This is a genomic window from Bradyrhizobium sp. IC3123 (assembly GCF_020193625.1).
GTDB classification, from domain to species: Bacteria; Pseudomonadota; Alphaproteobacteria; order Rhizobiales; family Xanthobacteraceae; genus Bradyrhizobium; species Bradyrhizobium yuanmingense.
On record NZ_JADYVF010000009.1, the window covers coordinates 168,148 to 223,759 of the forward strand.

Consider the following 55,612-nt stretch of genomic DNA (forward strand, 5'->3'; position numbering starts at 1 on the left):
CGCTGTTCCGCTCCGACGACTACGCGCGCGCCGGCATTCCGATGCTGCCGAACGTCGCCGGTCCCGACGCCACGCGTCTGCAGATCCTGCTCTACACCATCGTGCTGATCGCGGTCGCCGCCGCGCCCTGGGCGCTCGGCTATTTCGATGCCGTCTACGGCGTGGTCTCGCTGATTCTCGGTGCCGGCATGCTGGTGCTCGCCATCAACGTCTATCTGCGCCGCGAGCGCAGCCAGTCGCTGCGCGCGACCCGCAAGCTGTTTGCCTTCTCGATCCTGTACCTGTTCGCGCTGTTTGCGACCCTGCTGGCCGAGGTCGTGTACCGGGCGCTTGCTCCGATGGTTGGGGGCGCATGATCACCGCGATGGCCGACAAACCCGAGCCGGAAGGAATCGTCCTCACCGAGGCGCAGCGGAAGAGCCGTCGTCAGCGCTCCATCGCGATCGCTTTGGCGCTCGGCGTGCTCGTAGTGCTGTTCTTCGCCGTCACCATGGTCAAGGGGCCGGCTGTGCTCGTGCGGCCGATGTAGGAAATATGGATCACGAGCCCACCATATCGCAGGACGTCAGCGCCAAGCCGGGCCATCGCAACGTGGGCAAGGGCCGCGGGCTGGGGCGCGATGTGGTGGTCGCGTCCATCTGCGGCGGCGTGGTCGCGCTGATGGTCGGCGCCTCCTACGCGGCGGTGCCGTTCTACAATTGGTTCTGCCGCGCCACCGGCTTCAACGGCACGACGCAAGTGGCGACCTCTGCGCCGGCCACGGGCCCGATCGCGCGGAAGATCTCGGTGCGGTTCGATTCCAACGTCGCGCCCGGCCTGCCCTGGAAGTTCGAGCCGGAGCAGAGCGAGATCGAGGTCAATATCGGCCAGGTTGTGACGGTCTTCTACACCGTGACCAACCAGGCGGCGCGCGCCACTGCGGGCCAGGCCGCCTATAACGTCGCGCCCCTGACGGTCGGCGCCTATTTCCAGAAGATCAACTGCTTCTGCTTCACCGAGCAGACCATGGCGCCCGGCGAGAAGCGCGAGATGCCGGTCGTGTTCTACGTCGACCCGTCGATCGCCGCCGACCACGAGAACGACGGGCTGAGCACGATCACGCTGTCCTACACATTCTATCCGGTGCGCGATCCCGTGGTGAAACCGCTGGCATCGGGCGAAGCCGACAAGGGCAAGGGAAATCTTTGACCGCAGGGCTCACGCGCAGGCGGTTGGACGCAAGGGGATAAGTGCCGGACAGGCACGGGATTGAGGAGAGAGACGGAAATGGCCACGGCGCACACCAAGCATCACGACTATCACCTGGTCGATCCCTCTCCCTGGCCGGCGGTCGGCTCGCTCTCGGCCTTCATCATGGCGGTCGGCGCGGTCGCCTGGATGCACCACATGTTCTCGGCGGCGCCGATCGTATTCGGCGTCGGCACCGTGGGCGTGCTCTACACCATGGCGAGCTGGTGGGCCGACGTGATCAAGGAGGCCCAGTACAAGGGCGATCACACCCGGGTCGTGCAGCTGCATCACCGCTACGGCATGATCCTGTTCATCGCCTCCGAGGTGATGTTCTTCGTCGCCTGGTTCTGGGCCTATTTCAACGCGGCGCTGTTTCCGGCCGATGCCGTCCACGCCACCCGCGATGCGGTGTTCGGTTGCGGCCTCGGCACGCAGCCCGGCGCCTGCGCGGTCCCGGGCACCTGGCCGCCGAAGGGCATCGAGACCTTCGATCCCTGGCATCTGCCGCTGCTGAACACGCTGATCCTGCTCACGTCAGGTACCACCGTGACCTGGGCGCACCATGCGCTGCTCGAGAACGACCGCCAGGGCCTGAAGTATGGCCTGATCCTCACCGTCGTGCTCGGCGCGCTCTTCACCTGCGTGCAGGCCTATGAGTACGCCCACGCGGCGTTCTCCTTCGGCGGCAACGTCTATGGCGCGACGTTCTTCATGGCGACCGGATTCCACGGCTTCCATGTGCTGGTCGGCACCATCTTCCTGCTGGTGTGCCTGTTCCGCGCCTATGCCGGCCACTTCACGCCGAAGCAGCATCTCGGCTTCGAGTTCGCGGCCTGGTACTGGCACTTCGTCGACGTGGTCTGGCTGTTCCTGTTCCTCTGCATCTACGTCTGGGGACGCGGCGCCGAGACCATGGCCAGCGCCGCGCACTGAGCCCGATCGAACCGATCAGGAAGGGCGGCCGCAGGGCCGCCCTTTCGCTTTCCGGCCGCCCGAAGTTTCGTCGGAAACTGTGATAGAGTCCGCCATCATGAACGACAGTGCCGGCACACCCCCGTCCGAAACCACCGTCCTGCAAAGCGCGCTGCGTGGGCTTGCCTGCAAATGCCCGCGCTGCGGCCAAGGCAAGCTTTATGCGGGCTTTCTGACGCTCGCGCCCGCATGCAACCGTTGCGGGCTCGACTATGCCTTCATCGATACCGGCGACGGCCCGGCGATCTTCATCATCATGCTGGCCGGCGGCATCGTCGTCGCGTGCGCCCTCATCGTCGAAGTCAAATACCAGCCGCCATATTGGCTGCATGCGGTGCTCTGGCTGCCGCTCATCCTCGCCACCACGCTGTTGCCGCTGCGCTCGATGAAGTCGTTGCTGATCGCGCTGCAATTCCACCACAAGGCGGCGCCGGGCCGGTTGGTCGATCGCGCGAAATGAATGAGCCTGCGTCGCGCAAGGCCCCCGTGGCCGGCTTCGCGCTGTTCACGCTGTTCCTCACGGCTGTGTTCGTGGCGCTCGGTGTCTGGCAGCTGCAGCGCCGCACCGCCAAGCACGAGTTGATTGCGGCGCTCACCGAGCGGCTTGCGGCCGCGCCGGTTGCGCTGCCGCCGTCCGCGCAATGGATCGCGCTCAATCCCGCCCGCGACGAATTCCGCCGCGTCAGCTTCACCGCGACCTACGCAGCCCTCCCCGATGCAATGGTCTATTCCTCCGGCTCGGCGGTGCGCAAGGACGCCTCCGGCCCCGGCACCTGGGCGTTCCTGCCGGCGCGGCTTCCCGGCGGCGAGATGGTCGTGATCGACGCGGGTTTCGTCGAGAACACGATGCAGGACCGCGGCGTCGAGGATCGCGCGGTGAACAAGCTTATCACGGGCCAACCGGTTGAGCTCACCGGCTATCTGCGCTTTCCCGAGGCGCCAAGCTGGCTGACTCCGGCGGAGAATCGCGGCAAGCGGCTCTGGTTCGTGCGCGATCATCTGGCAATCGCAAGCGTGCTGGGCTGGGGCACGGTTGCGCCGTTCTATATCGATCTCGAACGGCCCGCGCCGGCGAACGGCATCCCGCGTCCGGGACCGCTCCAGGTGAATCTCAAGGACGACCATCTGCAATATGCAATCACCTGGTTCACGCTTGCAGGCGCCGTGCTCATCGCCTTCGGCGTGTGGGCAAGAGGCCGGCGGCAGAGCTGAGCTCATTGGCAGGTCCATCGAGGGAACCCGGTATCGCCCGGGGTTTATTATTCAGCGCATATTCACGAGGGTGGTTCTAAGCCGCCAATATTGTCCGCGGCAGATTGGGTGCGGCGTGAGTGATTTCGACCAGATGGGAATTATCGTCGACTGGGTGGATGCCTGCCGTAAGGGCGACCTCACAGCCCTGCTCGACCTCTATGCCGACGACGCGCAGCTCGAATGCACCTGCGACGGCGCGCGGCGCTTTCGTGGCCGGAGCGAGATCGAGGCCTATTGGCAGCCGCGGCTCAGCGCCTTCTCCTCGGCGGGGTTCGGGCTGGAAGAGATCAATCCCGCGCCCCACGGCGTCCACCTCGAATATTCCGTCGCCGGCGCGCTGCGCATTCAGGCCTCGTTCCGCTTCAGCCCGGATGGCAAGATCCGCAGCACGCTGTGCGAACCGGCGCGACAGAATGCGCATGATGGTTGCGCCTGCTGAATTAGCCTGGTGACGGAACGTCCCGCATCGTCTCCGCCGGAAGGCGGCAGCGCACGTAGGTTCGGTCATCCACGCGCAACAGCGATAGCGATCCGCTGAGCGCGCGCACGCGCTCATGCATGCCGGTCAGGCCCCGGCCGAAGACGTTGTCCGCAGGGAAACCGCCGCCATCGTCGGAGATCTCGACGACGAGCGTCTTGTCGGCAACCGTCGCCTGCACATGTGCGTTGCCCGCGTTGGCATGTCGCAGCACGTTGGTCAGTGCCTCCTGGATCACTCGATAGACGGTCTGCGCCAGCGGTCCGCCGATTGCGCTGAGATCGCGATCGATCGCGTCCGTCAGCACGATATGAGGTGCCTGCTTGCGAAAATTCCGGAGCAGCGTTTGCACGCTGCTCGAAAGGCCGAGCTCCTCGATATAGAGCGGCCGCAGCCGGTCGAGGATGCGGCGGTTGGTCTGCTGCAGGGCCTCGACCGATTGCAGCAGGTCCTGTGCCGAATTGCCGAGATGTCCCGTTGGCTCGGAGGCATCGGTCAGCGCGATCGTGCCGGCGCGGATGCTGAAGAGGAGGGGCCCGAGCTCGTCGTGCAGTTCGCGGGCGAGATCGCGCCGCTCGTCATCCTGCAGCGACACCAGGCGGTGCATCAGATCGCGATTGTCCTGGCTGAGTTGCGCCAGTGTCGCTGCCAGCGCATTGGCTTCCTCGCAGCTCTGCCGGATCTCCGGCGGTCCTCCGACCGGGATCGGCCTTGCGTAGTCGCCGCGCCGAATCCGCGTAAGACCGTCGCCGAGATGTTGCAGGGGGCGCAGGGCCGAACCGGCGAAGACATAGGCAACGGTGCCGGTGAGCACCATCAGGACAGCGACCAGGCTGGTCAGCGCAAGGAAGCCGATCCACTTCTCGAACAAGTCGGCCGATATGTCCGGGAAGAACACGATATCGCCGACATGTCTGCCGTCTATGACGATCGGAAACGCCGCTTCCATCTCTGGTATGGTGATGAGGTTGACGAACCATTGCGGAACCTTCTTCAGGTTGCGCAAGTCTTTCGGAGAAGGCGGGGGACCTCCGTCCATGCGGCGGAATTGAATATCCGTGGAGGCGTCCAAGGACTGAACAAATGCATCGAGGGTCTTTTGCGGATTGTCCGATGCGCGCAGGGTGCTGTTGAGCGCGGCGGCGATGGTCTGGATCGAGCGTCGAGCCGGCTCGTGTTCATCAGCTACCTGACCTGGTGCAAATATCTGCAGTAATATGCCGCCCAGGATCAGGGCTGCGAGAAGGCTCGCGCCGAGCGGGAGAAACAATTGCGTTCGGAACGAAAGTCGTCGCCACATTAGGTCAATTCTAACGCGTATCGGCCGGATTTGCTCTTTCCATTTATTCCCGGCGGGCTATGAGTCGAAAAACAAGAGAGTGCGCGATGCAAGATACCGCCAAGCTGGCGACGAGGGTCCTGATCGTCGACGACCATCCCGTGGTGCTGTCCGGCTGCCGCACCCTGTTCGCATCCGACCATTCAATCCGCATTGACGAGGCGAGTGATGCCAAATCCGGGCATCGCGCCTATGTCAGCAAGCGGCCCGACGTCACCGTGATCGACATCAGCCTGCCCGACGTCTCCGGGTTCGAGCTGATGCGGCGCATCCGCAAGGACGACCCCGACGCCAAGATCATCATGTTCAGCATGAACGACGATCCGGCGTTCGTCGTGCGGGCCGTCGAGCTCGGGGCGCAGGGCTATGTCTCCAAAGGCGACGATCCCAGGATCCTGCTCAAAGCGGTGCGCAAGGTGGTCGCGGGTGACAATTTCATCTCGCCGCAGCTTGCGGAAGCCGTGACGTTTTCCGGCGCGGCGATCAAGGCCAACCCCGCGTCACAGATGACGCCGCGGGAGCTCGAAATTCTTCGCTTGCTCGGACGCGGCGATAAGATCGTCGAGGTCGCCGAGGCGCTCGGCATCTCCTACAAGACGGTCGCCAACACCACGTCCCTGCTCAAGCAGAAGCTTGGCGCCAAGAACCATTCCGACCTGATCCGGATCGCAGTGGAAATCGGAATGAACTGACTTTCGCCATCGACCGAACCGACTGCTCCGGGATGCAGCGGTTCGGCCGACGGATCGACGCCGCCGTTGGCCGGGCAATGCATTGGACAACGGGCTGACACCCATCCGCCGACACAATGAGCCGAGGCTGTATTCGTTCCCGCGACTGATTCGGGAAAAAGCGGAGTTCAGGGTCAGGATCACGGCCGGGACTTGGCTGCAACTGCCAAAAGCGAACCAGAGCCGGATCGGGAAGAATAGGAACATTTTCGATACGCGCGGGGTTTTGGACTTGACGATTTCGTGACAGGCGACGAAAGCTTGCCGGAACAGTTTTGAGGGTTCGCGACCCCGACGAGGCAACTGGTCTGCACACAACGACAGGCCTTCCAAGAGAAGGGCTGCGGCAATGCCGCAGCCCTTTTTCATTGGGCGAGGGGGTACGCCGGAAGCGGTTTCCCGATGCCGCAAAACACTCTATGGTGGTTCAAAGCCACCGGCTGTTGACAAGTAATTACGTAAAATCAAAGGCTTAAGGGTCGAGCTCCGGCCCGGCCGCCTTTGGAGGGCAGTTTGACTCGCTATATCTCGACCCGGGGCGAAGCCCCCGAACTCGGCTTTTGTGACGTGATGCTGACCGGGCTTGCCCGCGACGGCGGCCTGTATGTGCCGGCGGTGTGGCCACAGCTTCCGAGCGAGACGATCGCCGGCTTCTTCGGCCGCCCCTATTGGGAGGTCGCGGTCGACGTGATTCGTCCCTTCGCCGGTGGCGAGATTTCCGACGCCGAGCTCGGGCGGATGGCGAACGAGGCCTATGCCACCTTCCGCCATCCTGCGGTGGTGCCGCTGCGCCAGATGTCCCCGCACCAGTTCGTGCTGGAGCTGTTCCACGGTCCGACGCTCGCCTTCAAGGACGTAGCGATGCAGCTGATCTCGCGGCTGATGGACCATGTGCTCGAAAAGCGCGGCCAGCGCACCACCATCGTGGTCGCGACGTCAGGCGATACCGGCGGCGCCGCGGTCGAAGCCTTTGCGGGCCTCGAGAACGTCGATCTCATCGTGCTGTTTCCGCACGGCCGCATCTCCGAGGTGCAGCGGCGGATGATGACCACGACGGGCGCGGCCAACGTCCATGCGCTCGCCATCGAAGGCACCTTCGACGACTGCCAGGCGCTCGTGAAGGGGATGTTCAACAACCATCGCTTCCGCGATGCGACCTCGCTCTCCGGCGTCAATTCCATCAACTGGGCGCGCATCGTCGCGCAGGTGGTCTACTATTTCACCTCTGCCGTCGCGGTCGGTGCTCCGGCGCGCGCGGTCGATTTCGTCGTTCCGACGGGCAATTTCGGCGACATCTTCGCCGGCTACGTCGCCAAGCGCATGGGGCTGCCGGTGCGCACCCTGCGCATCGCCGCCAACGTCAACGACATCCTGGCGCGCACGCTGAAGACCGGCATCTACGAGGTGCGTGAGGTGCACGCGACGGCATCGCCGTCGATGGACATCCAGATCTCCTCGAACTTCGAACGGCTGCTGTTCGAGGCCGGCCGGCGCGATGGCGCCGGCGTGCGTCGCCTGATGGAACAGCTGAAGCAGTCCGGCCGCTTCGTGCTACCCGATGCGACACTCGCCGCGATCCGCGAGGAGTTCGATGCCGGGCGCGCTGACGAGACCGAGACTGCGGCTGCGATCCGCGCCGCCTGGCGCGAAGCAGGCGAGCTGGTCGATCCTCATACCGCCGTGGCGCTCGCCGTCGCGGACCGCGACACCACCGATACGAAGGTGCCGAGCATCGTGCTCTCCACCGCCCATCCGGCCAAGTTCCCCGACGCCGTCGAGGCGGCTTGCGGCCAGCGGCCGCAACTGCCGGCCTGGCTCGACGGCCTGATGACCAAATCCGAACACATGAGGGTGATGAAGAACGATCAGGTCGAGCTCGAGCGGTTCGTGCTGTCCGCCAGCCGCGCCGCAAAGCAGGGAGTTGCCGGATGAGCGTCGAGATGTCCAAGCTTGCCTCCGGCCTCACCGTCGTCACCGACGAGATGCCCCACCTCGAGACGGCGGCGCTCGGCGTCTGGGCCGGCGTCGGCGGACGCGACGAGAAGCCGAACGAGCACGGCATCTCGCATCTGTTGGAACACATGGCGTTCAAGGGCACGACCAGGCGCTCCTCGCGCGAGATCGTCGAGGAGATCGAGGCGGTCGGCGGCGACCTCAATGCCGGCACCTCGACCGAGACCACGTCCTATTACGCGCGGGTGCTAAAGGCCGACGTGCCGCTCGCGCTCGACGTGCTCGCCGACATCCTCGCCAATCCGGCCTTTGAGCCCGACGAGCTGGAGCGCGAGAAGAACGTCATCGTGCAGGAGATCGGTGCCGCGCAGGACACGCCCGATGACGTCGTGTTCGAGCATCTGAACGAGCTCTGCTATCCCGACCAGCCGATGGGCCGTTCGCTGCTCGGCACCGCCAAGACGCTGCGCGCCTTCAACCGCGACATGCTGCGTGGCTATCTGTCGACGCATTATCGCGGGCCCGACATGGTGGTGGCCGCGGCCGGGGCGGTCGACCACGGCCAGGTCGTCGCCGAGGTCGAAAAGCGTTTTGCGAGCTTCGAGGGGACGCCCGGGCCGAAGCCGCAGGCCGCTCGGTTCGGCCAGGGCGGCGCCAAGGTGGTGCATCGCGAGCTCGAGCAGGCGCATCTGACGCTGGCGCTCGAGGGGGTGCCGCAGACCGATCCTTCGCTGTTCTCGCTGCAGGTCTTCACCAATGTCCTTGGCGGCGGAATGTCGTCGCGCCTGTTCCAGGAGGTGCGCGAGAAGCGCGGCCTCTGCTACTCTATCTACACCTTCCACGCCCCCTACACCGATACCGGCTTTTTCGGCCTCTATACCGGCACCGATCCCGCCGACGCGCCGGAGATGATGGAGGTCGTGGTCGACATCATGAACGAATCGGTGGAGACGCTGACCGAGGCCGAGATCGCCCGAGCCAAGGCACAGATGAAGGCGGGGTTGCTGATGGCGCTGGAGAGCTGCTCCTCCCGCGCCGAGCAGCTCGCCCGGCATGTGCTGGCCTACGGGCGGCCGCAGACAGTGCAGGAACTGGTTGCCCGGATCGACGCCGTCAGCATCGAATCGACGCGGGACGCGGCCCGTGCGCTGCTGTCGCGCAGCCGGCCTGCGGTCGTCGCATTGGGCAGCGGCAGGGGTCTGGACACGGCGGTGTCTTTTGCGGAAGGATTGACACGGGCGCGCGCCAAGGCGCGGCTGCATTAGGAGCCGCGCGCGGGCCTCGCCCCGGGAAGCATCACATGGCCCTCTTTCGCCTGCCATCCAGTGGACCCGCCGCCCTGGCGCCGCGCGGCAACGGGCTGCTCCTGCGCGCGCCGCAAATGTCCGACTTCCTGCAATGGGCTCATTTGCGCGAGACCAGCCGCGACTATCTGACGCCTTGGGAGCCGATCTGGCCGTCCGACGATCTCACCCGCTCCGGCTTCCGCCGCCGCCTGCGCCGCTATGCCGAGGACATTGCCGCGGACCGCTCCTATCCCTTTCTGATCTTCCGCGAGCTCGACGGTGCCCTGGTCGGCGGCATCACGCTCGCCAATGTCCGGCGCGGCATCGTGCAGGCCGGCACCATCGGCTATTGGGTCGGCCAGCCTTATGCCCATCGCGGCTACATGACGGCCGCACTCCGGGTGCTGCTGCCGACGCTGTTCGGCGAGCTCAATCTGCACCGGGTCGAGGCCGCCTGCATCCCGACCAATGCGCCGTCGATCCGGGTGCTGGAGAAGTGCGGCTTCTCGCGCGAGGGCCTGGCGCGCCGCTATCTCTGCATCAACGGGGTCTGGCAGGATCACCTGCTGTTCGGCCTGCTGCACGAGGACTTCCGCGGCTGAGCAGCCTGATGGATGCGGCCAAATCCCTTTTTGCCGCCTTGGGTTCGCCGATATTGGCGATATAACCCGGCCGGAACATTGTCATGGAGTACGGGTGTTGATGGTGCAGGAGCTTCGGTCATCGCGGACGAGGTTGCGGCGGGGCGCAGCGGTCGTGCTGGCATTATCGGTCGGGCTCGCCTCCGTCTCGCCGGTGGCGGCACAGTCGTTGACCGACCGCTTCAAGAGCCTGTTCGGCGGCAAATCCGACGAGCCGGCGGAGCCGAAGCCGGCGCCTGCGCCCGGGCAGCCGGCCGAAGACGACCTCGATTGCCCGCAGGTCACGGTGCGCGCGGGCGCCTCGACCTACGCGGTCGGCGCCAGCGGCAAGCCGGCGGTGGGCAATGACATCCGCTTCCAGGCCTCGATCACCAAGATGGCGCGCGAATGCTTGCGCAGCAGTGCCGGCATCACCGCCCGGATCGGCATCCAGGGCCGCGTCATCGCCGGCCCCGCCGGGGCGCCTGCCTCCGTCGAGGTGCCGCTGCGCATCGCCGTCGTGCAGGGCGGCGTCGGCGAGAAGGTGATCGCCTCGAAGGCCTACCGGACCACGGTGGCGATGTCGGAAGGCGGCAGCGTGCCCTTCACCTTCGTCGCCGAGGATCTGGCCTATCCGGTGCCGGCGCCCGCGGTCGCCGATACCTACATCTTCTATGTCGGCTTCGACCCGCAGGCGCTCTCGCCGGAGCCGAGAGGGAAGAAGAAGAAGTAGGGGAGATCTTGCGGCAATGTCAGCTGTCATTGCCCGCGAAGGCGGGCAATCCAGTATTCCAGAGGCCGCGGTGCTTGAACTGAGAAGCCTCGGCGTACTGGATCACCCGCCCCAGTGCGCAAGTGCGCACAAGGTGGGTGATGATACCGCACTTGTGGATGCTGTTACCCGACAGACAAAAAGCCGGCGCTCGTCGCGCCGGCTTTTTGATTGGGTAAGGCAAATCCCTCAGTTCAGCTTCTGCCTGACTTCGTTGATGCCCTTGGCGAGCAGGTCGTCGGCGATCTGGCCCTTGACCGACTGCGACAGGATCGTGGAGGCAGCCTGCACGGCGGCTTCCGCGGCGGCTGCCCGGACGTCCGCGAGAGCCTGAGCCTCGGCGAGTGCGATCTTGCCCTCGGCGGTCTTGGTGCGGCGGGTGACGAAATCTTCCAATTTCGCCTTGGCCTCTGCTGCGATGCGCTCCGCTTCGGCGTTCGCGTTGGCGATGATGTCGGCGGCCTCGCGCTCGGCACCGGCAGTGCGCGCCTTGTAGTCGGCGAGCACCTTGGTGGCCTCCTGCTTGAGGCGCGCCGCCTCGTCCAGCTCGGCCTTGATACGAGCGGCGCGATGATCGAGCGCCGACATCGCCGTCTTGAACACCCCCACATAGGCGAAGATCACCATCAGGATCACGAAGGCGACGGCGACCCAAAACTCAGGTGTGAAGAACATCGAGACTAACCCTTCAAGGTCGCATCAACGGCGGCATTGACCGACGTTGCATCCGGAACGACGCCCGTGAGCTGCTGAACGATGGTGCCGGCTGCATCGGCCGCGATGCCGCGGACGTTGCTCATGGCGGTCGCGCGGGTCGAGGCAATGGTCTTCTCCGCCTCGGCGAGCTTGGCGGACAGTTGCTCTTCCAGCGCCTTGCGTTCGGCTTCCGCCTGCGCATTCGCCTTCTCGCGGGATTCGTTGCCGATCGCCTGTGCACGTGCGCGCGCCGACGCGAGCTCGCCTTCATAGGCCTTGAGCGCCGCCTCGGACTGGTCCTTCAGCTTCTGCGCTTCGGCGAGATCGCCCTCGATCTTGTTCTGACGCGCCTCGATCGCACCCCCGACACGCGGCAGCGCGAACCGGGAGACGATCAGATACAGCGCGACGAAGGCGATCGCGAGCGACACCAGTTGCGAAGCAAAGGTGCTGCTCTCGAAAGGCGGAAAGCCACCGCCGTGGTGACCGCCATCGGCCTCCGTGTGAGCGCCGGTACCTTTGGCGCCGCCATGACTTTCAGCCATGGAGTTCTCCTGTTGCTGTCAGACGCGCCGCCTCCCACCTGGAAGCGGCGCGAAACGCGTTCAGAGCGGGACGAACAGCAGCAGCAGAGCGATCAGCAGCGAGAAGATGCCGAGCGCTTCGGTCACGGCGAAGCCGAAGATCAGGTTGCCGAACTGACCCTGAGCAGCTGCCGGGTTGCGCATGGCTGCGGACAGATAATTGCCGAAGATGAAGGCCACGCCGATGCCGGCGCCGCCCATGCCGATGCACGCGATGCCCGCGCCGAGAAACTTAGCTGCTTGCGGATCCATTTTTGACTCCTTGGAAGAAAGACAGGTGTGGGTGGAAAAGCACCCGGATCACTCAGTGTCCAGGGTGAATGGCGTCGTTGAGGTAGATACAGGTCAAGATCGCAAACACATAGGCTTGCAGGAACGCGACCAGCAGTTCGAGCGCGGTGAGCGCGACGGCGAGCGCCAGCGGCATGACACCGCCGATCCAGCCGACCACGCCAAGAGACGCGCCGAGCATGGCAACGAAACCGGCGAACACCTTCAGCGCGATGTGGCCCGCGAGCATGTTCGCGAACAGTCGAACGCTGTGCGAGACCGGCCGCAGGAAGAACGACAGCACCTCGATCGCCATGACCAGCGGCAGGATGTAGCCGGGAACGCCCGAGGGCACGAACACTTTCAGGAACTTCAGGCCGTTCTTGTAGAGGCCGTAGATCAGGACCGTGAAGAACACCAGCAGCGCCAGCGCCGCAGTGACGATGAGATGGCTCGTCACGGTGAACGTGTACGGAACGATGCCTACGAGGTTCGAGACGCAGATGAACATGAACAGCGAGAAGATCAGCGGGAAGAACCGCATGCCATCCGCTCCGGCAGTGCTGCGGATCATGCTGGCCACGAACTCATAGGAGAGCTCGGCCACCGACTGCAGACGCCCCGGAACCAGCTGCTTGCCGCTGGTGAGCAGAAGCAGCGCAATGATCCCCACCGCGACGAACATGTAGAGAGAGGCATTGGTGAAGGCGATCGTGTGATCGCCGATACGGCCGATCGTGAAGAGCGGTTCGACGTTGAACTGATGGATCGGGTCGATTTTCATCCGCGCGGCATCTCTCGTCTGCTGGACAAGCCGACCAGTGAAGATTGGTCGGCCGGCTGTGCCGGCGAGCGGCACGACAGTTAACCCGGCTAGGCCAATTACGAACCACCGCGCCTGTTCGGACCCGCGCCTGCCGTTCTCACCACATTCACCACGCCGGCGATGAAGCCCAGCAGCAGGAACGCGATGAATCCGAAAGGCGACGTCGACAGCAAGTGGTCGAACCCCCAGCCAATCCCCGCTCCGACAGCGACGCCGGCGATCAACTCCGAGGATAGTCGGAAACCAAGCGCCATCGCCGAGGCTCTGGCCGCTTTGTCTCCATCGTCACCTGCGGGTTGCTCGGTCTTGGCCCGGCGGTCGCGAAATTCGGACAACCGCTGATCAAGATTTCCGAGCCGATCGGAAAGCGCGGCTTCCTCGGGCGATCTATCGCGATCTCCATCCTCGCCGTGTCCCGTGCCCTGTGTCATGCAACGAAGACCCGAAACGCTGCGGCTGAATGGAAATTGCGCCCGTCACCCTCAAAAGCCGCGCGGACCATACTGATGGCCTATAATCAAGTCAAGCCAAGTCACGATTGCGTCCCTTCCGATTATGTATTTGATTTACTTGATGATATTGACGCGCACGGCAGCGCTGCACACAGCGTGACGCCGCACCGCAGCAGGTCTGCTTGCGAACGGCGGACGCAGCCGTGCTTTCGCCGCGCTCGCGGGATCAAAGAAGCCGCCGCGTTCGTTGATTTCGGGGGCGGCTTTTTGGCGGCGGATTGCCGGCGGGGGGTGTAGAATTGCAACCGCAGCCGCAGCAGTGCCGGGCGGAGACAATGATGAGACCTGCGACGTCATCCACGACATCATGGCTCGCGGCGGCGGCCGCGGTGATGGTAGTCAGCGGCGGCCTCGCGGCCGCGCAATCTACGCCCGACGGCGAAAATGGCCGCTACAGCATGACGCCCATCCCCGAGGGCGTGCTGCGGCTCGACACGCGCACCGGCACGGTGTCGACCTGCACCAGGAACGGCGCCGGTTGGGCCTGCTACGCGGTGCCCGACGAGCGGACCGCACTCGACGCCGAGATCGGCAGGCTCCAGGCCGAGGTCGAGCGGCTGAAGGCACAGCTCGCGGCGGGGCCAACGGTATCGGGCAAGATCGACGAGGCGCTGCCGAAATCCGATCCACTCAGGAAGCCCGAGCCCAAGGTCGCCGAGGGCGAGCGCAAGATCGAGATCCCGCTGCCGAGCGAGCAGGACGTCGACCGCATGATGTCGTTCCTGGAAAAGGCCTGGCGGCGGCTGATCGACATGGCCAACCGCGTGCAGAAAGACGTGTCGGGGAAGATCTGATGCGGGCCCCTCCATGACATCAGCCAGATCCGTCACCCGCTCCGCACCATCGTCCGTACAGGCCACGACCGTCACATCGGCACTGCTCACCGTGCAGACGCCTGGCCGCGGCTTCACTGATCTGACCAGCGAGGCCGCGAGATTCATCGCCGAGGCGCACGCGGGTGAGGGCGCGTTGACGCTGTTCATCCGCCACACCTCGGCCTCGCTGACGATCCAGGAGAACGCCGATCCCTCCGTGCTGGTCGATCTTACGACCGCGCTGTCACGGCTCGCGCCGGAGAACGCGGGGTGGACCCATGATACCGAGGGGCCGGACGACATGCCGGCCCATATCAAGACCATGCTGACGCAGACTTCGCTTCAGGTCCCGGTCCTGAGCGGCAAGCTCGCGCTCGGCACCTGGCAGGCGATCTACCTGATCGAGCATCGCAGCCGCCCGCACCGCCGTGAGATCGTGCTGCAATTCATCGGCAGCGATCGATAACCACAAAGCAAAACCGGCCGCGGAGACCGCGGCCGGTTGGTGTCGTCGATTGCTGCTGCGATCAGGTCGCCTTGATGTCGACGTCCTTGGTTTCCGGCAGGAACAGGAAGCCGATCACGACGGTAATCGAGGCGAAGATGATCGGGTACCACAGACCGGCATAGATGTCGCCTGTCGAGGCCACGATGGCGAAGGCGGTGGCAGGCAGGAGGCCGCCGAACCAGCCGTTGCCGATGTGGTAGGGCAGCGACATCGAGGTGTAGCGGATGCGGGTTGGGAACAATTCGACCAGCATCGCCGCGATCGGGCCGTACACCATGGTCACGAACAGGACCAGGACGAACAGCAGGCCGATGATCGCCGCCGGCTGCGGACGGAAGACGTCGAACGGATGCGACATCTTCACGATGCCGGTGTCACCCGCCTTGGGATAGCCGGCCGCCTGCACCGCGGCGAGAACCGCCGGGTTGCTGTCCTTGGCGTTGGCGTAGGGCACGTCCTTGCCGTTGACCACGACCTTCACGCCCGAGCCGGCCGGACCCGAACTCGTCGTGTACCTGACCGACGATTGCGACAGGTAGGCGCGTGCGGTGTCGCAAGGCGCGGTGAACACGCGGGTGCCGACTGGGTTGAACAGATCGCCGCAGCTGGCGGGATCGGCCACCACCTCGACCTTGACCGACTCGATGGCCTTTTCCAACGCCGGGTTGGCGTTGGACGTGATCATCTTGAAGATCGGGAAGAAGGTCAGCGCCGCGATCAGACAGCCGCCGAGGATGATCGGCTTGCGGCCGATCTTGTCGGAGAGCGCACCGAATACGATGAAGAAGCCGGTGCCGAGTAGCAGCGACCACGCAATCAGGAGGTTGGCGGTGTAGCCGTCGACCTTCAGGATCGATTGCAGGAAGAACAGCGCGTAGAACTGGCCGGTGTACCAGACCACGCCCTGGCCCATGACGCCGCCGAGCAGGGCGAGCAGCACCAGCTTGCCGTTCTGCCAATTGCCGAAGGCTTCCGTCAGCGGCGCCTTCGAACTCTTCCCCTCTTCCTTCATCTTCTGGAAGATCGGCGATTCGTTGAGGCGGAGCCGGATCCAGACCGAGATGCCGAGCAGCAGCACCGAGACCAGGAACGGAATGCGCCAGCCCCACGCTGCGAAATCGGCCTCACCGAGCGCGGTGCGGGTGAACAGAATCACCAGCAGCGACAGGAACAGGCCGAGGGTTGCCGTGGTCTGGATGAAGGAGGTGTAGAAGCCGCGCTTGCCGTTCGGCGCATGCTCCGCGACGTAGGTCGCCGCACCGCCATATTCGCCGCCGAGCGCCAGACCCTGGGCGAGGCGCAGCACGATCAGGATGATCGGGGCCGCGATGCCGATGGTCGCCGCGTTGGGCAACAGGCCGACGATGAAGGTCGACAGACCCATGATCAGGATGGTGACGAGGAAGGTGTATTTGCGGCCGACGATGTCGCCGACACGGCCGAACACAATCGCGCCGAACGGACGCACCAGGAAGCCCGCGGCAAACGCCAGCAGCGCGAAGATATCGCGGGTTGCCGGCGGATAGGCCGAGAAGAACTGCGCGCCGATGATGCCGGCCAGCGAGCCGTAGAGATAGAAGTCGTACCACTCGAAGACGGTACCGAGCGAGGAGGCGAGAATGACGAACCGTTCGTCCTTCGTCATCCCGGCGCCGGCAGATGGTGCCGATGTTGCAGTTACTGTCGTCATTCAGATTCGCTCCCGCTTGTTTTCTTTTCAAGAACCGATTCGCGCCACGCGGGCGCGCCACCAATCGGGGGCGAGCAATTACATGCCTATCGCGTCCGGCCCAATAGTACTTTCGACGCGAATCGGAAGGATCGCGGAGATGTCGGACGGGAAATCACGGAGCCGCGGGAACGAAATACCGTGGGTCTGCAGCCTCAAACTAAAGTCCAAGGACGGAAAAGCCCATCGCGACAATCCACATCACGACTGACACCAGGGCAGACCAGTATGCGAACACCAGATAGGTTTCTCGCATCACCGCCGAGACTGTTTTTTGTGCATGCGGCTGAGGCGGGCGTCTGTCTTTTGGAAGATACAGCCACATCTCGGTGCGGCGGTGGTCTTTGGTCCGCGCCTCCTGCGCTTTCAGGAGAAGCACCAGTGTCATGATCAGGCTCAGAAAGCCTCCCGCCTGAAACGCGGAGCGCGGCAGAAACGAAAGGCCGATCATGACGCAGAATATGGCGAGGGAGGCAAATCCGCACGCGCGCAGGACCGTTTCAAAGGCGATGCGGCGCATTTCTTCCATGAGGAGGAACTCCGTCGCCTGGCTCATTGGGATCGAGATGCGTCTAGGGTAGTCCCTGCGGGGCCTGCCTTCAATGGTTCCCGCCCGCCGTTCAGAGGCCGACGCTGATGAAATTGCCGGCGGCGGGGAGCGCCAGGATAGCCGTGCCGGCCAGCCAGATCCAAAGCGAGACGCCGTTCGACTCCTGTGCGCCGGTGACGCGTTCGTAGATGGCGGCGGGAATGCCGCCCAGGATCACGGTGGCGGTCGAGACCATCAGCGAGGCGAACATCAGCGTCAGCGACATGTTTCCGAACAGAAGAGGGCCTGCGAGCGGTTGGACGTAGAGCAGGGCGAAGATCAGCCAAAGCTGGTTGAAGAGGCCGTTGATCATTCCGAAGAAGGCAATACCGATCAGGAAGAAGTTGCGGTTCATGATCCTCCTCCCGCAAGCCGCGGCGCGAGGTTGAGCACGAGCAATGTGTAGTGGAGCACGATCCGCAACCAGAACATCCAGACAAAACCGAACAGCCACACGATGGCTGGAGGAACTGCCTTCGGCGTGACGGTTGCAATGGCGGTGAGCACCGGATCGGTGAGGCGGCAGAAGAAGCGCCAGATATAGTTCGGCGAGTCGGCGTCGACGAAGAGGCCGAGCAGGAAGCGGCCGAGCATGGTGTACATCAGAGCCGCCAGAACGAAGTTCGGCAGGTGGAAATACCAGTATCTGGCGAACGAGTCGGCAATGTCCAAAATCTGTCCTCCTCCGGACCTCGCTCTGGCGCAGTATGGTCTTGCGAGGGCTGCCTGCTCGGCCCGGGCCGTCGGGCATTCTGCACCGGCCGCCGCACCCAACAATGTCAAGGCAGACGGTTCTGGGCAAGCGAGCGCCGCCGGTCGCAAACAAGAACGGGGCCTCGCAAGGCCCCGTTCGTCGCAATCGATCCGATCCGCTCAGGTCGTTTTCTCTTCGAGCACCGTGCGGCCTCGCGGCTTGCGAATCTCGTCGACATAGGCCTGCATTTCCCGCGACGGCGCCCTTCCCAGCAGGCTCACGATGATGATCACCGCGAAGCCGAATGGCGTCCCCAGCAAACCGCATGCGATGTTGTTGAGGTTGAACCAACCCACCTTGTTGGCGAGCGGGTGGGCCAGCGTCGGCCAGCTCTCCATGGCGTTGGGCAATGCCATGGCCTTGGCGATGTCCACCAGCGGTGCGCCGGTGACCGGATTGAGCAGCGACGTCATGCCGAAATACTTGACGCCCGCGCCCGGGAAATAGCGCGTGACGAGCAGGTAGAACATGCACAGCCCAAATCCGGCGATGATGCCGCAGATCGCGCCCGTGGACGTCGTGCGCTTCCACCACACACCCATCACAAGCGCCGGGAAGTTGCCCGCCATCGCCAGGGAGAACGCCCAGCCGACCATGGCCAGGATATCCCCGGGCTTGGTGGCAGCCGTCGCCGCGGCAATGACTGCGACCGCCAGCAGCAGCACGCGCGCGATGATCAGCCGGCGTGCCGTCGGCGCGTTCGGATCGATCATCTTGTAGTAGACGTCATGCGACAGTGCATTGGCGATCGCGAGCAGCAGCCCGTCGGCGGTGGACAGAGCCGCGGCCAGGCCGCCGGCCGCGACGAGGCCCGAGATCACGTAGGGAAGGCCCGCGATCTCCGGTGTCGAGAGCACGATCACGTCCGTGTTGATCACGAAGTCCTGCAGCCGGACCACACCGGGGTGACCGGCAACGGCCTTGCAGGCGGCAATGACGGCGTCGATGTTGACGGCGTTCTTGCCGCAGATCTGGATCAGCCCGAGCTCGCCCCAGCTGAACAGCCAGGGCCTGATCGCGGACAGATCGCGCCCGATGATGTTCGTGTACACCTCCAGCTTCGAGAACGCCGCATAGGCAGGCGCCGAGAAGTACAGGAGGAAGATGAACAGCAGCGACCATGCCACGGATTGCCGCGCCTCACGCACCGACGGTGTCGTGAAGTAGCGCATCAAGATGTGCGGCAGCGAGGCCGTCCCGACCATCATGCACAGAATGATCGCAAAGAAGTTCAGCGGGCTATAGCTGAAGAACGGCTGAATGTGCGGCTTGAGGCTTGCCGCCGCCGCCAGTCCGTTCGCGAGCATGTCCTGTTCGCGCGCCGTGATGTCCGCGATCGCGTGCCCATAGGTCAGCTGCGGAAGCGGTATCCCGTAGATCTTGGTCGACAGGATCACGATCGGTGTCAGGTAGGCTATGATCAGCACGATGTACTGGGCCACCTGCGTCCAGGTCACCGCGCGCATGCCGCCCAGCATCGAGCAGACCAGGATGCCGACCAGTCCCGCGAAAACCGCGAGCTCGAACTGCATTCCGAGGAAGCGCGAGGCAATGATGCCCGTGCCGTAGATCTGCGCCGTGACATAGGTGAACGAGCAGGCGACGAGCACGACGACGCCCAGCGCCCGGGCGAAATTGCCGCCATAACGGAAGGACAAGAAGTCGGGCACCGTATAGGCGCCGAATTTGCGCAGATAAGGCCCGATCAGGATGGAGACCAGCACGAAGCCGCCGGTCCATCCGAGCACCCAGGCAAGTCCGTCATAGCCGAGCAGGAACAGCGTGCCCGCCATGCCGACGAAGGACGCTGCCGACATCCAGTCGGCACCGGTGGCCATGCCGTTGTAGAACGCCGGTACGCTGCGACCGGCCACATAGTATTCCGAGACTTGCGCCGTTCGCGACAGAATGCCGATGATGGCGTAGACCGCGAGCGTGAAGAACACGAACAGGTAGCCGAGAACCTTGTTCGGCACCCCGATCACTTCGAGGGCGGCGAGCAGAAGGACGAACGCGACGAATCCACCGGTGTAGAAGCCGTAGATCCGCCCGAGGTTGCTGAGAAAGTCGGAGCCGCCGGTTGAGGCCTGCGTAGCCATGTTCAATCCCCCTAATCGTCTTCTGCGAAGCCGAATTCTCGGTCGATCTTGTCCTGCTGTCTGGCGAAGACGAACAGGATGACCACGAAGGCGATCAGCGAACCCTGCGCGGCCATATAGAAGCCGAGCGGGAAGCCAAGGATCGGCAGCTTGATGGCGTTGAGCGGAACCACGAACATGTGGATGACGTATCCGAAGAAGAACCAGATGCCGAGGTTGATCAGCATCAGGCGCGAGGTCTTGCGCCAGTGGGCTTCTTCTCGTTCTTTGAGATTTTGGGAGTCAGGCATGGGCTGCATTTCCTCTGTCAGCACTCCGGCATGCGAGCCGGAGGAATCGAGGGGTTGCATACCCGTCGCTGCGGCCCCCCCGTGCCGCCTTCCAACCGGTCTTTCGCCAATTTGGAATGTCGGAGGCTAACATCAGGAGTGCCGAGGTCTTTCTAATACTTTCGGAGGGAACCGATGTTGCGGATGCGAACGGCGCTGCGGCCGTTGACAATTCGGGCGCGGCGAGCGCGGGATAGCACGGCGATTCCGTTTGGCAGGATCGGATTACGATGAAGCTGCTGCAGAAATTCTTTCGTCCCCGGCCGCCGATTGGCGATCGCAAGGCGCTTGCCGACTTCATAGACGCGCAGTCGGCATTCATCGTGCAAAAGGGTATTTACGAGTATTCGCGTGCCCGCGCGGGCCATTACGCCAAGGTGCTGTTTGCCGAGGAAGGCTTTGCACAAGCCGTCGAACGGTCGCGCTGGCAGGCTTATCCGCTCGGGCTTGCGATGGTCGGCGAGATGGTCGAGGGGGTATTGCGCCCACATGCCGGCATGCACCGCCGGGCGGTTCTCGACCAGATGATCCTCGTCGTCCTCTCGGTTTTCGACCGTTACCCCGTGCCGCCGTCGCTCGGCGAGGACGCCTGGCTTGAGGCCCGGCGCGAGCTGGAGCAGAGGCTCGACCTTGTTGGCGGGCATGCGCCCAAGCGCGTGATGGACATTCCCGAGCCGCTGGCGGAAACCTATTTTGCGATGATGCCGATCCACGAAAAGCTGCGCGGACGGGATTTCGAGACGATCCGCAATTACCTGCGCGTCAGCCTGTGCAACATCCATGACGAATTGGTCGATCGCATCGATGCGGCTGCCGTGACCAACAGGCTGCTGGCGTAGGATCGCCCGGCCTCTGCCAATGCCCGGTTTGCCGGCCAGCATCGCACGGTCCGGGCCTTCCGAGGGAGGACAATGGATACGACGAGTGGTGCTGCCCCGCTTTTGTCGCTCGACGCCGTTGTCATCGATGCCGAAACGACTGGGCTCGATCCGCGCAAGGCGCGGGTGATCGAGCTTGCGGGCGTGCGTCTGTCGGCCGGAAAGCTGGTCGACGGCGGTTCGTTCGTTCAATTGCTGCGGCCGGCCGATCAACCGATCCCCGCCGAAACGACGCGCATTCACGGCATCGATGATGCCATGGTCGCTGAATCGCCGCTATTCGTGGATGTGTGGCCGCGTTTCGAGGCATTCCTCGGCCGGACGGTCGTCATCGGGCACATGATCGGTTTCGATCTGGCCGTCCTGAAGCGCGAATGCGATCTGGCGGGATTGCCATGGTCCCGGCCTCGAACGCTCGATACCAGACTGCTTGCGGAGATCGTTGCGCCGGACCTCGGCGGATACCAGCTGGAGAATCTTGCGGCCTGGCTTGGCATTGACGTAGCCGGCCGGCACTCCGCTCTCGGCGATGCGATCACGACGGCACGGATCTTCCTTGCGCTGCTGCCGAGGCTGCGCGAGCACGGCATCCGGACCGTCGCTCAAGCCGAGCGGGTCTGTCGCGCGCTCACCACGGTGCTCGACGATCAGGTGCGGATGGGTTGGGTCGAGCCGGTCGAAGCGACGGCTCGTATCGATGCAGAGCAAACGCTGAAGCGATTCGACGCCTATGCCTATCGCCACCGCAACCGCGACATCATGCGGTATCCCGTCATTTTCGTCGGTCCGGACGTTTCGGTGAGCGAAGCCCTGGCGCGAATGACCAGCGAGAGAATATCGGCTGTGTACGTCGGTGCGGCGGATGCGGCCGCCGACGATATCAAGGCCGTCGAGGCCGGGATCGTTACCGAGCGTGACGTGCTGCGGGCGATCGCCCGGCTCGGTGCCCCCGCGCTGGAGCTGCCGGTGCACCGCATCATGAGCAGGCCGCTGGCGGCGATTCCCGAGGACGCGCTTGTCTATCGCGCGATTGGCCGGATGAATCGCCTCAAGACCCGCCATCTCGGCGTCGTCGATGAGGCCGGCCGGGTGGTCGGTGCGTTGTCCGCGCGGGACCTGCTGCGTCTGCGGGCAGGGGAGGCCATATCGCTCGGCGACGAGATCGAGGATGCTGCGGATACGCAGGCATTGGCGCTGGCCTGGGCGAAGCTGCCGCGGGTTGCGGAGGTGCTCCTGGCGGAAGGATTGTCCGGGCGTCAGATTGCGGAGGTGATCTCCAGCGAGCTCTGCGCCCTCACCCGTCAGGCCGCTGTGATCGCCGAGCGGATCATGCGGGATCGCGGTCGGGGCGCGGCCCCCACGCCCTACACGCTGATCGTGCTCGGGTCTGCCGGGCGCGGCGAAAGCCTGCTGGCGATGGATCAGGACAATGCCGTGATCTTCGCGCAAGGCGAGCCGGGAGGCGACGAGGATCGCTGGTTTGAGACGTTCGCAGCGCACGTTGCAGATATTCTGCACGAGGCCGGTGTGCCCTATTGCAAGGGGGGCGTCATGGCGAAAAACCCACCCTGGCGCGGCTCTGTTGCAACGTGGCGGGACCGCATCGAGCACTGGGTCTGCCGCTCCAGTCCAAAGGATCTGCTGTCGGTCGATATCTTTTTCGATCTCCGGGCCGTTCATGGCGACGGCAGCCTTGCCGTGGCGGTCAGGCAGGCGGCTTTCGCGGCAGCCGAGGGGCAGGTCGCGTTCGCCAAGCTTCTGGTCGAGGGGATCAGCGTCCCTGCGAGCCTGAAATTCTTCGGCGGCATTCGCACTGACGGCGGTCGCATCGACCTCAAGGCGGCAGGGCTGTTCGGCCTGGTTGCTGCAGCGCGTGCGATGGCGATCCGTTACCATGTGATGGGCCGATCGACATCGCAACGCCTCGCGGGCGTGAAGGCCCTGGTTGGCCGTGGCCAGACCGATCTCGATGCGCTCGACGAGGCCCATGGTATCTTTCTGGAGCTGATCGTGTCGCAACAGATTGCGGATGTGGCGCAGGGGACGGCGCCCTCCAATGCGGTGTTGGTCAAGCCGTTGTCGGCCCGTGATCGCGAGCGATTGAGGGCAGCGCTTCAAGCGGTCGCCGTGATCGATGAGTTGACCCGGGACCTGCTGTTCAGGGATAGATGAGACTCGTCAGCGGCTTTTTGCGCTGCAACATCAGTTGGTTGACGCCTGTGATTAACCGCCTTGCGACTACGGGCGGAAGGTTGCCTTGCAAGACGGCTCCAGTCAGTAAACAATCGCAATTGCTGCTTGATCAGCAACGAGTTGAACTTCTTTCCCGATCTTTCGTCGGCCTGCGGAACAGATGACTGCAACAGCCAATGCAAACACCCATCTCGTCATCGCCGATGATCATCCCCTGTTCCGCGATGCGCTGCGGCAGGCGGTGGCGGGCGTTCTCCCCGCGGCTCGGATCGACGAGGCCGGATCCTTCGAGGATCTGACCAAGCTTCTTGAGCAGGCCTCCGAGGTCGATCTGGTCATGCTCGACCTCTCCATGCCCGGGATCTCCGGCTTTTCCGGCCTGATCTATCTGCGCGCGCAATACCCGGCGATTCCGGTCGTGATCGTCTCGGCATCCGACGACAGCGCCACGATCCGCCGCTCGCTCGATTTCGGCGCGTCCGGCTTCATCCCGAAGCGGTTCGGGGTCGAAACCTTGCGCGATGCCATCCTCAAGGTGATGGAGGGCGACGTCTGGGTTCCCACCGACACCGACCTGTCGGCTGCGGCCGATCCCGACATGACCCGCCTGCGCGACCGCCTGGTGACGCTGACGCCGCAGCAGGTCCGGGTCCTGATGATGCTGTCGGAAGGCCTTCTCAACAAGCAGATCGCCTACGAGCTCGGTGTCTCAGAGGCCACCATCAAGGCGCATGTCTCGGCGATCCTGCAAAAGCTCGGCGTCGAGAGCCGGACGCAAGCGGTGATTGCCGCGGCGAAGATCGCCGGCAGCCAGTGGAAGCAGGGCACGCCGACGGGGTAGCGTTTGCGCGTCAACTGGCGGATGTCCGGGCTCGCGGCAGAGCGCAATCATTCGTCGCGATGAGAGCTTCGGCGGTTTTGACCCGTGTGGGCATGTCGATCGATGGATTAGCTGGACCGCTAAACCGTCGTTTGGAATAGACCGCCAGTAGCTGACGCGGCTAAGTTGGGGTCAAACCCCGGAGGATGAAGATGCCGTACTTCACAGCCAACCAGACCCAATCCGATCGCACGTCTAAGGTGCTTGCAGATGTCTTCTGTGCGCTTTTACTAGGGACCTTTTCCATCGTCTTTTTCGGCCTGGTTGGCGGCCTTATTGCTTTAGTTCTGCTGGAAGCTTGCTTGCTCGCCCTCGATTGGGTGATGCCGAGCGACGATGATGCCGCTGGGGTTGTCCGCTAGGAGATCAAGGGCCAACGAATGAGCAAGCCCGTAAAATCTGAAAGCGAACTCGTCGCCATGGCGAGAGCCGAGTTGAAGGTCCACGCCGACTGTCCCGATGGAATGACGATTTCCATCCTCCGCGACGGGAAATCCTGGGAGTTTCGGGCCAGCGCTGATCAGGCGACCTCTGATCGGCCGGGCTATCCTGAATGCGTTGCCATGCTGGTCCAGATTGGGGATCACCTCTGCAGGCAGTACGACGTCGAGGGTTAGGCGCGCCTCGACAGCCGACACCGGTCAGAAGATGCGGTCGATCACCATCGTCAGGCCAGCTGAGAAGGCCATGATGATCACCAGGGGGACTCCTGTCTCAAAGAATGGCAGCTCCATCCACCGATGTGACTGCCCGTTGCGAGGCAGGAAGACCCAGAGGAGAGCGATCGACAAGACGACCAGGAATGCGCCGATCACGAAATCCTCCTCTGGAGCACTGATATCTCGCTGGAGGTTGTCCTCCGCCGGTCGCGTCGCCGGTAAGCCCCGAAGGTCAACCCAATTAAGCCTAGTGACGCTAACTTAGACATTGCTGCGGCAAACTGTCCATTTTCCTGTTGACCGGGAATTGGCCGACGGTAAAGGTGGCCCTGCTTCACGCGGCGGCTGAGACCTGAACGTGTCTTGCCGAAAACCGACAGCAAGAACGGGCGGAAGCATCAGGAGGGGTCAACTAGCTCCCGCGCAGACGTGGCAGGCAGCTGATGCAGCGCCATGGTCCTGCTCGCCTGGGGGATAGTACTCAGCGAGCGGGGACAAGGCATCGATGCGCCCATTGTTGGCGATGAGTACGGCTATCGACTGGCTGAACGAAAAGGTCGGCAACGTCTGCAATATTCTGGTGCTCGCGGCCTGCGTCGTGAGTGCTGTCAATGCGATGATCCGCTACGCCTTCAGTTACAGCTCGAACAGCTGGCTAGAGACGCAGTGGTATATGTTCGCCGTCATCGTGATGTTCGGCGCGTCCTACACCTTTAAGCGCAACGAGCACGTCCGCGTCGAGATCCTTTATCTCATGCTCACCGAACGCGGCCAGCTGTGGCTGGACCTGATCGGGACATTGGTCTTCCTCGTCCCTGCCTGCCTGCTCCTCAGCTACCTCTCTTGGGGGATGTTCTACAATTCGTTCGTCATCGGCGAAATGTCCAACAATGCAGGCGGCCTTCTGCGGTGGCCGATCAAGTTCGTCCTGCCGGCCGGCTTCTTCATGGTGGCTTTGCAGGGTATCTCGGAGGTCATCAAGCGCGCCGCCGCCTTGCGCGGTGAAGTCACCATCGATGCGAAATACGAGCGGCCGACCCAATGATCACGATCGAGATGATGCCGCCGCTGATGTTCGGCGGTCTTGTGCTGGCGATGCTCATCGGCTTTCCGGTCGCCTTCACGCTGGCCGCCCTCGGGCTCTCGTTCGGATTTCTCGCGATCCATTTGGGATTTTTCGAGTTCAGCTTCCTCCAGGCGATCCCGGAGCGCATCTACGGCAGCGTTCTGTCCAACGAGCTGCTGCTGGCCATCCCATTCTTCACGTTCATGGGCGCGATCCTCGAACGATGTGGCCTCGCAGAGGACATGCTGGATTCGATGGGACAGCTGTTTGGCCCCGTTCGCGGCGGTCTCGGCTATTCCGTGATCATCGTCGGCTTCATCCTTGGGGCCATCACAGGCACAGTGGCGGCGCAGGTCATCGCCATGGCGCTGATCTCGATGCCGGTCATGATCCGCTACGGCTACAACGTGCGCTACATCACCGGCGTGCTCGCAGCCTCCGGCACCATAACCCAGCTGGTGCCTCCCTCGCTGGTTTTGATCGTGCTCGCGGACCAACTCGGAAAGTCGGTGGGTGACATGTATCTGGGCGCCTGGGGGCCATCGATACTTCAGATCGCGCTGTTCGCGGGCTACACCTTCGTTCTGAGCATCGTCAAACCGGGCCATGTTCCGGCGGTGCCGAAGGAAGCGAGGACGCTCAAGGGCTGGGCACTCTGGCGCAAATGCCTTCTGGGCATCATTCCGTCCGCCGTTCTGATCTTCGTGGTGCTCGGCACGATGATGCTGGGGCTCGCCACGCCGACCGAAGCGGGTGCCATGGGCGCCGTCGGCGCGATCGTCCTCGCCGTCATCCATCACAAGGATTTCAGCTCGGCCGGTCACAAGGTCTTGCTCGTGGGCGTGGCCGCGGCCGGCGTGGGCACCATCATCGGCATCTACTTCACGCCTAATCTGCCGTTCAAAATTGCGTTCGCGATTGCCTATCTGGCGGTGGCCTGGGCGTGTCTCGAGGTAATCAGGATTCCCGACCTGCGCTTGCTGGTAAAGCAGGGTTATGAGACCACCATGCGCATCACCTGCATGGTGACTTTTATCCTCATTGGATCGACCTGTTTCTCGATTGTCTTTCTCGGCTGCAACGGGGGCGTCTGGCTGGAACACATGCTGACATCGTTGCCGGGCGGTGTATGGGGCTTCTTAATCTTCATCAATCTGTTCATCTTCTTTGTCGCCTTCTTCCTCGACTTCTTCGAGATTGCCTTCATTATCGTTCCCATGATCGCGCCGACCGCCCTCAAGCTCCTCACGCCTGTCGTCGGCGCGGATGCCGCCTTGATCTGGTTTGGGATCATGCTGTGCGTGAACATGCAGACCTCCTTCCTGCATCCCCCCTTCGGCTTCGCACTGTTCTATTTGCGCGGCGTGGCGCCGAGGGAAGTCAAGAGTTCAGACATCTATTGGGGTGCGGTGCCGTGGATCGGTCTGCAGGCGATCATGGTTGCGGTCGTGATCGCATTCCCGATCACTGTCACCGGGTTGCTGGACGCCCCGATCAAGGTGGATCTGGATAAGATCAAGATCGAGATTCCGGACATCGAGTTGCCGCCACCGCTGGTCGATTTCGGGCAGCCCAAGAACTAAGGGACGTCCGCCGAAGCACTTCCGCTTTTCGTCCAACCCGGGCGGTTGACGCTCTCCGCTTTTCGCGCTGCTGCTGGAGATGACGGGACATCATGTGCGCGTTCTTCGAAACATGATTTGCAGGGACGTGACCGAGCCACCCCTAGGGGTTGGGCCGTCGTCGCTCAAAACAGCAACGGCTGGGTCAACCGATCGGCGGCCAAATATTCTACTTTACAGAAATTCGGATTCAGCGTAAATCCTGGCTCACCCTGATCCGGCGAAAGGGGCGGTCGTACGTCGTCACGAGCCGCGGATCGGGCTGCGGTGGACGCTTTGGCGCCGTCGCGGATGTGGGACGCAGGGCGGGGTGATGGATTGAGCCGAGCCCCGTGAGCGCCTCGCAAGCCGCGTTGTACGAACGGCGCCGTTCGCGTAACGGCAAAACCGTGTGGTCCTGGCCGTCGTTGCTACGGTCAAGCGCTTGCGGATGCGGCATCTGCGCCAACCGGCGCGGTGTCGGTGACTTTCGTGAGGGCGAGGGAGGCCAGAGGGAACTCGGCTCCCGGGAGAGCACGGCATAAGCCGTCCGACCATCGCGCAGGGAAGGCCGTGTGTTCGGCTTCACCTGTATGCTACTGTGCGGTTCCTTCTGCGTGTGCATTTCGCGCAGCGGACCGCGGGTGCGAGCCAGCACCCGGCCTTCCCTGCGCCCTTTCTCCAGGAGGGCGTGACGCGAAGCGCAAAACTCGGGCGAAACGCGCCGCGAGAAGGCGAAGCCATGTCTGCGAGTCGAGACGCTGGTTTGAGGTCGATAACGGTTCACCTTGCGCCGTCATTGCGAGGAGCGCAGCGACGAAGCAGGGTACGCCGACGGAATAGGGCTGCTACAGCGTGGTCAGAAGCACGCTGGCCGCTTTGATATCCGCCGTATCGGCGCCCTCGGCAAAGCCCTCGAGCGCCGATTGGAGCCATCGCTTCGCCTCGTCGCGCTGCCCGCGTCCGGCAAACAGCCCGGCGAGCTCGATCGCAGCGCGCAGCTCCCAGGCCGTGGCGCCTTGCCGGCGGCTGAGATCCAGGGATTGCATGAAGTGGGCTTCTGCCTGCTCGGCGTCGGGCTCCGGCAGCGACAACAGAACTCTGCCTTTCATCCGCAGCAATTCGGGCATGTAGAGATGATCGCCGCTCTGATCGACGAGGCGGATCGCATCGTCGATCAGGCGCGCACTCTGCTCGACCTGTCCAAGCGCCAACAAGCCTTGAACCAGCGCGATGTTGAAGGTCGTGGTGAGCAGTTCGTAGCCGGCCTCGTGGAGCTTGCGTAGGCAAGCCATGATCGTATCGACGCCTTGCGCGGCGTCTCCCCGACGGATCGCCAGTTCGCCTTTCACGCCGCGGCCCACCACGAGATAGGGACCCATCGAGCGAGATTCGGCATGCGCGATGAATTGGTCGATGCTCTGCTCGGCGCCGTCGAGATCGCCGTCCCAGAGCGAGATCGAGACCGCCCAGATCAACGCGATGCACAGCGTGATCGGATGCTCCATCTGCGCGGCTTCAGTCACCGTCTGTTGCGCCAGCTGCCGCGCGTCCGCGGGCCGGCCCTGCAACCAGAGTTCGCGCGCCAGCGTGATGCCGGCCCGGTTGCGATGATCGAAGCCATGGATGGTGCTGATTCGTTCGGCGCCCGGCCCTTGCCATGCGACCTCTAGCATCTTGAGCGCGTCGCGGTGCTCGCCGGCCAGATGCAGCGAGACCCCGAGCAACGAATGGGCGAGGACGATCGAGCCCGGATCGCCGAGCGGCTGCGCGACCGCAAGGCTCTGCTGCGCATAGCCAAGCGCGGCATCAAACTGCCCCATCCGTTCGTGGAAGATGTGCATGCGGCCGAGCAGCTGGAGCTGGTTCGGCGCGTCGCCGCGCGCCTCCGCGATCGCAAGGCTCCTGCTCAAGGCCACGCGCGCCGCCTCGCTGCCGCCGCGCGTGAACATCAGGGTCAGCCCGAGGGCAGCCTGGATGTGCATTTCATCGGCGCTGCCGCGCGCGGACGGGGGCATGGCAAGCAGTGCCCGTTCCGACCAGCGCCGGCATTCGATCAGAAGAGACATCGCGAGGAAGATCGGCGCTGCCGCGGCGGCGAGCGCAATGCCGGCGGTGGCGTCGCCGCCCGCGCCAAAGCACCAGTCCAGCGCGGCACGCACATTGTGGAGCGCGGAGAAGTGGATCGCCCGTTCGTCGGCGTTCGGCGTTGCCGCCCATGTGCTGCCGGCCTGCTCCAGCCATCGCCGGTAGTAGGTCGCGTGGCGGGCGGCGAGCGCGGCGTCGTTCGGCTCGATCTCGAGCAGATAGGCGCGCGTGGTATCGAGCAGACGGTAGCGCATCATGGCGCCGACCGGCCGTGGCGCGACCATCGATTTGGCGACGAGACTGTCGATGGCATCGAACAAATGGGAGCGGTCGGCACGTTCATCCGGGACGACCTCGAGGGCAGCGTCGATGGTGAAGTGACCTGCGAAGACCGCCAGCCTGCGGAGGACGAGGCGCTCGATGTCGGACAGCAGCCCGTAGCTCCAGTCCAGCGTCGCCCGCAACGTCTTCTGTCGCGGCGGCGCGGTGCGCTGGCCTTGCCAGAGCAGATTGAGACGCTCATCGAGCAGCGCGGCCGTCTGCTCCAGGCCGTAAGCTTCGACCCGGCCGGCGGCGAGCTCGATCGCGAGGGCCATGCCGTCGAGGTTGCGGCAGATCCTCGCGATAGTCGCGGCGTTGGTATCGTCGAGCGCGATCTGCGCCCCGCCTGCGGTCGCCCGTTCGATGAAGAGCTGAAGCGCGGGATAGGTCTGTGCAGCCGCCGCACTCAGCCCGGCACTATCAGGCGGAACGGCGAGCGGCGCCAATCGATAGACCTGCTCGCCCTCGACGCGCAGGGCTTCGCGGCTGGTGGCGAGGATGTGGACATCAGGCGCAGCGTGGAAGATCGCCGAAGCCAGCGGTGCCGCCGCGGCGATGACATGCTCGCAATTGTCGAGGATGAGCAGCATCCGCTTGTCTCGGAGATGCGCGAGCAGCGCGGGCAGGGGATCGTCGGTCTCGGCCGGCAAGCCGAGCATCAACAGGATCGAGGTGATCACGAGATCGGGATCGCTGAGCGCGGCAAGGTCGACGAAATGCGCGGCGTCGGAGAACGTCGCGAGCAGGTCGTGGGCGATCGCCACCGCGACGGCAGTCTTGCCGACGCCGCCCGGACCGACGATCGTGACGAAGCGCGAGGTGAGAAGCTTGTCGGAGATGGTGGTGACGGCCTGGTCGCGCCCGATCATCCGTTGCAGCCGATTCGGCAGCTTGACCGGCGGCAATTCCATCGGCGGGGACGAGCGCCGCGCCGCCGGAAGCTGCGTGTGCGAGATCGGCGCCACGAAGCAATAGCCGCGTCCGGAGAGCGTCGTGATGTATCGCGCGCCGTCCTTGCCGTCGCCGAGCGCCTTGCGGAGAGCGGCGATGTGAAAGCGCAGATTGGCGTCTTCGACGGTGATGCCGGGCCACACCAGCGCCATTAGATCCCATTTGCTGACGACCTCGTTCGGCCGCGACATCAGTGCGGTCAGCGCGTCGAACGCCTTCGCACCCAGCGGCACTGTGACGCCGTCGCGCGTCACGAGCCTTTCATGTGGCGCCACGGTGAATGGTCCGAACGAGAGTCTTGGCCCGGTCGGCGTGGTCATCGCGAAATCTTGCTCATTTGCGAACCGGATAGCCAGAGGGCAGCCATCCCGCAAGGCCTGCGTTGCATCGGCCTCAGACCTTGTTTGCAGGCCTCGCAACAGCTTCTGCGCCGGCCTCACAACTTCTCACAAGTCCAAACGGGTCTCCGGGGCGCGTCGCCGCTAGTCAGTTTGCGCGACGGCAAGGAGCTCTTCATGACGCAAACGGCAAAACTGCTCTACACGGCCCGGACCCACACCAGCGGCGGCCGGCACGACGGCATATCGCGCAGTTCCGACGGTCGCCTCGACGTCAAGCTGTCGCCGCCGGGCGGGGCCGGCATCGGCACAAATCCCGAGCAATTGTTTGCGGCCGGCTGGTCGGCCTGCTTCGAAGGCGCCATGGAACTCGCCGCGCGCAAGCAGAAGGTGACCCTTCCCAGGAAAAGCGCGATCGACGCGGAGATCGATCTCGTGCTCGACGAGGGCGCCTACGCGCTGAGGGCGCGCCTCAATGTCAGCCTGCCGGGACTCGACCCCGAGATCGCACGCGGCATCATCGATGAAGCGCATCAAACCTGCCCCTACTCCAAGGCCGTCCGCGGCAACATCGACGTCACGGTCGCGCTGATCTGACGCACCATCATCAACCACGACGAGGTAACACCATCATGAAGCAGCTCATCGATCAGCACCGCCGCCAGTTTCTCGGCATCGCCACCGGAGCCGCCGCCGCGGGCATCGGCGTGATCGCGTTCGCTCGTGCCGAGACGGAACCGCAGCGATCCCAAGCATCGAATGCGTCCTTCGGCGCGATCAAGCAGATCGATGCCGGCGTTCTCAACGTCGGCTATGCCGAGGCGGGTCCCTCGAACGGTCCGGTAGCGATCCTGCTGCATGGCTGGCCCTACGACATTCACGCCTTCATTGACGTCGCGCCCCTCCTGGCAAAGGCCGGCTATCGCGTGATCATCCCATACTTGCGTGGCTACGGCACGACGCACTTCCTCTCCAGCGAAACGCCGCGCAACGGCGAGCCTGTGGCCATGGCCGCGGACATCATCGCGCTGATGGACAAGCTCGAGATCAAGAAAGCCGTCGTCGCCGGCTTCGACTGGGGTGCACGCACCGCCGACATCATCGCCGCGCTGTGGCCGGACCGTTGTCGCGCGTTGGTAGCGGTCAGCGGCTATCTGATCTCGAGCCAGGCTGCCGGCAACGCGCCGTTGCCGCCGCAGGCGGAGCTGCAATGGTGGTACCAGTTCTACTTCGCGACCGAACGCGGCCGGGCCGGATACGAGAAGTACACGCACGATTTCGCCAAGCTGATCTGGAAGCTGGCCTCGCCGCAGTGGAAGTTCGACGACGCCACCTTCAACAGGAGCGCGGCGGCGCTCGACAACAGGGATCACGTCGCGATCACGATCCACAATTACCGCTGGCGGCTCGGGCTTGCCCAGGGCGAGGCGAAATACGAGCCTCTCGAAAAGAAGCTGGCCGCGGCTCCGCAGATCGAGGTGCCGACGATCACGATGGAGGGCGACGCCAACGGAGCGCCGCATCCCGAGCCGAGCGCCTATGCCAAGAAGTTCTCAGGCCGATACGAGTTTCGCCTGATCACAGGCGGCGTCGGCCACAATCTGCCGCAGGAAGCGCCACAAGCCTTCGCCAAGGCCGTCATCGACGCCGACGGCGCCTAGGCATTCGTCGGCACCTCCGTCCAGCCTCATTGATCGAGCCCGATGAAACATCATGACGATAGCCGAACCCGAAAAGAAGAAATCTCTCTACACCACGATGATCGTGCTGACCGTGGTCGTCCTCGTCGTGCTCCTGACCTGCATGCCCTACCTCGTCACGATCGCCTTCGCGGAAGGGCCAGCGGAACAGAGCGCGGCGGACGCCTCGCCGATCTTCGGCGTCACAATTCCAGCCGGCTATAAGCGGTGGGAGCTGATCGCGCCGGCCGAAGAGGCCGCGCCGCTCGACGAGCTGCGCGCTGTTGTCGGCAACCAGATCGCCATCGATGCCTATCAGGCCGGAAAACTGCCGTTCCCGGACGGCACCATTCTGGTCAAGCGCGCCTGGAAGCGGAAACAGTCACCCGAGTTTGCGTCCGCGACGATTCCCGGCGCCACCACCACGGTCCAGGTGATGGTGAAGGATTCCAGGAAATACGCGGCTACCGGCGGCTGGGGCTTTGGCCGCTTCATCAACGGCAAGCCGGTGGACGAGGCGCAGCACCGCACCTGCTTCGCCTGCCACGAAGCCCGCGCCAAGAGCCGCGACTATGTCTTCACGCGGCTTGCGCCTTGAGACATACGGTGACTGGCTTGAAGACTTGGTTCATCAGCGGCAGCTCTCGCGGGCTTGGCCGTGCCATCACGGAAGCGGCACTCGCCGCGGGCGACCAGGTGGTTGCCACTGCGCGGACGCTCCAACCGCTTGAACCGTTGCGGGAACGTTTCGCTGAAAGACTGTGCCTTGCAACGCTCGACGTCACGGATGAAGCTGCCGCGCCGGCAGCCATCGCGCTTGCTGCGGAGACGTTCGGCGGACTCGACGTGGTCGTCAACAATGCCGGCTACGGCGACCTCGGATCGGTCGAGGATACTGGCCTGGACTCGTTCCGGCGGCAGATCGAGGCCAATTTGATAGGCACCATTATCGTCACCAAGGCGGCGATTCCGGTGCTGCGCCGGCAGCGCCGTGGCCACATCGTGCAAGTCTCGTCCGTAGGCGGCCGGATCGGCGCCCCAGCCCGCGCCGCCTATTCGGCCGCGAAATGGGGTATCGAGGGCTTTTCGGAATCGCTGGCGCGCGAGATGGCGCTGATCGGCGTGAACGTCACGATCGTCGAGCCCGGCGGCTTTCGCACCGGCTTTGCGCGAGCCGCACATGGGACCGGCGAAGGACGCCCGGAATACGATGCGCTCGTCGGCGCTGCCGTCAGGATGCAGCGCGATTACGACGGCCGGCAGCCCGGCGATCCAGCCAAAGCCGCGGCCGTGGTTCTGAAGCTTGCCGATATGGAGCGCCCGCCTCTGCGCATTGCGCTCGGAAGCGATGCCGTCGACGCCATCGCTGCGATCGATAAGCTCCGCCTCGAAGAGCTGGAGAGGTGGCGAGCGCTCAGCGTATCGACTGACTATTGACCCCGGGGGCCTCACTCCGCCGCCACCATTTGTTGCGTGCGCCACTGGCCCAGCAGGGCACGTAGCGAAGCCGGCTTCACCGGCTTGTTGAGCACCGCGATCTTCTCGTCACGCGCGGCGACCTGCACGGCGGGACTGCGATCGGCGGTGATCAGGATCGCAGGGATGCCATCGCCGAAACGGCGGCGGATCTCGCGGATGGCGGCGATGCCGTTGCCGCGATCGAGGTGATAATCGACCAGAAGGCCGGTGACGCGGCGGCCGGCGGTTTCGATCGCAGCGATCGCGCCTTCGGGATCGGCGACCGCGATCACCTCGGCGTCCCAAGCCTTGAGCAGCGTGCGCATGCCGTCGAGGATCGCCGCATCGTTCTCGATGCAGACGATCAGCGCGCCCGAGATCGGTGTGCGCGCCAGCGGCGTCGCGCTGGTCACGGCCGCGGTGTGGGTGACCGCCTTCGCCGTCGGCACCGTCACCGAGAACACCGAGCCGCCGCTTCGATTGCCGTCGATGGCGATGCCGTGCTTGAGCACGCGGGCCAGGCGTTCCACGATCGAGAGGCCGAGGCCCAGACCGCGCGCGATCCGCGCCCCCTGCTCCAGGCGATGGAATTCCTTGAAGATCTCGCCTCGCTTGACCGCGGGGATACCGACGCCGGTGTCGTAGACGCAGATCTTGAGCGAGGCGCCGCGGCGGCGGCAGCCGACCAGCACGCGGCCGCGCGGGGTATACTTGATCGCGTTCGAGATCAGGTTCTGGAGCAGGCGCCGCAGCAGGAGCCGGTCCGACTCGACCGGCAACGAGCAGGGCACGAAGGCGAGCTCCAGGCCCTTGGCGCGCGCGATCGGCGCGAACTCGATTTCCAGCGACCGCATCAGATCGGCCATCTTGAAGCTCGAGATCGAGGTCGCCATCGCGCCAGCGTCGAGCCTGGAAATGTCGAGCAGCGCGCCGAGGATTTCCTCGATCGCCTGCAAGGATTCGTCGATGTTCTCGACCAGCCGCGTCTCCTCGCCATTGTGCTGGCGCTCGACGAGGCTGGTGACGTAGAGCCGCGCCGCGTTCAGCGGCTGCAGGATGTCGTGGCTGGCGGCGGCGAGGAAACGCGTCTTGGAGATGCTGGCGTCCTCCGCCGCGCTCTTGGCGATGGCCAGCTCGGAGTTCAGCCGCGTCAGCTCCTCGGTGCGGTCGCGCACGCGCTTTTCCAGCGTCGCATTGGCGCGCTCCAGCGCTTCGGCGGCTTCGAAGCTCGGCGTGACGTCGGTGAAGGTGATGACGAAGCCGCCGCCGGGCATGCGGTTGGTGAGCACTTCGATCACCATGTGGCGTTCCGGCAGCCGCTCGAGATAAGGCTCGCTGTCGGTGGTGTAGGCCGCAAGGCGCCGTTCCAGCAGGGCCTCGCGCTCGAGCGGATCGTTCGGATCGCCGAGGCCGATGAACTCCAGGATCTCGCGCAAGGGCGTGCCGAACTGGATCAGATGCAGTGGCACATTGAGGAGGTCCCCGAACTGCCGGTTGGAGCAGATCAGTTGCAGATCGGCGTCGAACACGGCGATGCCCTGACGCACATGGTTGAGCGCGGTCTGCAGGATCTCGCGGTTGAAATGCAGCGCGGCGTGCGAATCGTCGAGCAGCTTCAGCGCGGCCTTGGCGGAGACCGTCCGCTTGCGCAGCAGCAGCGACATCACGAGGCGGGAGGAGGCCGCGCCGATCGAGGAGGCAATCAGATGCTCGGCGTGTTGCAGCAGCTCGAAATCGGCGGGCGCACCGGGCTCCAGCCGCACGTTGCGCCGCGCCGAGAAGGCCTCGAAGGAGTGTCGTGCGCGGTCGGGCCCGAGATACTGCGCCACCGTGGTCTGGATGTCCTGCACGGTGACGGTGCTGCGCCAGCGGCGGAAGCTCGGGGAGATCGGTGCGAGCGTATTGGGCACGAACAGATCGGCTTGCAGCAGCTCGATGGAGGATGGCCGGCGTGCCAGCGACAGCAGCACATAGGTCAGGATGTTGAGGGACAGCGACCAGATCACGCCGTGCATCAGGGGCGGCAGGTCGGCGCCGAACAGTGCCTGCGGCCGCAGCGCCTCGATGCCGAACGGGCCGTGCTGCAGCAGCAGGATGCCTGACGTCGAGGAATCCATGAAGCTCGGCATGAACAGCGTGTAGAGCCACACCGCAAACCCGACCAGCATGCCGCCGATCGCCCCGCGCGCGGTCGCGCGCCGCCAGAGCAGGCCGCCGAAGAAGCTCGGGGCGAGCTGGGCGATGGCGGCAAAGGAGAGCAGGCCGATCGCCGCGAGCTGGGTGCTGCCGAGCGCGCGATAGTAGAAATAGGCCATCACCATGATGGCGAAGATCGCGAGCCGGCGCGAGCGCAGCAGGAAGTTGCTGAAATCGGCCCCGCCGGCGCGCCCCTCCGGCCGACGTTTCAGCACCAGCGGCACCACGAGGTCGTTCGAGACCATGATGGAGAGCGCGACGCATTCGACGATCACCATGGCGGTCGCCGCCGACAGCCCGCCGACGAAGACGGCGACGCTGAGCAGGTTCGCGCCGCTCTCGATCGGCAGGGCCAACACGTACATATCAGGGTCGGCCGTGCCGAACGGGAAGGTCACGAGGCCGGCGAGCGCGATCGGGATCACGAACAGGTTGATGGCGACGAGGTAGAGCGGAAACAGCCAGCGCGCGCGGCCGACCTCGGCATCCGAGGAATTCTCCACCACGCTGACGTGAAACTGGCGCGGCAGCAGCATGATCGCGCACAGCGACAGCAATGTCATGGTCAGGAAGTTGCCGATCGACGGCGAATAATTGATGGCGCGCACCGCTTCCGGCGTCCTCATCGCGCGCTCGATCAATTCATGCGGCGAGAACATCCAGAAGGTGACGAAGATGCCGGCGGCGAGGAAGGCGACCAGCTTGATGATGGATTCGGTCGCGATCGCCAGCATCAGGCCGTGCTGGTGCTCGGTCGCGTCGGTCTGTCGCGTGCCGAACAGCACAGCGAAGGCCGCCATCGTCAGCGTCACCATCAGCGCCATGTCGCCGAGGATCGGGATGTGCGAGAAGGCCTGGTCTTCGCTCAGGATTGTGCCCAGCGAAGAAGCCACCGCCTTGAGCTGGAGCGCGATATAGGGCACCGAGCCGATGATCGCGATTGCGGCGACGGTCGCCGCCACCGCTTGGCTCTTGCCGTAGCGGGCCCCGATGAAGTCGGCGATCGAGGTGATGTTGTGGGCTTTCGCCAGCTGGATCACGCGTCGGAGCACCCCGGCCCCCAACCCGATCATCAGGATCGGGCCGACATAGATCGCGAGGAAATCGGTCGAGGTGCGGGTCGCGAAGCCGACCGACCCGAAGAAGGTCCAGGACGTGCAGTAGATCGCCAGCGACAGCGGATAGATCAGCCCGGAGGCGCGGCCGCGACCGGCCGGCGAGCGGCGGTCGCCGTGGCTCGCCACCAGGAACAGGAAGCCGATATAGCCGAAGGCGGCGGCGATCACGCCCCAATCGTGCAGCATGGGTCGGGGGCTCTCTCCCTGGGCGCCGGCGGCGCCCGAGCTCATTTTCCTTGCAAACCTAGCGCGTTGAGCGAGTGCAGGCGACAGCGAAATGCCGTGCGGCGGTACGAACTGCCGGCGTCGTTAAGCGGTGGGGCGAGCTGTCCGCCCGCTCTTACCCTCCAGGGGAGGGTAAAAGAGGCCTATTCCGCGGCCAGCGACTTCGCGCGCAGCGGCAGGCCGAGGCGGTCCCACACTTGCAGCAGCGCTTCGGCGAGCTGATCGATAAGGCCGTCGTCGTGATACGGCGAGGGCGTGATGCGCAGGCGCTCGGTGCCCTTGGCGACGGTCGGATAGTTGATCGGCTGGATGTAGATCCCGTGCTGTTCGAGCAGCAGGTCGGAAGCCTGCTTGCACTTCTCGGGATCGCCGACGAACAGCGGTACGATGTGTGTGTCGCTCGACATCACCGGCAGGCCGGCGGCATTGAGGATCGCCTTGACCCGGGCGGCACGGTCCTGGTGGCGCTCGCGCTCCCAGCTCGACGTCTTCAGGTGCCTGATCGCGGCGGTCGCGGCCGAGCAGACCGCCGGCGGCAGCGCGGTGGTGAAGATGAAGCCCGGCGCATAGGAGCGCACGGCGTCGATGATCTGGCCGTTGGCGGCGATGTAGCCGCCGAGACAGCCGAACGCTTTGGCCAGCGTGCCCTCGAGAATGTCGATGCGATGCATCACGCCGTCGCGCTCGGCGATGCCGCCGCCGCGCGGGCCGTACATGCCGACGGCGTGGACTTCGTCGACATAGGTCATCGCGCCATATTTCTCGGCGAGATCGCAGATCCTGGCGAGCGGCGCGACATCGCCGTCCATGGAATAGAGACTCTCGCAGACGATCAGCTTCGGCCGATCGGGACCGGCCGCTTTCAACAGCTCTTCGAGATGCGCAACGTCGTTGTGGCGGAACACGATCCGCTCGCAGCCGGACTGGCGGATGCCCTCGATCATCGAATTGTGGTTGAGCTCGTCCGACAGGATCAGGCAGTTCGGAATGAGCTTTGCGATGGTCGGGATGCCGGTCTGGTTCGAGACATAGCCCGAGGTGAACAGCAGCGCGGCTTCCTTGCCGTGGAGATCGGCGAGCTCGGCTTCGAGCTGCACCAGCGGATGATGCGTGCCGGCGATGTTGCGGGTGCCGCCGGCGCCGGTGCCGACGCGCGTGGCAGTCTCGACCATGGCGCCGACCACCTTCGGATGCTGGCCCATGCCGAGATAGTCGTTGGAGCACCAGATCACGACGTCGCGCTTGCCCTTGGGCGAGTGCCAGACCGCATGCGGGAACCGGCCGGCCGTGCGTTCGAGGTCGGCGAACACGCGATAACGCCGCTCGGTGTGGAGACGATCGAGGGCGGAATCGAAGAATTGGGCGTAATCCATCGGCAAACCTGCAACGGAACCTGACCAAGGGGACGGGTCTACTTAGAGCTTTTCCAGCTCCAATGTCTATGCGCTATCCCACATTTGGATCTGTGGGGCATTTGGGCAAAATGCCCTATCCGGCGCGTCTCAGTTTGATCCCGATCAATCCTGCGCGACATATAATGCTGCTCTGCACCATCTGCCGGGGCGACCCAGCCTATGGTCTTCCGTCGCGGCCCGGCGCGCGCTTTCCTTGCTCAACCAAGCTCTCGAAAGGACCCTTCCATGAAGCGCGTGATGATCCTCAACGGTCCCAACCTCAACATGCTCGGCATCCGCGAGCCGCACATCTACGGCACGACGACGCTGGCGGAGGTCAACGCGAGCTGCGAGGACGCAGCCGCCAGGCTCGGCCTCAAGCTCGCCTTCCACCAGTCCAACCACGAGGGCGTGCTGGTTGATCTGATCCAGTCGGCGCGGCAGGACGCCGAGGCCATCGTCATCAATCCGGCCGGCCTCTCCTTCACCTCGGTCTCGATCATGGACGCGATCAAGACGTTCGAGGGCCCGGTGCTGGAGGTGCACATCTCCAACATCCACGCCCGTGACGAATATCACCGGCATTCCAAGATCTCGTTCGTGGCGACCGGCGTGATCTGCGGGCTCGGGCCGTTCGGCTACATCGCGGCGCTGCACGCGATCGCGAATATGAAGTGAGGCGCCAGCCGCGCCGGAGGTCTGCTCCCTCGCCCCGTTCTTACGGGGAGAGGGTTGGGGTGAGGGGCTGTTTCGGCAATGATGGTGAGAGTTGGACTCGCGGAGACTCCCCTCACCCGCCACGCTTCGCGTGTCGGCCTCTCCCCGCAGGCGGGGAGAGGCGAAGAACTCACGTCGTCCGAAACTGCAGCACGCCGTCCTGCATCTCGGGCGTGAGGCGGCCCTCGACGATCATGTAGTTGACGTGGGCGACGAGCTCGCCGGCGGCAAAGCCCATCTGGTGCTCGTCCAGCACGTGCTTGTTGAACACCACGGGCACCAGGGCGCGCGAGGTTTGCGGCACCTCACGGCAGGCTTCCGCGATCAATCGGCAGCGCTCTTCGTGGTGGTCGGCGAGCTGCTTGATGCGGGTCTTCAATCCGTAGAATGGCACGCCATGGCCGGGCAGCACCAGCACGTCATAGGGCAGCGTCGTGGTCAGGCTGGCGAGCGAGGCCAGATATTCGCCGAGCGAGTTCTGGTCGGGCTCGACCGCCCAGACGCTGACATTCGGCGAGATCTTGCTCAGCACCTGGTCGGCGGAGAGGAACAGCTTGTCGTCGGCGCAATACAGCATCACCTGGTCGAGGGCGTGGCCGCCGCCGGTGATGACCTTGAAGCGGCGCGTGCCGATCACGACGTCGTCGCCATGCGAGATGCGGCGGTAGGACGGCGGCAGCACCGAGACGCGCTTCAGATAGTCCTGGCCGCGGCCGAGCAGCTTTTCGGTGAGCGACTCGTCCATGCCATGGCGGCGGAAGAACAGCCGCTGCGCCTCGCGCCGCTCCTCGGTGCCGCGGTTCTGGTGATAGACCGATTGCAGATATTCGACCTGCGACATCACCAGCGGGCAGCCGAACCGCTCGACGATCCAACCGGCGAGACCGACATGATCCGGGTGGGAGTGGGTGACGATCAGGCGCGTGATGTTGACGCCTTTCAGCGGTCCGTCGAACAGCTTCGTCCAGGCCTGGATCGTCTCCTCGTTGCCGAAGCCGGCATCGATCATCGCATAGCCGTCGCCATCGGCGAGCAGGTAGATGTTCACGTGGTTGAGGCGGAACGGCAGCTTCAGCCGCGCCCACAACACGCCGGGCCGCACCTCGACCACCTGTTCGGGGCCGGGATGCTGTTCCCAGGGGTAGCGCAGGGCCTCGGCCGAGGACTGCGGGGTGTCGGTTTTCGAGCTCATGCTATCGGCTTAAACCCAGCGCGCGCGGGGCGCCAGCCGAAAAAGGATGCTGGGCGGCGACAGCATGGCGGTCATACCGAGGCAGTTTTCCGTAGCCCGGATTGCGCTACGCTCCATCCAGGCTACAGGACAGGGCCTTACGCCGCCCGCATATCGTTGAGGAAGGCGTCGATCTCCCCGCGCAGCATATCGGCCTCGCGGCGCAGCGCGTCCGAAGCGCCCAGCACCTCGGTGGCCGCAGCGCCGGCTTCGGCGGACGCGGTGGAGACGCCGACGATGTTGCTGGAGACCTCGCTGGTGCCGCCGGCGGCATGCTGGATGTTGCGGGCGATTTCGCGCGTCGCGGCGCCCTGTTCCTCGACCGCCGCTGCGATCGTGGTGGTGACGTCGTTGATCTCGCCGATGATCCGGCCGATGCCCTGGATGGCGCCGACCGCGGAGGTCGTGACTGACTGCATGCTGGCGATCTGGGTGCGGATCTCGTCGGTCGCCTTGGCGGTCTGGCTCGCCAGGCTCTTCACCTCGGAGGCAACCACCGCGAAGCCGCGGCCGGCCTCGCCGGCGCGCGCCGCCTCGATGGTGGCGTTGAGCGCGAGCAGATTGGTCTGCGAGGCAATGGTCTGGATCAGGTCGACGACGACGCTGATGCGGCTCGCGCTGTCGGCAAGGCTCTGCACCGTGGCGTCGGTCGCTCCCGCTTCGTCGACCGCCTTTTTGGCGATCTCGGCGGAGGTCACGACCTGGCGGCTGATCTCCTGGATCGAGGAGGACAGCTGCTCGGTGCCGGCCGAGACGGTCTGCACGTTGACCGACGTCTCTTCCGCCGCGGAGGCGACCGCGTTGACCAGCGCGTTGGACTGGTCGGCGGTGTTCGACATGCTCTGCGCGGTCGATTGCATCGAATTGGCCGATTGGGCCAGATTATCGAGCGCGGAGCGCACCGTGCTTTCGAACTGGGCGATCTTCGCCTCCATGCGCGCGGCGCGCTCGGCCTTGGCGATACGGTCCTTGTCCTGCTCGCTCGTCAGCGCGCGGGTCTCGATCATGCTCTCCCGGAACACCTGCAGCGTGTTCGCCATCACCGAGATTTCGTCGTTGTGATTCTTCGAGCGGTAGATCTCGGTTTCGAGATCCCCGTTCGCGAGCAGCTGCATCGACTGCTGCAAGGCGCCGATCCGGCGCAGGATGTTACGGCCGACATAGAGCCAGACGAACAGCGCCGAGCCGACCAGCATCAGCGCGCCCAAGCCCAGCATGACCGACGTCGCGAGCGAAATCTCCTGCCGCGCCTGGAGGGTCGAGGCGTTGGTCTCTTTCTGCACGCCGTCGACGAGCTGCTGCACGCTGATGCCGAGCCCGACATTGAGCTTGCGGGTCTCGTCCAGGATGGTCTGGCCGTAGTCGATGGAGTCGAGCTCTTTCTCGCGCAGATTGAACACGCCGGTCTTGCCGGTGCCGAGCGCGAGCAGCTTTTCCGCGGTGTCGCGCAGCATCTTGTTGCCCTGATTGTCCGGCAACAGATCGAGGTTCGACCGCAGGCGCCCCTGCGCCGTCTTGAATTCCTTCTGGATGTCATCGAGCTTGTCGCTGGTGTTCGCCGACAGCGCCGCGCTCATGTTGGCGGCGGCGAGATTACCGCTGGCGACGACGTTGCCGAGCTGACCGACGGTCTGCGCGGCGTCGGTCGCGTCTGCGGCTGACAAGTCGGCTGAACCGAGAATGGCATTGACGCGGGTCTGCGCGTCCAGCATCGCCGGACTCGCTGCGCCGACGAAGGCGCCCTGCGCGGCGCGAAGCGCGTCATATTGCTTGTCGTGCAGCGCCGCGATGTCGAGCCGTTCGCGGGCGGCTTTCGTCAGGCTCTGAGCCGCCTCGTTGATGCTCTTCATCGTCTCGCTGAGCCCGGAGACGACGCTCTTGTCGCCGCCGAGCTCGATGATCTCGTTGAGCTTCTGCTGCGTCTGCTCCTGTAATTCCCTGAGTTTCTTGGTGCGCTCGTTCAGAGCGTCCTCGCTCTGCGCCGCAAGCAGGGCCGGTCCCTGCGCCGCGAGGCTCGCACTCAGCGCCGACAATTGCAGGCTGGCGGAAAGGCGCGGAATGTCCCGTCCGCTCAGTTCAGTCATGCGTCCGCCGAGATTCTGCAGCGCAAGGCCGGCGCCGGCCGCGATCACGAGGCCCATGCCCGCGATGACCGCAAACGCCGCGAACAGGCTGCCGCGCACGCCCCATTTGGGCATTTTGAAACGCGGACGGAAACTGCCAAGGAAGCGGCCAAGGCCCAAACGGATCGGCATCGAAAATTCCCCCAATGTTCTTCTATTTGTGGCTGCAGTATCGGCAGCACCGGTTAAGGAATCGCAATGAGCCCAATCGGTTGACGTTGTTCCGCAGAGCGAAAAAAGAGGGGCCGGCAACGAGGCCGGCCCCTTCATCTTGATAAGGTCCTGGTAACCGATCAGTAGCGCGCCATGGCCGGGCTCGCCCAGTTGAAGCGGTAGTTGACGCCCGCCTTGAAGGTATGGTCGTCGGTGGTGAAGGCGCCGGTGCCGGCGAGCGGACCGGCGGTGAAGCTGGCGTCGCCGAAATTGTAGTACTGGTACTCGGCCTTGGCCGACCAGTTCGGGGCGAACATGTATTCGAGGCCGGCGCCGACGGTGTAGCCGTTGCGGTGATCGCCGGTGATGACGAAGGCGGCCGGCACGCCGCCGACGGTGACCCTCTCGTTGTTGTCCGAATAGGCGTAGCCGCCCTTCACATAGACCAGGCCGGGACCCCAGGTGTAGCCGACGCGGCCCGTGATCGAGCCGAGGCCGCGCTGGTCGTTGGTGTAGGCGATGCCGCCCGGGAACACGGCGCCGACGCTGCCGGAGAGCCAGGAATACTGGCCTTCGACGCCGACCACGAAGTTCGGGTGGAACTGCCAGTCCGCACCGACCTGCACGCCGCCGAGGAAGCGGCCGTTGCCGTTGTTGCCGGTGGAGAGGCCATTGAAATTGTTGTCGCTGGAGAACGCGCCGCCGACATGGGCGCCGAGATAGAAGCCCGTCCAATTGTAGATCGGCGCGGCGTAGGCCGGCGCGGGCGTCTTGTAATAATTGCGGTTGCCGAGATCGGCACCGACGGCCGGCGCAGCCGCGCCCAACACGAGCAGCGCCACGGTCGCAAACAGAATCTTCTTCATCGTCTTGAACTCCAACACGTAAGGTCCCCGGCAGGCGCGTTTGCTGCGCCGCATTGGTTTTGCAGATAGCTCGCTTTTGACGAAAATGCTGTCACATCCGTGGCACAGCGACGGCCAACGTAACTTGTTGGGCCGCAAATGATTTTCGTGCTTAATGGCAACTTAAGAAGTGGTGAAGGAAGGCTTAACCTGGGCGCCTCTCGGGTAACTTGCGCGGGCATCCTGTTAACCAAGACGCCGCCGTGCCTCATCGCGCATCTGCGCGCGAAAGGCGGCGCGCTTTGCCGGCCTGTCTTCCTCACGCACGTCGTGTCGATCGAAGATGTCGAACTTCTCCAGGATCGGATAGCGCTCGCTCGCCATCGCGAGCACGCGCAGTATCCTGGTCCCCTCCGGCGTCGGGCCGCTGACCTCCCAGCGCCGGATGGTGTCGGCGCCGCCTCTTTCCGGCAGTCCGCAAAGCTTGGCCATGTCGGCCGCGCTGAGCTTGCGCTCGAGGGCATCGGAGAGGTCGTTGCGAAGCTGCTTCAGTTCGGCGCCGGTCATGCTTGCGTCCAGGGAAGTCACTGAAAGCAATGCACTAGCGCTGATTCGGGTCCATCCGAAGACGGTGTGAGTCCGCCGCGCTCCGGCACCTTCGTCCGCACACGGAGTTATGAAGGGAGAACCCATGGAAATTTGCCGATGCATGAACACTTGGCATATCGGGGCGCGCAACGGGTGAAGGGATCAGCCATGAAAACCATCAGACTCGCCATTTCCGCGCTGATCACGACGGGACTGCTTGCCGCACCATTCGCAGCTGAGGCGAAAAAGGTCCGGTCCAGCCGGCAATACAGCACTGGTGTGGTGGCTCCGACCTATGGCGGAGCCGGAGCGCCGGCCGCGCAACCGAGGGCGGCCTACGGATCGTCGGGACAGACGGTTGGCACTGTCACCGCGCCGTCGATCGGATCATACAATTGGCCCTCGGTCGGCGTGACCAACTCGGCTCCCACCTGGAGCAACACCACGAGATAGAGGGCTCCGGCAAGGTGGAGGCCACTGGCGGATCAACGCATGCCGCTCGCCGATCCCGAGAGCAGATAAAGCGCGATGAGCAATGTCGCGACCGACAGCATCGTCGTGATCGAGACCGTGGCCGCAACCAGCTTCTCCTCGACCTTGTGTTCATGTGCGAGGACGTAGACGGTTTTCGCCGTCGGCACGGCCGCGCAGATGACCGCCGCAACCGTGTAGAGAGGGGTGAGGCCGATCACGACGCAAAGCCCGTAGACGATGAGCGGCATGACCACCAGTTTCACCGCGGCGAGCGCAAACGACGCTTTCAGGTTGGACCGCAAGCCCTCGATGGACAGGCCGAGCCCGATGGCGAACAGCGCGCACGGCGTGAGCGCGGCAGCGATCATGTTGAGATAGGCCGCGACCGGTGCCGCAATCGGCAGTCCCGTCACCGCCCAGGTGAGGCCGATGAACGTCGACAGCACCATGGGATTGAGCAGGATCTGCTTTGCCAGTCCCATAGAGCGCACGGAGGCCCCGCGTGCATCGCGCTTTTCCAGCAGGATCACCGTGATCGGAAACATCACCGCGGCCACGAACACCGTTGCGACGGCCGCGGGCAGGACGGCGGGTTGGCCGTAGATCGCATGCAGGATCGGCAGCGCAACGAACCCGGTGTTGGTCATCGCCGCCGCCATCCCGTGAATGGTGCTGCTGGCGAGGTCGTGTTTGCCGCCTGCGCGGACCGGCACGAACACGAGCGCGAAGCAGATCAGCGAGCCGCCGCCGAAGGCGAGCAGAAAACGCCATTCCAGGAGATTGCGCGCCGGCTCCTGGGCGATCGTGACAATCAACAGCGCCGGCATCGCCACGTTGTAGGCGAAATGCACCAGGGCATCGGCCAGCGCCCGCGAGAGATAGCCGAGCTCGCCGGCGAGCCAGCCGGTGACGATGATCGCGAATACGGGAAGAACGAGGCTGGCGACCTCCATCCGGCTTCCCCCTCATTTTCGAACAGGGAGGGTAGACCGGCAATGGACTGGCGTCACTCCGTGATTTGTGGGTCGCCTTGATTTGTCGGAGGAGAATCCGCCTCGCTAGATTCCCCGGCGCCCCTGGTCTCCGATCACGCAGCGCCAGGCCGCCAGGCGCTCGGCCGGATGCTGGTTCATCCATTCGGCAAGCTGCGGCGCGCCCATCAGGCAGGCCTGCACCGAGATTTGCGCAAAGTCCGACGTGGTGACGATCTGCTCGTGACAATTGGAGGGAGAGGCGAGGCTACAAAGCACGGCGATGATCTTGATCACGATACGTTACCTCCGTCGCGGCCGATGAACGGGCGACGGATCGCCGGCTTTCCCTGGCCCTCGTCCGTCGGATCGACCGGCGGGAAGATGCTGTCGTAGATCGCCCGCGCTTCCTGGATGAGGCGCGTTCGCTCGCGCTCGGACTTCGAGACAAATCGAATAACTTCGCCCATGTTGGCTCCGAATAACAGTGTGAGTCCGTCATGAGATGACGTCGATCATTCAAACGTCATCTATGGTCATGCCGTTAAGCTTTGAAGCGGCCGGTCCAGTCACGACCGGATAAAAAGCGCGTGACCAGGCTGCGCAGTTCCCAGCATCCCGGTGCGTCTTGCTTGCTGGGTTGTTGAGCTGCCCATCACATCACGTTCGTTGTACGACGCCAGCCGCGACGAGCGACTATGGCGTCAAGTCACCCCTTGCCGACATGAGCAAGGATGATCTCACGAAAGCAAATGCCGCTGAATCGAATATGTTTCGCCTCGCTCGGCGTGCAAGTTTTTGGAACCATCACGGAAATCAATGAACGAGGACGAGCCGCCTCAGGCCGCCGGCGCGTGCTCCTTCCGTCCGGGCACGGCTGCGAGCAATTCGCGCGTATAGGCGTGCTCGGGCGCGGCGAAGAGTTGCGCCGTCGGCTTCAGCTCGACGATGGCGCCGCGCTGCATCACCGCGATACGGTCGCAGATCTGGGCCGCGACGCGCAGATCGTGGGTGATGAACAGCATCGACAGGCCAAGGCGCGCCTTGAGATCTTCGAGCAGCTTCAACACCTGCGCCTGCACCGAGACGTCGAGCGCGGAGACGGCCTCGTCCGCGACGATGATCTCCGGCTCGAGCGCAAGCGCGCGGGCGATGCCGATGCGCTGGCGCTGGCCGCCCGAGAATTCATGCGGATAGCGCTCGAGCGCGCCGGCGTCCAGGCCCACCATCTTGAGGAGATCGCGGGCGCGGTCGAACGCCACCTTCGGATCGGTCCCGGCTGCGATCGGCCCGTCGGCGATGATGTGGCCGATTTTGCGGCGCGGATTGAGCGAGGCGAACGGATCCTGGAAGATCATCTGGATGCGATGGCGCTCGCCGCGCAGCGCCTTGCCGGAAAGCGAGGTCAGGTCGGTCTCGCCGATCCGCACCGTGCCGCGGTCGGCTTCGATCAGTCGCATCACCAGGCGCGCTACCGACGACTTGCCCGAGCCGGATTCACCGACGAGGCCGAGCGTCTCGCCCTTGAGGATGTTGAAGTTGACCGCGCGCGCCGCATCGACGCGGCGGGCCTGGCGGAACCAGCCGCCCGACGTGACGTAGGTCTTGTCCAGCCCGATCACCTCGACGGCCTTGGCCCGATCGTCCAATGGCTCTCGCGGCGGCGGATCCATCGAGGGCACGGCGGCAAGCAATGCCTTGGTGTAGTCGTGCTGCGGCTCGTTGAAGATGGCCGCGGCCGGACCTTCCTCCACGACCTTGCCGTGGCGGAGCACCACGACCTGGTCGGCGATGTCGGCGACCACGCCGAAATCATGGGTGATGAACATCACCGCCATGTTGCGGCTCCGCTGGAGGTTGCGGATCAGCTTCAGGATCTGGGCCTGCGTGGTGACGTCGAGCGCGGTGGTCGGCTCGTCCGCGACCAGCACCGCGGGCTCGAGCGCGAGCGCCATCGCGATCATGGCGCGCTGGCGTTGGCCGCCGGAGAGCTGGTGCGGATAGGCGCGCACGATACGCTCAGGGTCGGGCAGGCCGACTTCGCTTGCCAGCGCCAGCGCCTTGGCCCGCCGCTCCTTCGGCGTGAGCAGGCCGTGCGCCTCGAACATCTCCGCCATCTGGTCGCCGATCCGCATCAACGGATTGAGCGCGGTCATCGGCTCCTGGAAGATCATCGCCAGCCGACGGCCGCGCAGATCGCGCCAGCCGTCGTCAGCGAGCTTGAGCAGGTCCCGGCCCTCGAACTGGATTTCACCGGAGGTGACCGAGACCGTATCCGGCAAAAGGCCCATCAGCGCATGCGCGCACATCGACTTGCCGGAGCCGGACTCGCCGACGACGCAGACGATCTTGCCGGGCTGCAGATCGAGCGAGACACCGTCGACCGCGAAGGGGCGCTCGGCGCCCTTGGGCAGCGCGATCCGCAAGTTCCTGATGGAGACGGCGGGCGAGGCGGTCATCGTCAGCGGCCCTCCCGCGACAGGCGCGGATTGAGCGCATCGTTGAGGCCTTCGCCGATCAGGTTCAGCCCGAGCACCGAGATCAGGATGGCGATGCCGGGAAACACGGTGATCCACCAGGCCTGCCGGATCACGGTGCGGCCGGCGCCGACCATGTAGCCCCAGGAGATCAGATTGGGATCGCCGAGGCCGAGGAAGGACAGCGAGGATTCAAGCAGGATCGCGGTGGCCACCATCAACGAGGCCAGCACGATCACGGGCGACAACGCGTTGGGCAGGATCTCGCGCAGGATGATCCAGCTGTTGCTCTGGCCGGTGACGACGGCGGCCTGGACATATTCGCGGGTGCGCAGCGACAGCACCTCGCCGCGCACGAGGCGAGCGACCGGCGGCCAGCTCACCACCGCGATCGAGGCGACGATCGAATAGATCGAGGGCTGCAGGATGGCGACCAGCACGATCGCGAGCGCGAAGCTCGGAATGGTCTGGAAGAACTCGGTGAAGCGCATCAGGGCGTCGTCGACCTTGCCGCCGAAATAACCGGCCATGGCGCCGATCGGCACGCCCACGATCAGCGCCGCCAGCGTGGAGACGAGACCGACCAGCAGCGAGACGCGGGCGCCGAAGATCATGCCGGCGAAGATGTCGCGGCCGAGCGCGTCGGTGCCGAGCGGCACGGCCCCGAGCGTGAACGGCGGCAGGAACGGCCGCTGCACCATGCGCCAGGGCGAGTTCGGGAACAGCATCGGTCCGAACACCGCGACAGAGATTGCAACCAGGAGGATGACGAGCCCGATGACGCCGCTCGGGCTCTTCAGCATCGATTTCCAGAACTGTTTCATGCGGCGTATTCGATCCGCGGATCGACCAGGCGATAGACGAGGTCGGTGATGAGGTTGAAGGTGAGGACCATGGCGGAGCAGATCACGAACACGCCGAGCAGCAGATTGTAATCCCGCTGCAGCAGCGCGTCGTACATCAGCCGCCCGATGCCGGGCCAGGCGAACACGGTCTCGGTGATGACGGCGCCGCCGATCAGCGTGCCGGAATGCACGCCGGCGAGCGTCACCACCGGCAGCAGCGCGTTGCGCAGCACGTGGCGGCGCTGGATCACGGCGTCGGAGAGCCCCTTGGCGCGCGCCGTCTTGACGAAGTCGAGGCGTTTCACCTCCAGCATCGAGGCGCGCGTCATGCGGGTGTAGGTCGCCATGAAGAACAGTCCCAGCGTCATCGCCGGCATGATCAGGTGCTTTGCGACGTCGAACGCGTGGGCAAGGCCGGTGAGGTTGGCGCCGACCGTCTCGTAACCGAAGCTCGGCAGCCAATCCATCGTGACCGAGAACAGGAGGATGCCCATCAGCGCCACCCAGAAGATCGGCATGGCGTAGAAGATCAGAGCGAACACGGTGATGGCGGTGTCGAGGAAGGTTCCGGCAAAGCGCGCGGCGAAGGTGCCGAACAGGATGCCGAGCGTGAGCGAGATCGCGAAGGCGGTCAGCGTCAACAACAGCGTCGCCGGCAGCCGCTCGCCGATCAGTTTTGCGACCGGAGCCTGCTGGCGGAAGGAAAAGCCGAGGTCGAGGCTGACGACGCCCTTGACGTAGATGAAGAGCTGCTCGGGCAGCGGCTTGTCGAGCCCGAACTTCTCCCGAAGCTGCTTGACGAAGACCTGATCGCTGGCGCCGGCCTCGCCCGCCATCACGATCGCGGGATCGCCGGGCGCCAGGCGGATCAGGAAGAAATTGAGAACGACGATCGCGAGCAGGACGATCACGCCCTTCAGGACACGCTGAGCAACGAAGGAGAGCATCTAGTGAGTCATATTGGTGATGTGACTTGGCGCCACGGAGACGGAGTGACTCCCTCGCCCCGCTCTTGTCCGCCGAAGCCTCGGCGAAGGCGGATGCGGGGAGAGGGTTGGGGTGAGGGGGACTCCCCGCGAGCGTATCAGCAGTTGGTCTCGTGGAGACTCCCCCTCACCCGAATGTGCGCTATGCGCACATTCGACCTCTCCCCGCAGGGGAGAGAGGTAAGAGGCTTCACTTGTCGAGCCATGCGTCCTTGAATCCGTCATTGACCCCGATCCCCGTGGTGATCAGGTTCTTGACCTTGCAGCGCATGATGGTCGGAAATTGCAGCTCGAGCATCCAGGCAACCGGCACGTCCTCGACCAGGATCTTCTGCGCCTTCTCGTAGATCTCCTTGCGCTTGGAATCCGGCGTTGCAACCGCGCCCTCGGCGAACAGCTTGTCGATATCCGGGTTGGAGTAACCCTCGACGTTGTTGAACATCTGGCCCTTGGCGATGTTGCTGGAGATGTAGTTGCGTCCCACTCCGAGCGCGGGGTCGCCGTACTGGTAGAGATAGGTAAAGGCGATGTCGTAATCCCACTCGGCGATCTTCTGGTTGCCGCCGGCGACGTCGGTGGCGATCGTCTCGATGGTCATGCCGACATCCTGGAGGTTCTGCTTGACGGCTTCGCCCCAGCGCTGCCAGGTCTCGCCATAGGCGAGCGGCAGCAGGCGGATCTTTTCGCCCTTGTAGCCGGCTTCCTTCAGCAGTGCCTTGGCCTTGGCCGGATCGTAGGGGTATTTCTTCACGTCATCGGTATAGAACTTGATGGTCGAGGCCGACGGGCCGGTGGCGACCTTGCCGAGCCCGTTCCAGATCACGTCCTTGGCGAAGTCGCGGTCGACCGCATACATGATCGCCTGCCGCACCCGCTTGTCGGCGAGCGGACCCTGGCGGTTGTTCAGCCACAGCCAGGCCAGCGGCGAGAAGAATTCCCAGCCGGCGCCGGTGACGCAGGTGTCCTTCAGCTTGGACAGCCGCGGCACGTCGAAATTCTCGACCGAGCCGCCGGGCAGCACGTCGACCTTGCCGGTCTCGTAAGCCACCGAGCGCGCGGCGGCGTCCGGGATGATCTGCCAGTAGATCTCGTCGAGATGGGGCTTGCCCTTTTCGTGGTAGTTCGGATTCTTGACCAGGCGGATGAACGAGCCCTTCTGCCATTCCTTGAACATGAATGGGCCGGTGCCGATGGGTGCGTTGTTGTAGGGGTTGGTCTTCCAGTCGGTGCCTGCATAGAGATGCTTCGGCACCATCGGCATCGAGCCGACCTCGAAGATGCCGAGGAACGGGCCGAACGGCTGCTTCAGCGTGAAGACCACCGTATGATCGTCCGGCGTCTCGACCTTGTCGACCTGCGCCAAATTGGTGCGGGCGCGCGCATGGGTCTGCTTCAGCATCTCGATCGAGAACAGCACGTCGGCGGCGGTGAAGGGCTTGCCGTCGTGCCAGGTCACGCCCTTCTTCAGCTTGAAGATGTAGGTCTTGGCGTCCTCGCTGACGCTCCAGCTCTCGGCGAGCTCCGGCAGGGGATCGAGCTTGGGGCTGTAGCGCAAGAGGCCTTCGAAGATGTTGCCCGAGACCATCTGGGTGGGGCCGTTCTGGACCTGTGCAAGCATCAGGCCGGGCGGCTCGGGCTGAATCACGGCATTGATCACACCCCCCGTCTTCGGCTCTTGCGCCAGCGCAGGGGCCGCAAGGCCGCAAGCCAGGAGGAGACCAAGCAACACTCGTTTTGGCATGTCGTAATCTTTCTCAAGCGAGACCAGCCGGAAACGCTTCGCACGCGCCCTCGCGCGCAAAGCGACGGTCGGTCCATCCCAGTCCCCATCCGCCATCGAGGCTCACACAGTCCCGTTCAGCGCGGCAAGATGAAAGTCGCGACAGTGCTCGCACAAAAAATGTACAGCTCGTCCTGTTTCTCCGCCTCTGCGACGGCACGGTAGATCGGCCAGCTCCGAGGGATCAGGCGGCCTTCAGAAGTGATGAGAGCATGCCGGGGCAGTGCACAAGTCCGCGCCTGCGACCAAAAGCATCAGCCCGTCATTTTGCGCCGAGCGCCCGCCGCAATTCGTCGAGCGCCTCTGCAAGCTGCTCGCGGTGCGCGATGTCGTCCTTGGGAAGCGCGGCGACGCTGCCGGCGAGCTCCCGCAGGATGCCGGCCAGCAGGCCGAAGTTGACGTGCAGATGCACCGATTTGCGTTCATCGGCCGCACCAGGATGTTGCAGCACCAGCGCAATGCCGCTGCCGTCGAGCTTCGCCTCGAAGCGGGACGAATGCTCGAAGGTGCCGACATAGAATTTGTCGGGATATTCGAGTGCGACCTCTGCCTTGTCGGGAACCGGCTTGGACATGCGAACCTCATCTATGCCCGCGCATTCTGGCCGGGAATGAGCCGGCCCGCCTTGCGCCAGGTCAGAGGCGGTCGACGCCAAATTTGATCCGGATCAAAGCCGGCCCGCCGCTTTTGCGATCGAATGGCAAGTAGCGGGACGCGGCTGCGCATCCCGTTTGCTTGAGCCGTGAGACGATGGATGGACATTCAGGCCACGACTATCCCTGCGGATGACGACGGCGGACCCGATATCGCCGGTCTTGAGCCGTCGCCGGATGCGGGCGTGCAGCACTGCCTGCAATTGCTCGGCAATGCCGGCTTGCGCCCGACACGCCAGCGCGTGGCGCTGGGCCGACTGCTGTTCCTGGGCGGCCATCGTCACGTCACCGCAGAAAGTCTCTACGCAGAAGCGATGGCTGCGAACGCATACCTGTCGCTCGCCACCGTCTACAACACGCTGAACCAGTTCACCGAAGCGGGCCTCTTGCGCCGGATCGCGGCCGACGGCATCAAGTCGTTCTTCGACACCGACACGTCCCTGCATCCGCACTTCTATCTCGAAGGCGAGGACGTGCTGGTCGACGTGGCCGAGGGCCTCGCCTTCACCAAGATGCCCGAGGCGCTTCCCGGCCACGAGATCGCGCGGCTCGATGTCGTCGTCCATTTACGCCGGAAGCGAACCTAGCGCTTGCCCTGCAGGGAGGGTAAGACGCCTCACTGCAAGCCTGCGCGGCGGAATCCCTCCAGATAGTGTTCGCGATCTCGCTCACTGGCCCACGGCAGCTGCGTCGCGATCCAGTGCAGCGAGATGCCCGGCTGGGTGCGGCGGAGCTCTCCGAGTGCCATTTCCGCAAGCGTGCCATCGCCGGTCATGCCGGCGGAGACGGCGAGCACGCGGTATGCGCCGGTAAGATCGCCGCGGTGGCGGATCGCCTCGCGCGCCAGCGCGATGGCCTCGCCATAGTGCCGTTCGGTGAAGCGCGCATAGGCGGCGATACCGTGATAGATCGCCAATGACGGATCGCGCGGCGACAACCGGATCGCCTTTTGCGCGGCCTCGAACGAGTCGTTCGAGCGTCCGGCATAGGACAGTGCCAGCGCGTAATAGCCCTGCGCCAGCGAGAAGTTCGGATTGAGCGCGAGCGCCTGCTCGAACTCGGACAGCGCGTCTGGGAGCCTGCGGGTCGAGAAGCAGACGCTGCCGAGCGCGGCATGTGCCCAGGCGTCCTCATGGTCGCAGCGCACCGCTTTGAGCGCGGCGGCTTCCGCGGACGGCGCAACCGCGGCCAGCTCGGTCCAGCCGAGATGCACGCCGAACATGTCGTTCACGGCCAGCACCGACAACGCCTGGCCGTAATCCGGATCGATCGCGATCGCGCGCGCGAGCAGCGCCTTCGCGGCCGCATGGTCCTGCCGGGTCACGCGCCAATAATGCGACAGCGCGCGCATCAAGAGGTCCCAGGCGTCGAGGCTCGCCGGCGGCTTCCGACGGTTGCGGAAATTCTCGGCGGCGTGGATCTGCGGCTCGATCGCGGCGGCGATCGCGTTGGTGATCTCGTCCTGCACGGCGAAGACGTCGACGAGCTCGCGGTCATAGCGCTCGGCCCAGAGATGACCGCCCGACACGGCGTCGTTGAGCTGCGCGGTGATGCGCACCCGGTTGTCCGTCTTGCGCACGCTGCCTTCGACGATGTAGCGGACGCCGAGCTCCTCGGCGATCTGCCTGATATGGACCGCGCGTCCCTTGTAGGTGAAGGAGGAGTTACGGGCGATCACCATGAACCAGCGCTGCTTCGACAGCGCGGTGAGGATGTCCTCGCTGATCCCGTCGCCGAAATAGTCCTGCTCGGGATCCCCGCTCTTGTTCTCGAAGGCGAGCACCGCGACCGCCGGGCGGTCCGCCATGCGCGGGGGAGCGAGCCTGGCTTCGGTCCGCGCGGGCGATGCCGCCACCTCTTCCCGGACCTCGCCGACGAACCGAAAGCCCTTGCGCGGAATGGTCTTGATCAGGCGCTGGCTCGCGCCGTCGTCGCCGAGCGCCTTGCGCGCGGCGTTGATCCGGCTGTTGAGGGCGGAATCCGAGACGATGCGGTCGTTCCAGACCTGGCTGATCAGGTCATCCTTGCTGACCACACGCGCCCGTTGCGTGACCAGATAAAGCAGCAGATCGAACACCTGCGGCTGCAACGGGACGGGTTTTCCGTCGCAAGTGAGCTCCCGGAGGTCGCCGTCCAGCACGTTGTTTTCAAAGCGAAATCGCACGTTCTCGTCGTCTCAAGCAAAAATCAAAGTCGTCTCAGGCGAAAATCAATCGTCCGCGAAAGCCGCGGGACGTCCGATCCGGCATGGTGCGAAGACCAAACCGTGTCGATGCCTCGGCACAACGGAGTGTTTCATGACCCAAATTGATCATCAGGTTCATTCTCTCGGCCCGGAGGTTACGGGCTCTCGTATTTTCAGGTTCATCGCCTTTCTG

The 55,612-nt window shown here is 64.4% G+C and carries 58 protein-coding genes (2 of these 58 running past the window's edge); 29 read left to right on the forward strand and 29 right to left on the reverse strand.

All coding sequences use genetic code 11. The features are described 5' to 3' along the window. The 7 genes from I6F20_RS26440 to I6F20_RS26470 all read left to right on the forward strand — a co-directional run. Positions 1-356: the 3' portion of a heme o synthase gene (locus I6F20_RS26440; RefSeq protein ID WP_225128514.1), read on the forward strand. 589 nt of this gene lie to the left of the window's left edge; only the last 356 of its 945 coding nucleotides appear in the window; its start codon lies beyond the left edge, outside the window; its stop codon occupies positions 354-356. Then, positions 353-529 carry a cytochrome c oxidase system small membrane protein gene (locus I6F20_RS26445; RefSeq protein WP_035996586.1) on the forward strand — a complete coding sequence of 59 codons (177 nt, stop codon included), beginning with the start codon at positions 353-355 and terminating at the stop codon, positions 527-529. Before I6F20_RS26440 ends, I6F20_RS26445 begins: the two co-directional genes overlap by 4 nt. Before the next feature lie 5 nt (positions 530-534). Continuing rightward, complete coding sequence (locus I6F20_RS26450) at positions 535-1,188, forward strand: cytochrome c oxidase assembly protein (protein ID WP_225128515.1); 654 nt, start codon at positions 535-537, stop codon at positions 1,186-1,188. A 78-nt stretch (positions 1,189-1,266) separates the two neighbouring features. Continuing rightward, a complete protein-coding gene (locus I6F20_RS26455; RefSeq protein WP_035996590.1) occupies positions 1,267-2,163 on the forward strand; it encodes a cytochrome c oxidase subunit 3 in 897 nt (298 codons plus the stop codon). A gap of 97 nt (positions 2,164-2,260) precedes the next feature. Beyond that, positions 2,261-2,662: a DUF983 domain-containing protein gene (locus I6F20_RS26460; protein ID WP_225128516.1), complete on the forward strand. Its 402-nt coding sequence runs from the start codon at positions 2,261-2,263 to the stop codon at positions 2,660-2,662. After that, positions 2,659-3,414 carry an SURF1 family protein gene (locus tag I6F20_RS26465; RefSeq protein WP_225128517.1) on the forward strand — a complete coding sequence of 252 codons (756 nt, stop codon included), beginning with the start codon at positions 2,659-2,661 and terminating at the stop codon, positions 3,412-3,414. Before I6F20_RS26460 ends, I6F20_RS26465 begins: the two co-directional genes overlap by 4 nt. A gap of 115 nt (positions 3,415-3,529) precedes the next feature. Further along, a complete protein-coding gene (locus I6F20_RS26470; protein ID WP_035996598.1) occupies positions 3,530-3,895 on the forward strand; it encodes a nuclear transport factor 2 family protein in 366 nt (121 codons plus the stop codon). 1 nt (position 3,896) lies between these two features. On the opposite strand, the gene I6F20_RS26475 is transcribed toward I6F20_RS26470, so the two are convergent. Beyond that, positions 3,897-5,234: a histidine kinase gene (locus tag I6F20_RS26475; RefSeq protein WP_225128518.1), complete on the reverse strand. Its 1,338-nt coding sequence runs from the start codon at positions 5,232-5,234 to the stop codon at positions 3,897-3,899. Between the two features lie 86 nt (positions 5,235-5,320). Between I6F20_RS26475 and I6F20_RS26480 the strand changes: the two genes are divergently transcribed. The 5 genes from I6F20_RS26480 (at position 5,321) to I6F20_RS26500 (ending at position 10,596) form a co-directional block, all read left to right on the forward strand. Next, the gene (locus I6F20_RS26480; RefSeq protein ID WP_028178165.1) at positions 5,321-5,965 is read left to right on the forward strand and encodes a response regulator transcription factor; all 645 of its coding nucleotides are present in this window, start codon (positions 5,321-5,323) and stop codon (positions 5,963-5,965) included. A gap of 552 nt (positions 5,966-6,517) precedes the next feature. Further along, entirely contained in the window at positions 6,518-7,936 is a 1,419-nt protein-coding gene (thrC, locus tag I6F20_RS26485) for a threonine synthase (protein ID WP_036040215.1), read from the forward strand. After that, complete coding sequence (locus I6F20_RS26490; RefSeq protein ID WP_036020577.1) at positions 7,933-9,222, forward strand: M16 family metallopeptidase; 1,290 nt, start codon at positions 7,933-7,935, stop codon at positions 9,220-9,222. The genes thrC and I6F20_RS26490 overlap by 4 nt, the downstream gene beginning before the upstream one ends. Positions 9,223-9,257: 35 nt before the next feature. Beyond that, on the forward strand, positions 9,258-9,845 hold the full coding sequence (locus tag I6F20_RS26495; RefSeq protein WP_035996611.1) for a GNAT family N-acetyltransferase: 588 nt from the start codon (positions 9,258-9,260) through the stop codon (positions 9,843-9,845). A 100-nt stretch (positions 9,846-9,945) separates the two neighbouring features. Then, positions 9,946-10,596 carry a hypothetical protein gene (locus I6F20_RS26500; protein WP_035996613.1) on the forward strand — a complete coding sequence of 217 codons (651 nt, stop codon included), beginning with the start codon at positions 9,946-9,948 and terminating at the stop codon, positions 10,594-10,596. A gap of 228 nt (positions 10,597-10,824) precedes the next feature. Here I6F20_RS26500 and I6F20_RS26505 read toward each other — a convergent pair whose 3' ends face one another. From I6F20_RS26505 to I6F20_RS26525, 5 genes are all read right to left on the reverse strand, one after another. Then, positions 10,825-11,310 carry a F0F1 ATP synthase subunit B family protein gene (locus tag I6F20_RS26505; protein WP_035996616.1) on the reverse strand — a complete coding sequence of 162 codons (486 nt, stop codon included), beginning with the start codon at positions 11,308-11,310 and terminating at the stop codon, positions 10,825-10,827. 5 nt (positions 11,311-11,315) lie between these two features. After that, positions 11,316-11,876 (reverse strand): F0F1 ATP synthase subunit B, encoded by a 561-nt coding sequence (locus I6F20_RS26510; RefSeq protein WP_036020580.1) that lies wholly within the window; start codon positions 11,874-11,876, stop codon positions 11,316-11,318. 60 nt (positions 11,877-11,936) lie between these two features. Continuing rightward, entirely contained in the window at positions 11,937-12,167 is a 231-nt protein-coding gene (locus tag I6F20_RS26515) for a F0F1 ATP synthase subunit C (RefSeq protein WP_008541273.1), read from the reverse strand. 52 nt (positions 12,168-12,219) lie between these two features. Next, entirely contained in the window at positions 12,220-12,969 is a 750-nt protein-coding gene (locus I6F20_RS26520) for a F0F1 ATP synthase subunit A (RefSeq protein WP_035996621.1), read from the reverse strand. Between the two features lie 98 nt (positions 12,970-13,067). Further along, positions 13,068-13,442: an AtpZ/AtpI family protein gene (locus I6F20_RS26525; RefSeq protein WP_035996624.1), complete on the reverse strand. Its 375-nt coding sequence runs from the start codon at positions 13,440-13,442 to the stop codon at positions 13,068-13,070. 359 nt (positions 13,443-13,801) lie between these two features. Here I6F20_RS26525 and I6F20_RS26530 point away from each other — a divergent pair, with 359 nt between their 5' ends. Together I6F20_RS26530 and I6F20_RS26535 are read left to right on the forward strand one after the other, a co-directional pair. Further along, on the forward strand, positions 13,802-14,317 hold the full coding sequence (locus I6F20_RS26530; RefSeq protein ID WP_036040226.1) for a hypothetical protein: 516 nt from the start codon (positions 13,802-13,804) through the stop codon (positions 14,315-14,317). Between the two features lie 13 nt (positions 14,318-14,330). Then, positions 14,331-14,804, forward strand: a complete 474-nt coding sequence (locus I6F20_RS26535) for a secondary thiamine-phosphate synthase enzyme YjbQ (RefSeq protein WP_036020587.1) — start codon at positions 14,331-14,333, stop codon at positions 14,802-14,804. Positions 14,805-14,865: 61 nt separating this feature from the next. On the opposite strand, the gene I6F20_RS26540 is transcribed toward I6F20_RS26535, so the two are convergent. From I6F20_RS26540 to I6F20_RS26565, 6 genes are all read right to left on the reverse strand, one after another. Next, positions 14,866-16,491, reverse strand: coding sequence for an MFS transporter (locus tag I6F20_RS26540; RefSeq protein ID WP_225128591.1), 1,626 nt, complete (start codon positions 16,489-16,491; stop codon positions 14,866-14,868). A gap of 244 nt (positions 16,492-16,735) precedes the next feature. After that, positions 16,736-17,104, reverse strand: coding sequence for an integrator complex subunit 1 (locus I6F20_RS26545; RefSeq protein WP_157785154.1), 369 nt, complete (start codon positions 17,102-17,104; stop codon positions 16,736-16,738). A 91-nt stretch (positions 17,105-17,195) separates the two neighbouring features. Beyond that, the gene (locus tag I6F20_RS26550; RefSeq protein ID WP_035996632.1) at positions 17,196-17,519 is read right to left on the reverse strand and encodes a hypothetical protein; all 324 of its coding nucleotides are present in this window, start codon (positions 17,517-17,519) and stop codon (positions 17,196-17,198) included. Beyond that, a complete protein-coding gene (locus I6F20_RS26555) occupies positions 17,516-17,836 on the reverse strand; it encodes a YggT family protein (protein WP_035996633.1) in 321 nt (106 codons plus the stop codon). Before I6F20_RS26555 ends, I6F20_RS26550 begins: the two co-directional genes overlap by 4 nt. Positions 17,837-18,037: 201 nt before the next feature. Continuing rightward, positions 18,038-20,017 (reverse strand): sodium:solute symporter family protein, encoded by a 1,980-nt coding sequence (locus tag I6F20_RS26560; RefSeq protein WP_036040224.1) that lies wholly within the window; start codon positions 20,015-20,017, stop codon positions 18,038-18,040. A gap of 11 nt (positions 20,018-20,028) precedes the next feature. Then, positions 20,029-20,307, reverse strand: a complete 279-nt coding sequence (locus I6F20_RS26565) for a DUF4212 domain-containing protein (protein ID WP_035996678.1) — start codon at positions 20,305-20,307, stop codon at positions 20,029-20,031. A gap of 269 nt (positions 20,308-20,576) precedes the next feature. On the opposite strand from I6F20_RS26565, the gene I6F20_RS26570 reads away from it, so the two are divergent. From I6F20_RS26570 to I6F20_RS26590, 5 genes are all read left to right on the forward strand, one after another. Continuing rightward, positions 20,577-21,185 carry a hypothetical protein gene (locus I6F20_RS26570; RefSeq protein ID WP_057028414.1) on the forward strand — a complete coding sequence of 203 codons (609 nt, stop codon included), beginning with the start codon at positions 20,577-20,579 and terminating at the stop codon, positions 21,183-21,185. A 102-nt stretch (positions 21,186-21,287) separates the two neighbouring features. Beyond that, on the forward strand, positions 21,288-23,396 hold the full coding sequence (locus I6F20_RS26575; RefSeq protein ID WP_225128519.1) for a DUF294 nucleotidyltransferase-like domain-containing protein: 2,109 nt from the start codon (positions 21,288-21,290) through the stop codon (positions 23,394-23,396). Between the two features lie 181 nt (positions 23,397-23,577). Continuing rightward, entirely contained in the window at positions 23,578-24,258 is a 681-nt protein-coding gene (locus I6F20_RS26580) for a response regulator transcription factor (RefSeq protein ID WP_225128521.1), read from the forward strand. Positions 24,259-24,449: 191 nt separating this feature from the next. Then, a complete protein-coding gene (locus I6F20_RS26585; RefSeq protein WP_036020622.1) occupies positions 24,450-24,659 on the forward strand; it encodes a hypothetical protein in 210 nt (69 codons plus the stop codon). Positions 24,660-24,677: 18 nt separating this feature from the next. Continuing rightward, a complete protein-coding gene (locus I6F20_RS26590) occupies positions 24,678-24,914 on the forward strand; it encodes a hypothetical protein (protein ID WP_025033504.1) in 237 nt (78 codons plus the stop codon). A gap of 24 nt (positions 24,915-24,938) precedes the next feature. On the opposite strand, the gene I6F20_RS26595 is transcribed toward I6F20_RS26590, so the two are convergent. Next, complete coding sequence (locus I6F20_RS26595; RefSeq protein ID WP_157785976.1) at positions 24,939-25,112, reverse strand: hypothetical protein; 174 nt, start codon at positions 25,110-25,112, stop codon at positions 24,939-24,941. Between the two features lie 349 nt (positions 25,113-25,461). On the opposite strand from I6F20_RS26595, the gene I6F20_RS26600 reads away from it, so the two are divergent. After that, a complete protein-coding gene (locus I6F20_RS26600; protein ID WP_036020596.1) occupies positions 25,462-26,001 on the forward strand; it encodes a TRAP transporter small permease subunit in 540 nt (179 codons plus the stop codon). Beyond that, complete coding sequence (locus I6F20_RS26605) at positions 25,998-27,605, forward strand: TRAP transporter large permease (RefSeq protein ID WP_225126868.1); 1,608 nt, start codon at positions 25,998-26,000, stop codon at positions 27,603-27,605. The genes I6F20_RS26600 and I6F20_RS26605 overlap by 4 nt, the downstream gene beginning before the upstream one ends. 866 nt (positions 27,606-28,471) lie before the next feature. Here the strand turns inward: I6F20_RS26605 and I6F20_RS26610 are convergent. Beyond that, complete coding sequence (locus I6F20_RS26610) at positions 28,472-31,303, reverse strand: ATP-binding protein (RefSeq protein WP_225128523.1); 2,832 nt, start codon at positions 31,301-31,303, stop codon at positions 28,472-28,474. 195 nt (positions 31,304-31,498) lie between these two features. On the opposite strand from I6F20_RS26610, the gene I6F20_RS26615 reads away from it, so the two are divergent. The 4 genes from I6F20_RS26615 to I6F20_RS26630 are packed head-to-tail and all read left to right on the forward strand — an operon-like array spanning position 31,499 to position 34,437. Next, on the forward strand, positions 31,499-31,918 hold the full coding sequence (locus I6F20_RS26615; RefSeq protein WP_035996651.1) for an organic hydroperoxide resistance protein: 420 nt from the start codon (positions 31,499-31,501) through the stop codon (positions 31,916-31,918). Positions 31,919-31,953: 35 nt separating this feature from the next. Then, entirely contained in the window at positions 31,954-32,982 is a 1,029-nt protein-coding gene (locus I6F20_RS26620; protein ID WP_225128525.1) for an alpha/beta fold hydrolase, read from the forward strand. A 52-nt stretch (positions 32,983-33,034) separates the two neighbouring features. Then, positions 33,035-33,598 (forward strand): cytochrome P460 family protein, encoded by a 564-nt coding sequence (locus I6F20_RS26625; RefSeq protein ID WP_225128528.1) that lies wholly within the window; start codon positions 33,035-33,037, stop codon positions 33,596-33,598. Between the two features lie 17 nt (positions 33,599-33,615). Continuing rightward, positions 33,616-34,437 (forward strand): SDR family NAD(P)-dependent oxidoreductase, encoded by an 822-nt coding sequence (locus I6F20_RS26630; RefSeq protein ID WP_035996659.1) that lies wholly within the window; start codon positions 33,616-33,618, stop codon positions 34,435-34,437. 11 nt (positions 34,438-34,448) lie between these two features. Here the strand turns inward: I6F20_RS26630 and I6F20_RS26635 are convergent, their stop codons facing one another. Both I6F20_RS26635 and hemA read right to left on the reverse strand, forming a co-directional pair. Beyond that, a complete protein-coding gene (locus I6F20_RS26635; RefSeq protein WP_225113014.1) occupies positions 34,449-37,958 on the reverse strand; it encodes a PAS domain-containing hybrid sensor histidine kinase/response regulator in 3,510 nt (1,169 codons plus the stop codon). A 182-nt stretch (positions 37,959-38,140) separates the two neighbouring features. Next, positions 38,141-39,370 (reverse strand): 5-aminolevulinate synthase, encoded by a 1,230-nt coding sequence (hemA, locus tag I6F20_RS26640; protein ID WP_035996665.1) that lies wholly within the window; start codon positions 39,368-39,370, stop codon positions 38,141-38,143. A 267-nt stretch (positions 39,371-39,637) separates the two neighbouring features. On the opposite strand from hemA, the gene aroQ reads away from it, so the two are divergent. Continuing rightward, positions 39,638-40,069, forward strand: coding sequence for a type II 3-dehydroquinate dehydratase (gene aroQ / locus I6F20_RS26645; RefSeq protein ID WP_035996668.1), 432 nt, complete (start codon positions 39,638-39,640; stop codon positions 40,067-40,069). 169 nt (positions 40,070-40,238) lie between these two features. Here aroQ and I6F20_RS26650 read toward each other — a convergent pair whose 3' ends face one another. The 4 genes from I6F20_RS26650 to I6F20_RS26665 form a co-directional block, all read right to left on the reverse strand. Continuing rightward, a complete protein-coding gene (locus tag I6F20_RS26650) occupies positions 40,239-41,300 on the reverse strand; it encodes an MBL fold metallo-hydrolase (RefSeq protein ID WP_225128530.1) in 1,062 nt (353 codons plus the stop codon). A gap of 137 nt (positions 41,301-41,437) precedes the next feature. After that, positions 41,438-43,594, reverse strand: a complete 2,157-nt coding sequence (locus I6F20_RS26655) for a methyl-accepting chemotaxis protein (protein ID WP_225128532.1) — start codon at positions 43,592-43,594, stop codon at positions 41,438-41,440. A 161-nt stretch (positions 43,595-43,755) separates the two neighbouring features. Further along, positions 43,756-44,481: an outer membrane protein gene (locus I6F20_RS26660; RefSeq protein ID WP_035996788.1), complete on the reverse strand. Its 726-nt coding sequence runs from the start codon at positions 44,479-44,481 to the stop codon at positions 43,756-43,758. A 225-nt stretch (positions 44,482-44,706) separates the two neighbouring features. Further along, entirely contained in the window at positions 44,707-45,027 is a 321-nt protein-coding gene (locus I6F20_RS26665) for a hypothetical protein (protein ID WP_035996689.1), read from the reverse strand. Between the two features lie 189 nt (positions 45,028-45,216). On the opposite strand from I6F20_RS26665, the gene I6F20_RS26670 reads away from it, so the two are divergent. Then, positions 45,217-45,501: a hypothetical protein gene (locus tag I6F20_RS26670; RefSeq protein WP_035996692.1), complete on the forward strand. Its 285-nt coding sequence runs from the start codon at positions 45,217-45,219 to the stop codon at positions 45,499-45,501. A 32-nt stretch (positions 45,502-45,533) separates the two neighbouring features. Here the strand turns inward: I6F20_RS26670 and I6F20_RS26675 are convergent, their stop codons facing one another. The 8 genes from I6F20_RS26675 to I6F20_RS26710 form a co-directional block, all read right to left on the reverse strand. Continuing rightward, positions 45,534-46,475 carry an AEC family transporter gene (locus I6F20_RS26675; protein WP_035996694.1) on the reverse strand — a complete coding sequence of 314 codons (942 nt, stop codon included), beginning with the start codon at positions 46,473-46,475 and terminating at the stop codon, positions 45,534-45,536. 105 nt (positions 46,476-46,580) lie between these two features. After that, the gene (locus tag I6F20_RS26680; protein WP_035996696.1) at positions 46,581-46,790 is read right to left on the reverse strand and encodes a hypothetical protein; all 210 of its coding nucleotides are present in this window, start codon (positions 46,788-46,790) and stop codon (positions 46,581-46,583) included. Continuing rightward, positions 46,787-46,963, reverse strand: coding sequence for a hypothetical protein (locus I6F20_RS26685; protein WP_192893053.1), 177 nt, complete (start codon positions 46,961-46,963; stop codon positions 46,787-46,789). Before I6F20_RS26685 ends, I6F20_RS26680 begins: the two co-directional genes overlap by 4 nt. Before the next feature lie 369 nt (positions 46,964-47,332). Continuing rightward, on the reverse strand, positions 47,333-48,952 hold the full coding sequence (locus I6F20_RS26690) for an ABC transporter ATP-binding protein (protein WP_192893054.1): 1,620 nt from the start codon (positions 48,950-48,952) through the stop codon (positions 47,333-47,335). 2 nt (positions 48,953-48,954) lie between these two features. After that, positions 48,955-49,794 (reverse strand): ABC transporter permease, encoded by an 840-nt coding sequence (locus tag I6F20_RS26695; RefSeq protein ID WP_035996700.1) that lies wholly within the window; start codon positions 49,792-49,794, stop codon positions 48,955-48,957. Continuing rightward, entirely contained in the window at positions 49,791-50,762 is a 972-nt protein-coding gene (locus I6F20_RS26700; protein ID WP_035996702.1) for an ABC transporter permease, read from the reverse strand. Before I6F20_RS26700 ends, I6F20_RS26695 begins: the two co-directional genes overlap by 4 nt. 229 nt (positions 50,763-50,991) lie before the next feature. Beyond that, on the reverse strand, positions 50,992-52,542 hold the full coding sequence (locus I6F20_RS26705; protein ID WP_035996790.1) for an ABC transporter substrate-binding protein: 1,551 nt from the start codon (positions 52,540-52,542) through the stop codon (positions 50,992-50,994). Between the two features lie 301 nt (positions 52,543-52,843). After that, complete coding sequence (locus I6F20_RS26710; protein WP_035996705.1) at positions 52,844-53,155, reverse strand: hypothetical protein; 312 nt, start codon at positions 53,153-53,155, stop codon at positions 52,844-52,846. A gap of 180 nt (positions 53,156-53,335) precedes the next feature. Here I6F20_RS26710 and irr point away from each other — a divergent pair, with 180 nt between their 5' ends. Beyond that, on the forward strand, positions 53,336-53,821 hold the full coding sequence (gene irr, locus I6F20_RS26715; RefSeq protein ID WP_035996708.1) for a Fur family transcriptional regulator Irr: 486 nt from the start codon (positions 53,336-53,338) through the stop codon (positions 53,819-53,821). A 29-nt stretch (positions 53,822-53,850) separates the two neighbouring features. Here the strand turns inward: irr and I6F20_RS26720 are convergent, their stop codons facing one another. Continuing rightward, on the reverse strand, positions 53,851-55,398 hold the full coding sequence (locus I6F20_RS26720; protein ID WP_225128535.1) for a winged helix-turn-helix domain-containing tetratricopeptide repeat protein: 1,548 nt from the start codon (positions 55,396-55,398) through the stop codon (positions 53,851-53,853). Between the two features lie 133 nt (positions 55,399-55,531). Between I6F20_RS26720 and mddA the strand changes: the two genes are divergently transcribed. Then, positions 55,532-55,612, forward strand: partial view of a methanethiol S-methyltransferase gene (gene mddA, locus I6F20_RS26725; protein ID WP_225128537.1) — the start only. The gene runs 708 nt beyond the window's last position; only the first 81 of its 789 coding nucleotides appear in the window; its start codon is at positions 55,532-55,534; its stop codon lies beyond the right edge, outside the window.

Coding starts and splice junctions, on each gene's coding strand:
- I6F20_RS26445 (WP_035996586.1), top strand. CDS start 353: ATGATCACCGCGATGGCCGACAAACCCGAGCCGGAAGGAATCGTCCTC.
- I6F20_RS26450 (WP_225128515.1), top strand. CDS start 535: ATGGATCACGAGCCCACCATATCGCAGGACGTCAGCGCCAAGCCGGGC.
- I6F20_RS26455 (WP_035996590.1), top strand. CDS start 1,267: ATGGCCACGGCGCACACCAAGCATCACGACTATCACCTGGTCGATCCC.
- I6F20_RS26460 (WP_225128516.1), top strand. CDS start 2,261: ATGAACGACAGTGCCGGCACACCCCCGTCCGAAACCACCGTCCTGCAA.
- I6F20_RS26465 (WP_225128517.1), top strand. CDS start 2,659: ATGAATGAGCCTGCGTCGCGCAAGGCCCCCGTGGCCGGCTTCGCGCTG.
- I6F20_RS26475 (WP_225128518.1), bottom strand. CDS start 5,234: ATGTGGCGACGACTTTCGTTCCGAACGCAATTGTTTCTCCCGCTCGGC.
- I6F20_RS26480 (WP_028178165.1), top strand. CDS start 5,321: ATGCAAGATACCGCCAAGCTGGCGACGAGGGTCCTGATCGTCGACGAC.
- I6F20_RS26490 (WP_036020577.1), top strand. CDS start 7,933: ATGAGCGTCGAGATGTCCAAGCTTGCCTCCGGCCTCACCGTCGTCACC.
- I6F20_RS26495 (WP_035996611.1), top strand. CDS start 9,258: ATGGCCCTCTTTCGCCTGCCATCCAGTGGACCCGCCGCCCTGGCGCCG.
- I6F20_RS26500 (WP_035996613.1), top strand. CDS start 9,946: ATGGTGCAGGAGCTTCGGTCATCGCGGACGAGGTTGCGGCGGGGCGCA.
- I6F20_RS26505 (WP_035996616.1), bottom strand. CDS start 11,310: ATGTTCTTCACACCTGAGTTTTGGGTCGCCGTCGCCTTCGTGATCCTG.
- I6F20_RS26510 (WP_036020580.1), bottom strand. CDS start 11,876: ATGGCTGAAAGTCATGGCGGCGCCAAAGGTACCGGCGCTCACACGGAG.
- I6F20_RS26515 (WP_008541273.1), bottom strand. CDS start 12,167: ATGGATCCGCAAGCAGCTAAGTTTCTCGGCGCGGGCATCGCGTGCATC.
- I6F20_RS26520 (WP_035996621.1), bottom strand. CDS start 12,969: ATGAAAATCGACCCGATCCATCAGTTCAACGTCGAACCGCTCTTCACG.
- I6F20_RS26525 (WP_035996624.1), bottom strand. CDS start 13,442: ATGACACAGGGCACGGGACACGGCGAGGATGGAGATCGCGATAGATCG.
- I6F20_RS26530 (WP_036040226.1), top strand. CDS start 13,802: ATGAGACCTGCGACGTCATCCACGACATCATGGCTCGCGGCGGCGGCC.
- I6F20_RS26535 (WP_036020587.1), top strand. CDS start 14,331: ATGACATCAGCCAGATCCGTCACCCGCTCCGCACCATCGTCCGTACAG.
- I6F20_RS26540 (WP_225128591.1), bottom strand. CDS start 16,491: ATGACGAAGGACGAACGGTTCGTCATTCTCGCCTCCTCGCTCGGTACC.
- I6F20_RS26545 (WP_157785154.1), bottom strand. CDS start 17,104: ATGGAAGAAATGCGCCGCATCGCCTTTGAAACGGTCCTGCGCGCGTGC.
- I6F20_RS26550 (WP_035996632.1), bottom strand. CDS start 17,519: ATGAACCGCAACTTCTTCCTGATCGGTATTGCCTTCTTCGGAATGATC.
- I6F20_RS26560 (WP_036040224.1), bottom strand. CDS start 20,017: ATGGCTACGCAGGCCTCAACCGGCGGCTCCGACTTTCTCAGCAACCTC.
- I6F20_RS26565 (WP_035996678.1), bottom strand. CDS start 20,307: ATGCCTGACTCCCAAAATCTCAAAGAACGAGAAGAAGCCCACTGGCGC.
- I6F20_RS26570 (WP_057028414.1), top strand. CDS start 20,577: ATGAAGCTGCTGCAGAAATTCTTTCGTCCCCGGCCGCCGATTGGCGAT.
- I6F20_RS26580 (WP_225128521.1), top strand. CDS start 23,578: ATGACTGCAACAGCCAATGCAAACACCCATCTCGTCATCGCCGATGAT.
- I6F20_RS26585 (WP_036020622.1), top strand. CDS start 24,450: ATGCCGTACTTCACAGCCAACCAGACCCAATCCGATCGCACGTCTAAG.
- I6F20_RS26590 (WP_025033504.1), top strand. CDS start 24,678: ATGAGCAAGCCCGTAAAATCTGAAAGCGAACTCGTCGCCATGGCGAGA.
- I6F20_RS26600 (WP_036020596.1), top strand. CDS start 25,462: ATGCGCCCATTGTTGGCGATGAGTACGGCTATCGACTGGCTGAACGAA.
- I6F20_RS26605 (WP_225126868.1), top strand. CDS start 25,998: ATGATCACGATCGAGATGATGCCGCCGCTGATGTTCGGCGGTCTTGTG.
- I6F20_RS26610 (WP_225128523.1), bottom strand. CDS start 31,303: ATGACCACGCCGACCGGGCCAAGACTCTCGTTCGGACCATTCACCGTG.
- I6F20_RS26615 (WP_035996651.1), top strand. CDS start 31,499: ATGACGCAAACGGCAAAACTGCTCTACACGGCCCGGACCCACACCAGC.
- I6F20_RS26620 (WP_225128525.1), top strand. CDS start 31,954: ATGAAGCAGCTCATCGATCAGCACCGCCGCCAGTTTCTCGGCATCGCC.
- I6F20_RS26625 (WP_225128528.1), top strand. CDS start 33,035: ATGACGATAGCCGAACCCGAAAAGAAGAAATCTCTCTACACCACGATG.
- I6F20_RS26635 (WP_225113014.1), bottom strand. CDS start 37,958: ATGCTGCACGATTGGGGCGTGATCGCCGCCGCCTTCGGCTATATCGGC.
- hemA (WP_035996665.1), bottom strand. CDS start 39,370: ATGGATTACGCCCAATTCTTCGATTCCGCCCTCGATCGTCTCCACACC.
- aroQ (WP_035996668.1), top strand. CDS start 39,638: ATGAAGCGCGTGATGATCCTCAACGGTCCCAACCTCAACATGCTCGGC.
- I6F20_RS26650 (WP_225128530.1), bottom strand. CDS start 41,300: ATGAGCTCGAAAACCGACACCCCGCAGTCCTCGGCCGAGGCCCTGCGC.
- I6F20_RS26655 (WP_225128532.1), bottom strand. CDS start 43,594: ATGCCGATCCGTTTGGGCCTTGGCCGCTTCCTTGGCAGTTTCCGTCCG.
- I6F20_RS26660 (WP_035996788.1), bottom strand. CDS start 44,481: ATGAAGAAGATTCTGTTTGCGACCGTGGCGCTGCTCGTGTTGGGCGCG.
- I6F20_RS26665 (WP_035996689.1), bottom strand. CDS start 45,027: ATGACCGGCGCCGAACTGAAGCAGCTTCGCAACGACCTCTCCGATGCC.
- I6F20_RS26670 (WP_035996692.1), top strand. CDS start 45,217: ATGAAAACCATCAGACTCGCCATTTCCGCGCTGATCACGACGGGACTG.
- I6F20_RS26675 (WP_035996694.1), bottom strand. CDS start 46,475: ATGGAGGTCGCCAGCCTCGTTCTTCCCGTATTCGCGATCATCGTCACC.
- I6F20_RS26685 (WP_192893053.1), bottom strand. CDS start 46,963: ATGGGCGAAGTTATTCGATTTGTCTCGAAGTCCGAGCGCGAGCGAACG.
- I6F20_RS26690 (WP_192893054.1), bottom strand. CDS start 48,952: ATGACCGCCTCGCCCGCCGTCTCCATCAGGAACTTGCGGATCGCGCTG.
- I6F20_RS26695 (WP_035996700.1), bottom strand. CDS start 49,794: ATGAAACAGTTCTGGAAATCGATGCTGAAGAGCCCGAGCGGCGTCATC.
- I6F20_RS26700 (WP_035996702.1), bottom strand. CDS start 50,762: ATGCTCTCCTTCGTTGCTCAGCGTGTCCTGAAGGGCGTGATCGTCCTG.
- I6F20_RS26705 (WP_035996790.1), bottom strand. CDS start 52,542: ATGCCAAAACGAGTGTTGCTTGGTCTCCTCCTGGCTTGCGGCCTTGCG.
- I6F20_RS26710 (WP_035996705.1), bottom strand. CDS start 53,155: ATGTCCAAGCCGGTTCCCGACAAGGCAGAGGTCGCACTCGAATATCCC.
- irr (WP_035996708.1), top strand. CDS start 53,336: ATGGACATTCAGGCCACGACTATCCCTGCGGATGACGACGGCGGACCC.